At 61.4% G+C, this 44038-nt stretch carries 45 protein-coding genes and 3 tRNA genes (1 of these 48 running past the window's edge); 28 read left to right on the plus strand and 20 right to left on the minus strand.

Going from position 1 to position 44038, the window contains the following annotated elements; all coding sequences use genetic code 11:
* The 3 genes from HKD24_RS10190 to HKD24_RS10200 form a co-directional block, all read left to right on the plus strand.
* Positions 1-858, plus strand: the 3' portion of a protein-coding gene (locus tag HKD24_RS10190; protein WP_194260201.1) for a UdgX family uracil-DNA binding protein. 645 nt of this gene lie to the left of the window's left edge; 858 of the gene's 1503 nt are visible here — the last part of the coding sequence; the start codon falls outside the window, past its left edge; the stop codon is at positions 856-858.
* Between the two features lie 171 nt (positions 859-1029).
* A complete protein-coding gene (locus HKD24_RS10195) occupies positions 1030-2136 on the plus strand; it encodes an HlyD family secretion protein (protein ID WP_194260202.1) in 1107 nt (368 codons plus the stop codon).
* Positions 2133-3710 carry a DHA2 family efflux MFS transporter permease subunit gene (locus tag HKD24_RS10200; protein WP_194260203.1) on the plus strand — a complete coding sequence of 526 codons (1578 nt, stop codon included), beginning with the start codon at positions 2133-2135 and terminating at the stop codon, positions 3708-3710. The genes HKD24_RS10195 and HKD24_RS10200 overlap by 4 nt, the downstream gene beginning before the upstream one ends.
* Here HKD24_RS10200 and HKD24_RS10205 read toward each other — a convergent pair.
* Complete coding sequence (locus HKD24_RS10205; protein WP_194260204.1) at positions 3704-4372, minus strand: TetR/AcrR family transcriptional regulator; 669 nt, start codon at positions 4370-4372, stop codon at positions 3704-3706. The genes HKD24_RS10200 and HKD24_RS10205 overlap by 7 nt on opposite strands.
* Before the next feature lie 98 nt (positions 4373-4470).
* Between HKD24_RS10205 and HKD24_RS10210 the strand changes: the two genes are divergently transcribed.
* On the plus strand, positions 4471-6048 hold the full coding sequence (locus tag HKD24_RS10210; protein WP_194260205.1) for an efflux transporter outer membrane subunit: 1578 nt from the start codon (positions 4471-4473) through the stop codon (positions 6046-6048).
* A 49-nt stretch (positions 6049-6097) separates the two neighbouring features.
* Here HKD24_RS10210 and fbaA read toward each other — a convergent pair whose 3' ends face one another.
* Positions 6098-7174 carry a class II fructose-bisphosphate aldolase gene (gene fbaA, locus HKD24_RS10215; RefSeq protein ID WP_194260206.1) on the minus strand — a complete coding sequence of 359 codons (1077 nt, stop codon included), beginning with the start codon at positions 7172-7174 and terminating at the stop codon, positions 6098-6100.
* 170 nt (positions 7175-7344) lie between these two features.
* Between fbaA and HKD24_RS10220 the strand changes: the two genes are divergently transcribed.
* The 6 genes from HKD24_RS10220 to HKD24_RS10245 all read left to right on the plus strand — a co-directional run bounded on the left by HKD24_RS10220 (position 7345) and on the right by HKD24_RS10245 (position 11886).
* On the plus strand, positions 7345-8112 hold the full coding sequence (locus HKD24_RS10220; RefSeq protein WP_194260207.1) for a response regulator: 768 nt from the start codon (positions 7345-7347) through the stop codon (positions 8110-8112).
* A 71-nt stretch (positions 8113-8183) separates the two neighbouring features.
* Complete coding sequence (locus HKD24_RS10225; protein WP_322783306.1) at positions 8184-9497, plus strand: ATP-binding protein; 1314 nt, start codon at positions 8184-8186, stop codon at positions 9495-9497.
* A 117-nt stretch (positions 9498-9614) separates the two neighbouring features.
* Positions 9615-10178 carry a NifU family protein gene (locus HKD24_RS10230; RefSeq protein WP_194260239.1) on the plus strand — a complete coding sequence of 188 codons (564 nt, stop codon included), beginning with the start codon at positions 9615-9617 and terminating at the stop codon, positions 10176-10178.
* Positions 10179-10181: 3 nt separating this feature from the next.
* Entirely contained in the window at positions 10182-10814 is a 633-nt protein-coding gene (locus HKD24_RS10235; RefSeq protein WP_194260208.1) for a malonic semialdehyde reductase, read from the plus strand.
* Positions 10805-11446: a tRNA (adenosine(37)-N6)-threonylcarbamoyltransferase complex dimerization subunit type 1 TsaB gene (gene tsaB / locus HKD24_RS10240; protein ID WP_194260209.1), complete on the plus strand. Its 642-nt coding sequence runs from the start codon at positions 10805-10807 to the stop codon at positions 11444-11446. The genes HKD24_RS10235 and tsaB overlap by 10 nt, the downstream gene beginning before the upstream one ends.
* Positions 11443-11886, plus strand: coding sequence for a GNAT family N-acetyltransferase (locus tag HKD24_RS10245; protein WP_407646366.1), 444 nt, complete (start codon positions 11443-11445; stop codon positions 11884-11886). Before tsaB ends, HKD24_RS10245 begins: the two co-directional genes overlap by 4 nt.
* Here HKD24_RS10245 and HKD24_RS10250 read toward each other — a convergent pair.
* Complete coding sequence (locus tag HKD24_RS10250) at positions 11873-12121, minus strand: sulfurtransferase TusA family protein (RefSeq protein ID WP_194260210.1); 249 nt, start codon at positions 12119-12121, stop codon at positions 11873-11875. The two genes, HKD24_RS10245 and HKD24_RS10250, sit on opposite strands and share 14 nt — an antisense overlap.
* An 81-nt stretch (positions 12122-12202) precedes the next feature.
* On the opposite strand from HKD24_RS10250, the gene HKD24_RS10255 reads away from it, so the two are divergent.
* The 5 genes from HKD24_RS10255 (at position 12203) to HKD24_RS10275 (ending at position 16433) form a co-directional block, all read left to right on the plus strand.
* Positions 12203-12610, plus strand: a complete 408-nt coding sequence (locus HKD24_RS10255; RefSeq protein WP_011252343.1) for a Ros/MucR family transcriptional regulator — start codon at positions 12203-12205, stop codon at positions 12608-12610.
* A gap of 104 nt (positions 12611-12714) precedes the next feature.
* Positions 12715-13248: a Fur family transcriptional regulator gene (locus HKD24_RS10260; RefSeq protein WP_194260211.1), complete on the plus strand. Its 534-nt coding sequence runs from the start codon at positions 12715-12717 to the stop codon at positions 13246-13248.
* A gap of 110 nt (positions 13249-13358) precedes the next feature.
* Positions 13359-14189: a GNAT family N-acetyltransferase gene (locus HKD24_RS10265; protein WP_062511496.1), complete on the plus strand. Its 831-nt coding sequence runs from the start codon at positions 13359-13361 to the stop codon at positions 14187-14189.
* Between the two features lie 76 nt (positions 14190-14265).
* On the plus strand, positions 14266-15789 hold the full coding sequence (lnt, locus tag HKD24_RS10270) for an apolipoprotein N-acyltransferase (protein ID WP_194260212.1): 1524 nt from the start codon (positions 14266-14268) through the stop codon (positions 15787-15789).
* A 38-nt stretch (positions 15790-15827) separates the two neighbouring features.
* Entirely contained in the window at positions 15828-16433 is a 606-nt protein-coding gene (locus HKD24_RS10275; protein WP_407646367.1) for a helix-turn-helix domain-containing protein, read from the plus strand.
* A 3-nt stretch (positions 16434-16436) separates the two neighbouring features.
* On the opposite strand, the gene HKD24_RS10280 is transcribed toward HKD24_RS10275, so the two are convergent.
* On the minus strand, positions 16437-17099 hold the full coding sequence (locus HKD24_RS10280) for a protein-tyrosine phosphatase family protein (RefSeq protein WP_194260242.1): 663 nt from the start codon (positions 17097-17099) through the stop codon (positions 16437-16439).
* A gap of 177 nt (positions 17100-17276) precedes the next feature.
* Here HKD24_RS10280 and HKD24_RS10285 point away from each other — a divergent pair, with 177 nt between their 5' ends.
* On the plus strand, positions 17277-17582 hold the full coding sequence (locus HKD24_RS10285; RefSeq protein WP_228124317.1) for a hypothetical protein: 306 nt from the start codon (positions 17277-17279) through the stop codon (positions 17580-17582).
* Positions 17583-17682: 100 nt separating this feature from the next.
* Positions 17683-19251 carry a globin-coupled sensor protein gene (locus tag HKD24_RS10290; RefSeq protein ID WP_194260214.1) on the plus strand — a complete coding sequence of 523 codons (1569 nt, stop codon included), beginning with the start codon at positions 17683-17685 and terminating at the stop codon, positions 19249-19251.
* A gap of 13 nt (positions 19252-19264) precedes the next feature.
* Here HKD24_RS10290 and HKD24_RS10295 read toward each other — a convergent pair whose 3' ends face one another.
* From HKD24_RS10295 to HKD24_RS10305, 3 genes are read right to left on the minus strand one after another with little or no spacing between them, the layout of a single operon-like run.
* On the minus strand, positions 19265-19444 hold the full coding sequence (locus tag HKD24_RS10295; RefSeq protein WP_194260215.1) for a Trm112 family protein: 180 nt from the start codon (positions 19442-19444) through the stop codon (positions 19265-19267).
* 2 nt (positions 19445-19446) lie between these two features.
* The gene (locus HKD24_RS10300; protein ID WP_194260216.1) at positions 19447-20121 is read right to left on the minus strand and encodes an LON peptidase substrate-binding domain-containing protein; all 675 of its coding nucleotides are present in this window, start codon (positions 20119-20121) and stop codon (positions 19447-19449) included.
* Between the two features lie 4 nt (positions 20122-20125).
* Complete coding sequence (locus HKD24_RS10305; RefSeq protein ID WP_194260217.1) at positions 20126-21079, minus strand: thioredoxin family protein; 954 nt, start codon at positions 21077-21079, stop codon at positions 20126-20128.
* Between the two features lie 171 nt (positions 21080-21250).
* On the opposite strand from HKD24_RS10305, the gene HKD24_RS10310 reads away from it, so the two are divergent.
* Together HKD24_RS10310 and HKD24_RS10315 are read left to right on the plus strand one after the other, a co-directional pair.
* Positions 21251-21325: transfer RNA gene (locus HKD24_RS10310), tRNA-Gly, on the plus strand.
* A gap of 147 nt (positions 21326-21472) precedes the next feature.
* Positions 21473-21547, plus strand: a tRNA-Gly gene (locus tag HKD24_RS10315).
* A 320-nt stretch (positions 21548-21867) separates the two neighbouring features.
* On the opposite strand, the gene HKD24_RS10320 is transcribed toward HKD24_RS10315, so the two are convergent.
* The 4 genes from HKD24_RS10320 to HKD24_RS10335 all read right to left on the minus strand — a co-directional run bounded on the left by HKD24_RS10320 (position 21868) and on the right by HKD24_RS10335 (position 27054).
* Entirely contained in the window at positions 21868-23280 is a 1413-nt protein-coding gene (locus HKD24_RS10320; protein WP_407646368.1) for a carbohydrate porin, read from the minus strand.
* Positions 23281-23646: 366 nt separating this feature from the next.
* Positions 23647-24168 carry an inorganic diphosphatase gene (gene ppa / locus HKD24_RS10325; RefSeq protein WP_062511500.1) on the minus strand — a complete coding sequence of 174 codons (522 nt, stop codon included), beginning with the start codon at positions 24166-24168 and terminating at the stop codon, positions 23647-23649.
* 173 nt (positions 24169-24341) lie between these two features.
* On the minus strand, positions 24342-24743 hold the full coding sequence (adhS, locus tag HKD24_RS10330; RefSeq protein WP_062511206.1) for an alcohol dehydrogenase subunit III: 402 nt from the start codon (positions 24741-24743) through the stop codon (positions 24342-24344).
* A 142-nt stretch (positions 24744-24885) separates the two neighbouring features.
* Positions 24886-27054, minus strand: coding sequence for an FUSC family protein (locus HKD24_RS10335; protein WP_194260219.1), 2169 nt, complete (start codon positions 27052-27054; stop codon positions 24886-24888).
* Between the two features lie 218 nt (positions 27055-27272).
* On the opposite strand from HKD24_RS10335, the gene HKD24_RS10340 reads away from it, so the two are divergent.
* The 3 genes from HKD24_RS10340 to HKD24_RS10350 all read left to right on the plus strand — a co-directional run bounded on the left by HKD24_RS10340 (position 27273) and on the right by HKD24_RS10350 (position 29674).
* A tRNA-Ile gene (locus HKD24_RS10340) sits at positions 27273-27346 on the plus strand.
* Between the two features lie 76 nt (positions 27347-27422).
* Complete coding sequence (gene ettA, locus HKD24_RS10345; protein WP_194260220.1) at positions 27423-29102, plus strand: energy-dependent translational throttle protein EttA; 1680 nt, start codon at positions 27423-27425, stop codon at positions 29100-29102.
* Positions 29103-29176: 74 nt separating this feature from the next.
* Positions 29177-29674: a GNAT family N-acetyltransferase gene (locus HKD24_RS10350; RefSeq protein ID WP_194260221.1), complete on the plus strand. Its 498-nt coding sequence runs from the start codon at positions 29177-29179 to the stop codon at positions 29672-29674.
* Here HKD24_RS10350 and HKD24_RS10355 read toward each other — a convergent pair.
* The 3 genes from HKD24_RS10355 to HKD24_RS10365 are packed head-to-tail and all read right to left on the minus strand — an operon-like array spanning position 29661 to position 32709.
* Positions 29661-31265, minus strand: a complete 1605-nt coding sequence (locus HKD24_RS10355) for a hypothetical protein (protein ID WP_194260222.1) — start codon at positions 31263-31265, stop codon at positions 29661-29663. The genes HKD24_RS10350 and HKD24_RS10355 overlap by 14 nt on opposite strands.
* A 21-nt stretch (positions 31266-31286) precedes the next feature.
* Complete coding sequence (locus HKD24_RS10360) at positions 31287-31880, minus strand: MlaC/ttg2D family ABC transporter substrate-binding protein (protein WP_062511216.1); 594 nt, start codon at positions 31878-31880, stop codon at positions 31287-31289.
* 10 nt (positions 31881-31890) lie between these two features.
* The gene (locus HKD24_RS10365; RefSeq protein WP_194260223.1) at positions 31891-32709 is read right to left on the minus strand and encodes an MlaA family lipoprotein; all 819 of its coding nucleotides are present in this window, start codon (positions 32707-32709) and stop codon (positions 31891-31893) included.
* Positions 32710-33025: 316 nt separating this feature from the next.
* Here HKD24_RS10365 and HKD24_RS10370 point away from each other — a divergent pair, with 316 nt between their 5' ends.
* Positions 33026-34186, plus strand: a complete 1161-nt coding sequence (locus tag HKD24_RS10370) for an aldose epimerase family protein (RefSeq protein ID WP_194260224.1) — start codon at positions 33026-33028, stop codon at positions 34184-34186.
* 48 nt (positions 34187-34234) lie between these two features.
* Here the strand turns inward: HKD24_RS10370 and cysE are convergent, their stop codons facing one another.
* The 3 genes from cysE to HKD24_RS10385 are packed head-to-tail and all read right to left on the minus strand — an operon-like array spanning position 34235 to position 36964.
* On the minus strand, positions 34235-35017 hold the full coding sequence (gene cysE, locus HKD24_RS10375) for a serine O-acetyltransferase (RefSeq protein WP_194260225.1): 783 nt from the start codon (positions 35015-35017) through the stop codon (positions 34235-34237).
* The gene (locus HKD24_RS10380) at positions 35014-36231 is read right to left on the minus strand and encodes a UbiH/UbiF/VisC/COQ6 family ubiquinone biosynthesis hydroxylase (protein ID WP_194260226.1); all 1218 of its coding nucleotides are present in this window, start codon (positions 36229-36231) and stop codon (positions 35014-35016) included. Before HKD24_RS10380 ends, cysE begins: the two co-directional genes overlap by 4 nt.
* Before the next feature lie 55 nt (positions 36232-36286).
* Positions 36287-36964 (minus strand): hypothetical protein, encoded by a 678-nt coding sequence (locus HKD24_RS10385; protein WP_194260227.1) that lies wholly within the window; start codon positions 36962-36964, stop codon positions 36287-36289.
* 343 nt (positions 36965-37307) lie between these two features.
* On the opposite strand from HKD24_RS10385, the gene HKD24_RS10390 reads away from it, so the two are divergent.
* The 4 genes from HKD24_RS10390 to HKD24_RS10405 all read left to right on the plus strand — a co-directional run bounded on the left by HKD24_RS10390 (position 37308) and on the right by HKD24_RS10405 (position 40972).
* Positions 37308-38531 carry a mechanosensitive ion channel family protein gene (locus HKD24_RS10390; RefSeq protein ID WP_228124318.1) on the plus strand — a complete coding sequence of 408 codons (1224 nt, stop codon included), beginning with the start codon at positions 37308-37310 and terminating at the stop codon, positions 38529-38531.
* Between the two features lie 147 nt (positions 38532-38678).
* Complete coding sequence (locus HKD24_RS10395; RefSeq protein ID WP_024716650.1) at positions 38679-39017, plus strand: P-II family nitrogen regulator; 339 nt, start codon at positions 38679-38681, stop codon at positions 39015-39017.
* On the plus strand, positions 39017-40375 hold the full coding sequence (locus tag HKD24_RS10400; RefSeq protein WP_322783307.1) for an ammonium transporter: 1359 nt from the start codon (positions 39017-39019) through the stop codon (positions 40373-40375). The genes HKD24_RS10395 and HKD24_RS10400 overlap by 1 nt, the downstream gene beginning before the upstream one ends.
* Before the next feature lie 72 nt (positions 40376-40447).
* Positions 40448-40972 (plus strand): hypothetical protein, encoded by a 525-nt coding sequence (locus HKD24_RS10405; RefSeq protein ID WP_062497172.1) that lies wholly within the window; start codon positions 40448-40450, stop codon positions 40970-40972.
* Between the two features lie 177 nt (positions 40973-41149).
* On the opposite strand, the gene HKD24_RS10410 is transcribed toward HKD24_RS10405, so the two are convergent.
* The gene (locus HKD24_RS10410) at positions 41150-42082 is read right to left on the minus strand and encodes an SDR family oxidoreductase (RefSeq protein ID WP_194260228.1); all 933 of its coding nucleotides are present in this window, start codon (positions 42080-42082) and stop codon (positions 41150-41152) included.
* 151 nt (positions 42083-42233) lie between these two features.
* Here HKD24_RS10410 and HKD24_RS10415 point away from each other — a divergent pair, with 151 nt between their 5' ends.
* Entirely contained in the window at positions 42234-42926 is a 693-nt protein-coding gene (locus tag HKD24_RS10415) for a type 1 glutamine amidotransferase domain-containing protein (RefSeq protein WP_194260229.1), read from the plus strand.
* On the opposite strand, the gene HKD24_RS10420 is transcribed toward HKD24_RS10415, so the two are convergent.
* Together HKD24_RS10420 and HKD24_RS10425 are read right to left on the minus strand one after the other, a co-directional pair.
* Complete coding sequence (locus HKD24_RS10420) at positions 42923-43432, minus strand: MerR family transcriptional regulator (protein WP_194260230.1); 510 nt, start codon at positions 43430-43432, stop codon at positions 42923-42925. The two genes, HKD24_RS10415 and HKD24_RS10420, sit on opposite strands and share 4 nt — an antisense overlap.
* A 212-nt stretch (positions 43433-43644) precedes the next feature.
* A partial coding sequence (locus tag HKD24_RS10425) for an integrase core domain-containing protein (protein WP_194260231.1) occupies positions 43645-44038 on the minus strand: 394 nt, incomplete at its 5' end.

Genomic DNA, 44038 nt, shown 5'->3' on the forward strand with positions numbered 1-44038 from the left:
GGGGAGCTGTGGGACACTTATTATGCCTCGACCTTCAATCCGGCCCGTGTGCGCACGAAAGCCATGCGTCGGGAAATGCCCGGCCGTTACTGGAAGAACCTGCCGGAAACCCGCCTGATCCCGCAGCTCGTTGCTGGAGCCGAAGCACGGGTGCGGGCGATGGCGGAACAGGAACTCCAGCCCGCCCCGGCCTTTCATGAGCGCCTGCGGGCCCGTGAGCAGCTTCCGGCCGAACCGATGGCGGATGTGGCGGAAAATCTTGAGGGTCTGGCCGCTCAGATCCGGACCTGTACGGCCTGTCCGCTGCACTGCTCGGCGACGCAGGCGGTTGTGGGAGAGGGGCCGGCAGACGCGCGCATCATGGTCGTCGGAGAGCAGCCGGGCGATCAGGAGGATCTGGCAGGGCGCCCCTTCGTCGGTCCGGCAGGACAGCTTCTACACGCGACGCTTGGAGAGGCCGGGGTCGATCGTGGCGCGCTGTATCTGACGAACGCCGTCAAGCATTTCCGCTTCCGTCTCCAAGGCCGCCGCCGCATCCATCAGAGCCCGGATGCAGGGCATGTGGCGGCCTGCCGTCCCTGGCTGGAGCAGGAAATTGCACTGATCCGTCCGAAACTCATTGTCTCGCTGGGTGCCACGGCGCTCAGGGCGCTGGATGGTCCGGGCATGGCGATGTCGGATGTCCGCGGGACCTCATGGACCGTGGGAACTGGCGAAAATGCCGTCCGGCGTCTGGCACTCGCCCATCCATCCTGGCTGCTGCGGCTTGGGGAAGGGGCGCAGGGGGACAGTGAGCGACGGAACTTCGGTGAGGGTCTCTCCCGTCTGCGGGACTTTCTGGATCAGCCAGGGGCGTAAGGGACGGGGCTGGCGGGAGAATGGAAACGGGTCAGTTTTTTGCGTCTTGAAGCTTATGAGACGATATGTCATGGATGACCGAACCGATCGGTCAGTAGAGGGTTTTCCAAGGCCCGCACAGCACATCCGGTCATGATCTGACAGACCTGTTTTCAAAGCGAGACAAACATTATGGCGCAAGGCGATCAGGCCGATCACGCGCAGGATGACACGACATCCGACAAGAACGGAAAGCCGCAGAAAAAGCGTCATCCCCTTGTCCGGGTCGCGCTGATCCTGCTGGTGGTTCTGGTTCTCGTGGGTATCGGGGCCTATCTTTTCCTGACCCGCAACAATATCGAGACGGATGACGCCTACACGGCCGGTCGCAAGATCGCCATTGCGCCCCACGTCAACGGTTACGTTACGCAGCTTCTGGTGAACGACAACCAGTTCGTTCATACCGGTGACCTGCTCGTGCGGATCGACAGCCGGGACTATGTGGCCTCCCTGAACAAGGCCGAAGCCGCCGTCTCGCAGGCGAAAGCCAATATCGACGCCTATCAGCTGATGCTGGCTGTGGCGCACAAGAACTTCCCCGGACAGCTCGTCACCGCGCAGGGCAATCTTGCCGCAGCACAGGCTCAGCTCGTCAAGGCCGAGGCCGATTACCGCCGCCAGCGTTCGGTGGCCCGCGCCGCGACCTCGCAGCAGGATATCGATTATGCCCGCGCCGCGTTGGATCAGGCGAAAGCCCGCGTGCTTCAGGCCCAGGGTCAGTTGACACAGGCCGAGCCGGTCAAGGAAAACGTGGCCAATGCCGATGCCCGCGTCACGCAGGAACGGGCCGCTCTCGCTTCGGCCAATGCGGATCTGACGCAGGCCCGCCTGAACCTCGAATGGACGGAAGTGCGTGCGCCGCATGACGGCTGGATTTCCCAGCGTAACGTCGAGCGCGGCAACTTCGTGCAGACCGGTCAGCAGATGTTCTCCATCGTCGAGCCGGAAGTCTGGATCGTGGCGAACTACAAGGAAACGCAGCTCACCCATATGCGTCCGGGCCAGAAGGTGGATGTCGAGGTCGATGCCTATCCGCAGCTCGAACTGCATGGCCATGTGGATTCCATTCAGCTCGGCTCGGGTGAATCCTTCAGCGCCTTCCCTCCCGAGAACGCGACCGGCAACTTCGTGAAGACGGTGCAGCGTATTCCGGTGAAGATTGTGCTGGACAGCGGTCTTGATCCGAACATCCCGCTCGCCCTTGGTCTGTCTGTCGTGCCGACGGTTTATGTGAAATGAGCGATACTGCCGGGCATCAGGACTGGAAACCCAGTCACAATCCGTGGCTTGTGGCCGTCACGGTCACGCTGGCGGCCTTCATGGAGGTGCTGGACACCACCATCGTCAACGTGGCGCTGCCGCATATCGCGGGATCGCTCGGCAGTTCGTATGATGACGCCACCTGGGCGCTCACGTCCTATCTGGTGGCAAACGGAATCGTCCTGACGATTTCGAGCTGGCTATCGCGGCTGTTCGGCCGCAAACGCTACTTCCTGATCTGCATCACGATGTTCACCGTCTCGTCTTTCCTATGCGGACTGGCGACGTCGCTGCCCATGCTCGTGGTGTTCCGTCTCATGCAGGGCTTCTTCGGGGGCGGCCTGCAACCGAGCCAGCAGTCCATCATCCTGGACACGTTCCCGCCTGAAAAGCGTGGCGCGGCGTTTGGCCTGACCGCCATTGCCACCATTGTCGGCCCGGTTCTGGGTCCGATGCTGGGCGGGTATCTGACGGACAATTTCTCCTGGCGCTGGATTTTCTTCGTCAACGTGCCGTTCGGCATCATCACCGTCATGGCCGTGACGGCGTTCGTTGAGGATCCGCCATGGGAGCGCCAGAAGCGCGAGAAGGTGGACGTGATCGGCATCAGTCTGATCACGCTGGGTCTCGGCTGCCTTGAGGTCATGTGTGACCGTGGTGAAGATGACGACTGGTTTGGTTCGCCCTTCATCACCAGCATGGCCGTTCTCGGTGCGATTGGCGTGATCGGTGCGATCCTCTGGCTGTGCTATGCGAAGAACCCGCTGGTCCGTCTGACGGTTCTCAAGGACCGCAACTTCGCGACCGGCATGCTGCTGATCTCGATGGTCGGTGCCACGCTGTACGCGTCCGCCATTATCGTTCCGCAGTTCGCCCAGCAGGTGCTCGGCTATACCGCGACGAATTCGGGCCTGCTGCTCGCTCCTGGTGGCGTGGCGGTGATCTGCCTGATCCCGATCGTGGGGCGGCTGATGAAGTTCATCCAGATGCGCTACATCATCGCTTTCGGGTTCTTCGCGATGGGCATGGCCATGTTCCAGGCCTCGAACCTCTATTCCGGGACCGATTTCAAGCATCTGATGTTCTATCGCATCAGCCAGACGGCCTCGCTGGCGTTCCTGTTCGTGCCGATCTCGACAATCGCGTATTCGACCCTGCCGCGCGAGATGAATTCGGACGCCTCGGCCCTGTTCTCGATGGCCCGGAATTATATCGGCTCTCTGGCGATCTCGCTCGCCACGGCGGCTATCATCGAGACACGGCAGCGTCACCAGACCTATGTGACGGACCACATGACGCCGGCCAATCCGGAGTTCAACGCCTATATCGCCAATGCGCAGCAGGTCGCCCAGGCCCACGGTCTGCCAGCCGCGCAGGCGCATGATTTCGCCATCTACCGGCTGTTTGAGGAGTTCACCTCGCAGGTCGCCATGCTGGCCTATAACGAGGTGTTCGACTGGATCGGCGTTATCGCACTGTTCGTGGTGCCGCTGTGCTTCCTGCTGTCACCCAACGGCAAGAAGGAGGCCCAGGCCTCGGGCGGCGGTCACTGATGGCGCGGTTCGTAGATCTTCAGGAAGCTGTCGGCGGTAAAGGCGGCGAACTCCGCGATGGCGGCATCGCTGTCATCGACCGGCAGTCCGAAGCGGCGGCGCTGCACGATGCGGGCCTGGCACATGAGCATGAACTGCTCGGCCGACAGGCGCGGATCGGCGATGTCCAGCTCTCCGCGGGCCACGACGCGCGTCAGGTATTCCGTGAGGTTGCTGAGCTTCCGGTCGAAGCCATAGCGCCAGAACGTGTCGGCCAGATTGGGGAATTTCTCGACCTCGCCGACGATGATGCGGTACAGCCCCAGCGCCATCGGGGAAATCAGCATATGGACCGCCATTTCCGCAAACCGGATCAGGGTGAGGCGGACGGACTGTTCATCATCGCGCCACAGCGCCTCGATGGGCGCGAGGCGGCTGCGGGCCTGCTCTTCGAAGAATGCGGAAAACAGGGACGCCTTGCCGTCGAAATGGTTGTAGAGCGTTCCCTTGGAGACACCCGCCATCTGCGCGATCTGGGACATAGACGCCCCTTCATACCCGTTTGCCAGAAAGACCGTTCCGGCGCCTTTGAGGATCTGTTCGCGCTTGGTGCATCCCGCAGGATCGGCGCCGCTGGCCCCGTCGGGAGTGCCTGCGCTGCCGTCGTCCATGATGCCCGTCATGTAAGCGAGAGATCCTTCTGTCCGTCAGGTCAAGTTCCTGACATGCTGACCGAACCGGTCGGTCACCGCAAGATCATTTCCGCCTCAGGAGTTTCTTTGTGAGCGCAGCCTTCACTTCCCGCGCGCTGCTGTCCGGCTGCGCCCTGTTCACCCTGTCCGGCTGCCTCATGGTGGGGCCTGTATATCATGCGCCGAAACCCTGGTCGCCGGCACATTACACGGACCATACGGCCGGCGCGCCTGACAGCATCATCAGCGAGATGAAGGCCGACAGTCACTGGTGGCAGGTTTTCCACGATCCGGAACTGACGTCACTGGAAGACCGTCTGGTCAACCAGAACCTGTCCTTCCGCCTGGCGACGGCCAATTTGGCGCAGAGCCGCGCGCAGCTCATCATGGCGGGTGCCGAGCGTTTCCCAGCGCTGAGTGCCACGGGCTCGTACCAGCGCAGCCAGTACAGCACCAAGCAGTTGCAGGAAATCATCGGCCATGTCGCGGGCGGTATTGCCAAATCCGAAGGCGGCACGATCGGCAGCACGGTCGGCCCGCTGCTTCAGAATGCGGCTGGCGGTGCCAACATTCCGCTGCTGAACCAGTGGCGCAGCGCGATTGACGCGACTTACGAAATCGATCTGTGGGGCCGTGTGGCGCATCAGTACGATGCCGCCAAGGCCGATCTTCAGGCCTCGGATGAAGAGCGCCGCTCCGTCCTCATCGCCCAGCAGGCTGACATGGCGCATGGCTATATGAGCCTGCGTGGTGACCAGCAGCGTCTGAAAATCCTACGCGATAACATCCAGATCCTCACGCAGATCGCCAACATCGCGCAGGAACGCTATCGCGGCGGTCTGGTGACGGAGCTGGACGTGGATTCCGCCCAGGCCCGCCTGCACGACACGCAGGGTCAGGAAGCGCAGCTCGAACAGGCCGTAGCGCAGGAAGAGAACGCGCTGGCCCTGCTTCTGGGTGCGCCGCCGGAAAGCCTCAATACCGAGCTGGAGAAGAACGCCGGCGTACCGGTCGTCCCGCCGATCGTGCCTGTGGGCATTCCGTCGGAACTGGCCCATCGCCGTCCGGATATCCGCGAGGCCGAAGCCCGTCTGCGCGGTGCCGTTGCCGAAGTGGGCGAGGCCACAGCGGATTTTTATCCGAAGGTCACGATCAACGCCGATTTCGGCTTCCAGACCCTGTCCTTCCGCGATCTGGGCTTCTGGAACGCGCGTGCCTGGAACGTGGGCCCGTCCATCTCCCTGCCGATCTTCCAGGGCGGCCGTCTGTACGGGCAGCTTGAGCTGAAGAAATATGCCCAGAAGGCTGCGGCGATTTCCTATCAGCAGACGGTCATCAAGGCCTGGCATGATGTGGATAACGCGCTGATCGCCTATCGCGACGAGCAGCTTCACCGTCAGGGCCTGCAGAACGCCGTCAACGACAACAGCAAGGCGCTCATGCTGGCCCAGAGCCAGTATCGCAGCGGTCTGACGAACTACCTGAACGTCCTGAACGCACAGGCGCAGCTCCAGTCCGCCCAGCTTGACCTCGCCAACAGCGATGCCACGCTGGCGACGAACCTGACGCGGCTTTACAATGCGCTCGGCGGCGGCTGGGAAGACGCGCTTCCCGACAGCCGCGATGTGGCCAAGGCGCAGCTCGCTTCCGCCACGCCCGGCCCCTGAAATCCGGCAACCTGTTCAGGAGGCCGGAGCCTCCTGAACGCCGGTCCCGTCAGGATTTGCGGGCGACGGACCGACCCTTGGAGCCCAGGATCTCGAAGGCTTCATCCAGCCGTTCGACAATGGATTTCTCGCCCACGCGCAGCCATTTGCGCGGATCGTAAAGCGACTTCATCGGCTTGTCGGTGCCAGGCTCGATCTGGTGCTGGAAGGCCACCGGATGTTCCAGAACGTAGCTGCCCACACCTTGGGCAAAGGCGAACTGGATGTCGGTGTCGAGGTTCATCTTGAACACGCCATAGGACACAGCCGCGTCGATTTCCGCGATCGTGGACCCTGAGCCGCCATGGAAGACGAGCGGCAGCGGCTTGGGGCCGCTCTGCGTCGCCTTCTGAACGGCATCCTGCGAGTTCTTCAGGATTTCGGGGCGAAGCTGCACGTTCCCCGGCTTGTAAACGCCATGAACATTGCCGAAAGACGCAGCAATCGACACGGTTCCGATCGGGGAGAGCAGTTCCCAGGCCTTCAGCACATCCTCGGGCTGCGTGTAGAGATGCGCGTTATCCGCACCCTCTTCGAGGTCATGGCCGATGCCATCTTCCTCGCCACCCGTAACGCCCAGTTCGATTTCCAGCCCCATGCCCAGCGGTGCAAGACGCTTCAGCATGGCGGCCGAAGTCGCAAGGTTCTCTTCCAGCGGTTCCGTGGAGAGATCGAGCATGTGGGACGTGAACAGCGGTTTGCCGGTTGTTCTGAACTCATCCTCGCTCATTGTGATGAGGTCGTCGAGCCAGGGGATCAGCTTGCGATCGGCGTGATCGGTATGGAGAATGACGGCGATACCGTATTCCTTCGCCAGAAGATGGACATGACGCGCCATGGACGCCGCGCCAAGCACGCGGGCACGATGGGCATCCGGCAGGCCTTCGCCGGCATAAAAGCGCGCGCCGCCGTTGGAGACCTGGATGATAACGTCCGATCCGTTGCGGGCTGCGGCTTCCAGAACCGCATTGACGCTGTCGGTGCCAACGACATTGATGGCGGGGAGGGCATAGTCCCCCTCGTGGCAGGCCTTGATCAGGGCCGTATAACTGGCGCCACTGACGACGCCGGGGGAAACTCGTGACATGGGCGACTCCAACACAACGCATGAAACGGGCCAGCAGAACGGGCATGGCCGTGATGCGTTGTATTGTACGTTGCTAATCCGTTTTCGTCATGAGCGCTAAAGTAGCGGGAACACTTGCTGTCAGGATTTGTTGCTTGTGATGCCAACCCAGTGGAGACTATGGAAAAGACATGGTGCCAAATCTTTCTGACCCCGATCTTCCCGCCCGTATTCTCGTCGTCGAAGATGACGCGGGCATGCGGACCCTCATTCTCCGTGCCCTTCAGGGGGGCGGTTTCCGTGCCCGTGGCGTTGCCTGCGGGGACGAGATGTGGGCTGCGCTTGAAGTGGCTCCCGTCGATCTCATCATCATGGACATCATGCTGCCGGGCAAAAGCGGCATCGAACTGTGCCGTGCGCTGCGCAGCGGACAGGGTGCTACGCATGAAAACGAGACCCCGCCGGCCCAGGTGCCGATCATCATGGTCTCGGCCCGTGGCGAGGAACGCGATCGCGTGAACGGTCTCGAATCGGGCGCGGATGATTACGTTCCCAAGCCTTTCGGTCAGCGCGAACTTCTGGCGCGCGTGCGTGCGGTGCTCCGCCGTGGCATCGCCACCGGTGCTCCGCAGGAGCGCGTGCGTCGCGAGACGCTGCGTTTCGCAGGCTGGACGCTCGATCTGCGCCGCCGTGAACTGACGGACCCGTCCGGGGCCACCGTCGATATTTCCGGTGCCGAACACGATCTTTTGACGAGCTTTCTGGACAATCCGCAGCGGGTTATCGCCCGTGACCGGCTTCTGGAACTGTCGCGGACCCGTCTGGGCGATGTCTCGGACCGCAGCATCGACGTGCTCGTCAGCCGTCTGCGCCGCAAGCTGGGTTCTGATACCGATCAGCTGATCCGCACAGTCCGTGGTCTGGGCTACATCTTCGTGGCTGAGGTTGAACGCGTCTGAACATCCAGAACCGCATTCTGCTATGGCCGCTGGGGCTGGTCGGGCGCGTCTGCGTTGTCCTGACCGTCGCAGTGACACTGGTGTTCCTGACGAACGCCATTTTCTACGGTCAGGCAGAGACCTACATTGTCGATGACGTGCGCATCGCCCAGCTGGGCGAGGCGCTGAGTACGGATCTGCGCGTACTTGCCGCAGCTCCCGTCAGCCAGAGATCCTTTCTGGCCGTCATGCTCTCGGGCAGTGAACTCAGCGTGACCTGGCAGCCCGCCTCGATCACGCCTGCGCTCCCGGGACACCATCCGGTCGCACTGACACAGCTTGTCAGACGTCTGACGGCCGATGATCCCATTCTTGAACAGGCCCATCTGGACCTTTACACGCTCGGCCCGGGAAGTGCAGACGTGCTGGGCTCCCAGCGCCTGCCGGACGGAAGCTACATCCGTTTCCGCGTGCCCGGCATGCTTGGCCATCACCGCGTCACGCGCGGTCTGGCCTCGGCGGCCATTGCGGCGGGTGCTGTGGCCATTGCCGCGGCCATGCTGATCCGCGGTCTCAGCATGCCGCTCCGGGCACTGGTGTCTGTTGCGGACCGCATCGGCTCCAGCGAGAAATGGGTGCCGCTGGCCGAACGGGGACCGCCTGAAGTGCGTGGGCTGGCCCATGCCATCAACGCCATGCAGGACCGCATCCAGAGCCTCATTAATGACCGGACGCAGGCGCTGGCAGCGGTGTCGCACGATCTGCGCACACCGCTGACACGCCTGCGTCTGCGCTGCGGTTTCCTGAGTGACGGGGAGGCGCAAGCTGCCATCGAGGCCGATCTGGACGAGATGGAAGCCATGGTGAACGGCATCCTTGCCTATCTGGCGGGCGCGGATGATCCCGAAGTCCCGCGCACCATCAATATTGTCGCCACGCTCGAAACCCTTGTGGACGATCATGCCGATCACGGGCGCGATGCCCGCTATGAGGGGCCGGATCGCGCACTGGTACATGTCCGTCCGCTTGCCATGAAGCGCGTGCTGTCCAACCTGATCGAAAATGCCCTCAACTATGGCGGCAATGTCCTCGCCACTTTGCGGACGCGGGAGGATGGCGCGCTTGAAATCGCCATCAGCGACAGCGGTCCTGGCATCCCCGAAAGCGAGTACCAGCGCGTGCTGACCCCGTTCTATCGTCTGGAGGGCTCGCGCTCGCGGGCCACGGGGGGAATCGGGCTGGGGCTGGCGATCGTGCAGCGCGAAATCTCGCGGGAGGGCGGCTCGCTGGTTCTGGGGCGCGGGGATGCCTCGAAGGGCTATGGCGGGCTCTGCGCCACCATTATTCTGCCCAAGGGACTCCCGTCTCCTTCAAGGAAAACCGAGGGGCAGGGCGAGCAGGTCTGAAAAGGTATGGCCTGTCGTTAAAAACACGGGAAGTCGGACCAATGCAGTCCCAACACTTGCACCTTCGGGCGAAGTGGCACATGTCAGGGCGGACTGGAACGCAAGGACATGACCACGATGTTCATCGAGACCGAAGACACTCCCAACCCCGCCACCCTGAAATTCCTGCCTGGCCGCAGCGTGACCGGCGATGCCCGTCCTGTTGATTTCGGCGATGCCGATGTTGCCGCCGGACGCTCCGAACTGGCGAGCGCCCTGTTCGACCAGCCGAACGTGCGCCGCGTTTTCCTCGGCGGCGATTTCGTCTCTGTCACCAAGTCCGACGACATCAGCTGGGGCGACCTCAAGCCTGTCGTCCTGGGGACGATCACGACCTTCTTCGAAAGCGGCCGTCCGGTCCTGTCGGGAACGCAGTCCGCTCCGGAACATGACGTTTCTCCCGAAGACGCCGAAGTCGTCAGCCGCATCCAGGACCTGCTCGACACCCGCGTGCGTCCTGCCGTTGCCGGTGACGGCGGCGATATTGCCTTCCGTGGTTACAAGGACGGTGTGGTCTATCTGGTCATGCAGGGCGCCTGTTCCGGTTGCCCGTCCTCCCGCGCCACACTGAAGCATGGCGTCGAGAACATGCTCCGGCACTATGTTCCGGAAGTCGCCTCGGTCGAACAGGTCGAGGACTGAACCATGGACGACCAGACATCTGTGAGTGAAACACTCCCCTGCGGACCGGTTCCGGGCGCAGAAGCCCTGTTCACGCAGGCCCGGACCCCGCGCAGCTTCTCGCCGCGCCCGGTCGGGGAAGATGTCCTGCGTCGTCTGTATGATCTGGTAAAGCTGGGGCCGACTTCTGGCAACTGCTCGCCAGGTCGCTTTGTTTTTCTCATGACGCAGGATGCCCGCGAGCGCATCCGTCCCGCCCTGTCGCCGGGAAACGTGGCCCGCGCCATGGCGGCACCGGTTCTGGCTGTCGTCTGTCATGATCCGCTGTTTTTCGAGGCTCTGCCCCGCCTGAATCCGCAGGACGGCCTGCGCGACTGGTTTGCGGCCGATGTGGGCCTGTCAGACGAGACAGCGTTCCGCAACGGCACGCTGGAAGGCGCCTATCTTATCATGGCTGCCCGGATGCTTGGCCTGTCCGCCATGCCGATGTCCGGCTTTGATAACTTCATGGTCGAAGACACGCTGCTGAATGCCACTGGCTGGCGCGTGAACTTCCTTGTGGGACTTGGTTATCCGGCGGAAAACGAACCCGCTCCCGACCATGCCGAACCCCGCGCGCCCCGTCTGGACTTCGGAGAGGCCTGTCTGTGTCTGTAAAGGCGGGGTCTGTCAGGACAGTCGTTTTCAACGGGGCAGGGGCAGGCACCGGCCTGACCAGTCTGGTGGCGCTCGTCGAGGATGGGCATGTCGTCGCGGAAAAGCTTATGGCTGGTCGCGGGGCCTCCGAGCATTTCGCGCCCGTCATCCGCGAACTTCTGACGCAGAATAACTGGACTGCGGCTCCTGATCGCGTCATCGCCGTGATTGGTCCGGGTTCCTTCACGGGCCTGCGCTCGTCCCTGTCACTGGCGGCAGGGCTGGCGGCAGGCTGGAACTGCCCCACGATCGGCGTCACGCTGGGGGCGGCCATCCGCGCCACGCTCGCGCGCCCGGACGCCGTCTGTGTGAGTATTGCCCGTCGCGGCCGCGTCTTCGTGGACCAGCCGCATGGTCCCGTTACAGCCAGCCAGACCGTTGATCTCGATCCTACAGGCTGGGCCTGTGTGACAGGTGACGCCGTTTCCGAAAAGACCGACTGGCCCTGTCCGGTGCTTCCCTGCGAGGCGCCTTATGCGCTGGGTATCGTGCAGGCTGCGCAGGGCGTTGCGCCCGGTCCGCTGATGCCGCTCTATGTCGATCCCCCCGAAGCAAAACCCCCCGCTGCCGGTCTGAGGCCTGCGCCCCTGTGAGCAGTCCTGAAAAGGATTTCCAGTTAAAGACAATGGGGATCGAATGCGCGCCATTACTGGCCGCGCTTCATGAAGTCACGTTTCGCGGCGGTGAAGTCTGGGATGCAACTTCTTTTGCTGCCCTGCTTTCAGGTCAGGGCACGGAAGCCACGGTTGCCCTGATTGGTCACGACCCTGCCGGCTTCATTCTTTCGCGGACCGTTCTGGACGAAACGGAAATCCTTACTCTGGCCGTACATCCCGATTTCCGCTGCAGAGGCATTGGAAAGTCCTTGGTGCAGCATGTTCTGCAGAAGGGAAAAGTATTTCTTGAAGTAGCAGTCTGTAACAAACCGGCGGCTGTGCTGTACGAGAAATGCGGTTTTGTAAAAGCAGGGCTCCGTCGTGGTTATTACCGGGACGGGAGCGATGCCCAGGTGCTTGTTTCTAGCAACGTTTGACCGTCAAACAATAAAAATCCGGGCTCCCATTAACAGGTGAATCCGCCAGAATTATGTGCCCCAGTGCCTGCACGGATGCACGGACGTTCCTGCGTGTCTCTGTTCCGCGAAGCCGGACTTCAAGTCTCTGGCTGGAAGTCATGCCATCCAGTTTTGCCCGCACATATACTGTCGTCATCGGGCATGTTTTTTCGGTTATATCTATGAAAAATGTTTCATTTTCTGTCACGCACATGTTTCTTTCTTTTTATGCTTGAAGGAAGCAATTTATGACTGCTACATGCTCCCTCGCTCAAGGATGAAGGACTTAACTACAATGTCGCAAGAGACAAATGCTCCCGAACTGCATCAGCTGACTGCGCAGATCGTTACTGCCTACGTATCGAACAACGATATTCCGGCTGACGCTCTTCCGGCCCTGATCCGGTCCGTCCATGACTCTCTTGCAACGGTGAACGTTCCGGAAGAGGCTCCTGTTGAAAAGCCGGTGCCGGCCGTTTCGCCGCGCAAGTCGGTTTTCCCGGACTACATCATCTGCCTGGAAGACGGTAAGAAGCTGAAGCTGCTGCGCCGTCACCTCAAGACTGCCTACAACATGACGCCGCAGGAATACCGCGAGCGCTGGGGTCTGCCGCCGGAATATCCGATGGTTGCTCCCAACTATGCGAACCACCGCTCGTCGCTGGCCCGCAAGATCGGCCTCGGCCGTCGTCGCGAAGACTAAGTGCCATTTTCCCTGTCCGCGACCTCTTCATCCCCGCGGCAGGGAAAAGCCTGACAGGCTCCATAAATTGGACAAGACGCCTGTTTTTCGGCTAGGCCGCAGATATGGTCGCAGATACGAAACCCGCTGAGAGACGCGCCGGCCCAGGGAATCGGAAGGGCCCCTCTTCCCCTGTGCCGGATGATTCACACATTGCCCGCCTGTGTGTGGAAAGCGGACTGAAAATGACCGGCCAGAGACGGGTGATCGCCCATGTCCTGTCCGTTGCCGACGACCATCCGGACGTCGAGGAACTCTATCGCCGTGCTTCCGAGATCGACAGCCGCATCTCCGTTGCGACTGTCTATCGCACGGTCCGTCTGCTGGAAGAAAAAGGCATTCTCGAACGCCGTGACTTTGGTGGCGGGCGTGCGCGTTACGAGGCCAGTGACAGCGGCAACCACTATCATCTGATTGATGTGGACAGCGGCCGTGTCATCGAGTTTGAAGATGAAGAGCCGGTGCGTCTTCTGGCCCAGCTTGCCCAGCGTCTGGGATTTGATCTTGTCTCGCATCGTATCGAGCTGTTCGGCCGTCGCGCCGAACCCGATGACAGGAAAAAGTCCCTCCCAGAAAACAGGAACAAGAGCGGATCATGACCACCAAACCGGCTGGCGCACCTATTTCCGCTCCGGATAACGATACCGTCGCCCCAGTATCGGCTCCGGCCCCGCATTCGCTGACCAGCAGCGAGGAAACCCTGCGACAGATGGAGACGCTCTCCACCCTGTCCCTGAACCGCGAAGGCGGCTTTCAGGAACTGCGTGGTGGAACGCTGGGCGTACGGATTGCCGAAACGGCCGAAGAGCGCGACGCCGCACAGGCGCTGCGTTACCGCGTTTTCTTTGAAGAGCTCGGTGCCCACCCTGACGAACGCGCCTTCCGCACCAAGCGGGATGTGGACGAATTCGACGAGGCCGCCGATCACCTTCTGGTCATCGACCATGCCAAGGGCCCCGGCGCTGCCGGTGTCGTCGGCACCTACCGTCTGCTGCGCTCCGACGCCGCCGAGAAGGTTGGGCGTTTCTACACGTCCTCCGAATACGACATCTCGACTCTGACAGAGTTTCCGGGTCGGCTGCTTGAAGTCGGGCGTTCCTGCGTGGCGAAGGAATATCGTGGCCGCTCCGCGATGCAGCTCCTGTGGCGCGGTATTGCGTCCTACATCTTCCTGCACCGGATCGACGTGCTGTTCGGCTGTGGCAGCCTTCCGGGCACGGATCCGGACGCTCTGGCCGATCAGCTCACCTATATGCACCACAACCATCTGGCGCCTCCGGCCCTGCGCATCCGCGCGCTTCCGGACCGCTATGTGGAAATGCAGCGGACTGACCCGCATGTGCTGGACTATCGTGCCTGCCTCAACAAACTGCCTCCGCTGATCAAGGGCTATCTGCGTCTGGGTGGCTATGTCGGTGACGGTGCAGTTGTGGATGAGCAGTTCAACACCACGGATGTCGCCGTTCTGGTGAAGAGCGAACTTCTGGCGGACAAGTATTACCGCCATTACGAACGTCGCCTGCGCGACGCCCTCGACTGACAGTTTTTTCGCAGCCGGATCTTCAGAGTCCGGCTGTTTCCTGTTTCAGCCACTTCGTCAGCCGGACGGTTCCTTCATGATTTCGACGCTCCCTGTCCGCGGCTGGCGGCTTGCCGGACTGATGCTGCTCGCCGGTGGGCTGGCAGCCCTGTCTCTGCCTCCGGTGCATGCCCTGTTCCTGCTGCCCGTGGGACTGATGATCCTGTACCGCGTGTCCGAAGACGCGCGGTCTTGGAAACAGGCGGCCTGGTGCGGCTTCCTGTTCGGCATGGGATTCCACACGGTCGGGCTTTACTGGCTGACGAATGCCATCCTTACCCGTGTCCATGAATTCTGGTGGGTCGTCCCCTTCGCGTCCCCCGGCGTGGCGTTGCTGATCGCACCCTTCATCTGCGTCCCGGCAATGCTGTGCCGCGTGGTGCGTCCCGGCTGGCGGCGTGTGCTGATGTTCGCGGGAAGCTGGACCGTCATGGACATGGGCCGCGTCTTCATGTTCTCGGGATTTCCGTGGAACCCACTGGGAAGCGATCTGGAACTTCCGGGGTTTGCCGGAGACGTCATGATCCAGCCCGCAGCCATTCTGGGTGTGGACGGCCTGTCACTTGCTCTGGTGCTCGGCTCTCTCGCCCTGTTCCGTGGCAGACGCGCGGCTGTGACCGTGCTGGTTGTGTCCGTGCTCTGGATCGGTGTCGGGACATGGCGCCTGTCGTCCGCCACGCCCCTGAACATCACCAATCCCCGCGCCGTTCTGGTGCAGGGCAACGTGCCTGAAGCCGAAGTCATCAGCCATGCGGACGCGGTCAGCAATTTTCGCCGCTATCTGAGCCTGACGGCTCAAGGCGCGCAGAAAGCCTTCGCGGAGGGTGGTCGTCCGCCCGTGGTGATATGGCCGGAATCCGGCTTCCCCGGCCTGCTGGACGAGGACGAGCTTGCCCGGCAGATGATTGCCCGAGCCGCCGATGGCGCTCCGGCGCTGGTGGGTTCGGACCGGCAATCCGGCAAGGACTGGTTCAACAGCCTGATCGCCGTCGCCCCTGATGGCAGCATCGCGGCGATCTATGACAAGAGCCGTCTGGTCCCATTCGGCGAATACCAGCCCTGGATCCTGCCCTTTAACGTCCTGCCGGGCGTGCTGACTCCGGGGCCGGGCCTGAAGACATGGGACCTGCCGGGCATGGGGCGCGTGGGGCCGATGGTGTGCTACGAGATCATTTTCTCCGGTTCCGTCACGGCCCGCAATGACCGCCCGGACTGGCTCGTCACGATCTCGAATGACGCCTGGTACGGCAACAGCGCCGGTCCCCGCCAGCATCTCGCGACCGGACGGATGCGGGCCGTGGAAGAGGGGCTTCCGGTTGTTTTCGCCAACAATACCGGCATTTCCGCCATCTATGACGCGACCGGACATGAAACCGCCCGTCTGGGCTGGGGCCGGGCCGATGTGCTGGTCAGTGACATCCCGTCACCGCTCCCCCCGACCTTCTTTTCCCGCTTCGGCCGTGCCACGCCGCTTGCGCTTTCGTTCCTCTGCATGGTTCTGGCGCTCGTCCCCACGCAGCGGAAGAAGCGCGACTGGGACCTGGGGGTGTATAAAGGTTAACATTGACAATCCAGGGTTGTCTTATTAACCATTTACAGGTGTCAGAAAAAGAATCCTCCCCGGATCGCGCCCGCCCTGAATCCCGCAGTTCCGCTGCGGCCGGACCGGTGGATGTGCATGTCGGCAACCGCATCCGGCTGCGTCGCACGCTTATGGGGCTGTCGCAGGAAAAACTGGGCGAGGCTCTGGGACTGACCTTCCAGCAGATCCAGAAATACGAGCGCGGCGCCAATCGCGTGGGCGCCAGCCGTCTGTACGATCTGGCTCAGGTTCTGGACGTGCCGATCGGTTTCTTCTTCGATGATATGCAGGAGGCGCGCCCGTCCGCGCCGTCCAGCGCACCCCAGCCATTTTCCGGTTCTGCTCCGACGTTCAACCCGGCTTTTGGACAGACGCCCGCCGCACAGGCCCCTGTCACAGGGTTTGCCGAAACGCAGTCGGCATTCGGAGCCCCACTGCCACGTGCCCCGGCGGCACCGTCGCCGCGTTTGTTCGATCTTCCGGTGGATGAAGCCGCCCTGTTCAGCCGCCGCGAGACGGTCGATCTGGTGCGCTCCTATTACCGGATCCCGGACCCTGCGGTCCGCAAGCGGATGCTGGACCTCATCCGCTCCCTTGGCCCGGCGGACACCAAAACAGACTGAGCCTTATTCCCGGCGCAGGATGCTGTCGTTTACGAAGGATGCTAGCTTCCCGGCCTTGAAATCGGCCCGCAGACGGTCCTCATCATACTCGTCCCGGACCCAGTCCAGAAACGGCAGACGCCCTTCGGCTTCCTTCTGATAGCGCAGGAAAAATGCGTCCAGAATGCCCGTGCGCGAGCGGTTGAAATGCCCGAAGCGCCAGTGCAGCTGCCTCAGCGCATCCTGCGCCGTGCCGCCTTCAAACATCAGCACCAGCCCCGACGCCAGCCCGGCCCGGTCCGCGCCGGACTTGCAGTGCATGAGCATGGGGAAGGCGAGTGTCTGGTACATGTCGTAAAAGCGCAGGATGCGGTCCCGGTGCGGCGCCCCCCGGCTCTCGAAAGCCATGTCCAGATGCGTCAGGCCCAGCTTGGCGCTGGCACCCCGCGACAGCGCATCTGAGCCGCATTTACGATGCCCGCGCAGGTTCACGAGCGTCTTCAGATGCAGGCGTCGTGTCAGGCTGCGCAGACGTGCAGGCGTGGGATGGTTGCAGCGCCAGACCTTGCCCGGCACGACGGGGGCGAGATTGGTCCAGCCCACCCGGAAGATGGAGTGGTCCACGAAGAGACTGTCCCACCAGGCGCGGCGCCGCGCGGCGGGAGACGTGATCCGGCCTTCGAACATGGTGAATGCATCCTTGCTGGACATGCCGCTCGGGAGGGGCGGGCGACGGGAAGAACGCGCTGTGTCCCATCCCGCAAAGGGATGCGTCAACCGCCGAAAAGTGCTATATTGCGTCTCATGCGCTTCGTTTCCCCTTTCCTCATGCTCTCGTTTCTCGCCACGGCGGGATGCGGGTCCATGTTCAGCGGGCCTGCGCCAGACATGGTCGCCCTCCCGCCACCAGGTGCTGCGCCCGGTCACCATTCTCACAGCAGCAGCAGTCACCACCATCAGGGCAGTGGCGTATCCTATGCCGATGATGCGCCTGTGATGGCCATGCCCCCCGGCGCGGAAAGCCCCACATCGCCTTCGCATGATACGGCCAGCGGCCCGTCCATGGGTGGCATGTCCTTCGGTGGCCAGGGTGGTTCTGCGGACATTACACCGCACCCGGCAACGCCCGATACGGAAGTGTCTTACGGGAAAAACAACACGCCTGACTGACCGGCAGTCCATCAGCGTCTCTTCATGATTGCGTAACTATTGGCGTGGTAGGGAATCTGTCCTGAACACGCGCCAAATCCACGCTCTGGAGACCCTGACTATGACTGAGCAGGTCAAGGCAGATATTGCCGAACGACTGCTTTTTCTTGGCATCGGCGCCGCTGAGAAAGCCCATCTGGCCAGAATCCGTCCGCAGGCGCTGCGGGTTCTGGGTTCTGCACTCGACCGCTTTTATGGCCGCATTCTCCAGACGCCGGCCCTGAACAGGTTCTTTGCCAACGAGCAGCATCGCAGCGGTGCCCGGAGCCAGCAGGAAAAGCACTGGCGCCGCATTCTTGATGGCGATTTTGGTGCCGATTATGTCGAGAGCACTCGCGCCATCGGCAATACCCATGCCCGCATCGGTCTCAAGCCGCAGTGGTATGTCGGCGGCTATGCGCTCCTGATCGAGGGCATGGTAACGGATCTGCTCCGTCAGTACTGGCCGGAACCGCGTCGCAGTTTTATGGACCGCCTTCTGCGACGCCCGGCTCAGGGAACCTCTGCCGAGGAGGCTGCCTCGCAGATCGGCCTGCTCATCCGCTGTGGCCTTCTGGACATGGAGCTGGGTCTTGAGACCTATACCCAGAACCTGGACGTGCGCGAGCGGTCACGGGCGGAGGGTGAGCGGATCCAGAGTCTCGCTGCGCTTTCGGATGCACTGGCCGAGGCACTGGATCGCATGGCGGGCGGCGACCTGGTTCAACAGATTGATCCAGCGCTGGAAAATGGCTCAACCCGCATGAGCGCCGCCTTCCACCGTGCCTGTGAAGGGCTTGGCCAGATTGTCCATGCCGTGCGGGAAACGTCAGGGGTTGTGGAACAACGCGCGCGCGAAATCAGCGGCTCGACAGAGGATATCACCTGCCGTATCGCCGAACAGGTCGATGCGCTGGCAGCCGTGGCGCGCAACATCACGGAGTTGACGTCCTCGGTCAAGGAAGTCGCTGACGAGGCCCGTCAGGCCGATACAACGGTGGCCGACTGCTGTCAGGAGACCGAGCAGGGCCGTGATATTGTCGGCAAGACGGTTGAGGCCATGGCCAAGATCTCGTCGTCGTCCAACCGGATCGTCCAGATCATCGGCGTGATCGACGAGATCGCGTTCCAGACCAATCTTCTGGCGCTCAATGCCGGTGTTGAAGCAGCCCATGCCGGCGATGCGGGACGTGGATTTGCGGTTGTCGCTCAGGAAATCCGGGCTCTGGCCCAGCGGTCTGCCACGGCCGCCAAGGAAATCAAGTCGCTGATCGCCAGCAGCATGGAAGACGTGCAGCGCGGCGTGCAGATGGTCGACGAAACCGGAACGGCACTGGGGAATATCAGCACTTCTGTGGAGCGTCTTGGAACGGCCGTGGGGCAGATTGCTTCGGGAGCCGAGGCGCAGGCGAAACGCATCATGGACATCAATGCCAGCACAACGCAGCTTGAGTGCGTGACCAAGAGCAATGCATCGATCGTTCATCAGACCAGCAGCGCAAGCCAAAAACTGGTCGGAGATGCCGGCGAACTGACCCGGGTCGTGCGGAACTTCAAGGTCCGTAAAAGACCGTCACGGTCGTCGCAGCGGATTGCGCCGCTACCCGCTCAGAGAACGCCTTCTCCGACCGGGGCCGCGGAAACGGTCTGATTTCTTCGAAAGATCAGCCTTCGATCTGACGGGCTTCCTCGGGCAGCATGATCGGAATACCGTCCCGGATCGGGAAGGCGAGCTTCGCCCGGGGGCTGATAAGCTCCTGGGTGTCGCGGTCATAGGTCAGCGGGCCTTTGGTGACCGGACAGACCAGAAGAGACAGGAGGCGGGGGTCGAGTTCTGTGTTCATGACTAATCCATGCCTCTCTCAAGCAGATCCAGCAAGAGCCCGGCACGCTCATCGAGCGTCATGGCTTCCAGAAGAGACTGTTTTTCCACCGGCGTGAACGGGACAAGCATTGGCAGGACGACCAGCAGCGTCTCATCATCCATATCCTCGATCAGCGGCCAGCTTGCCTGAAGGTCGCGTGAGTCGAGATAGGTTTTCAGACCTTCCAGCAGCAGGTCACGGTTGATCGGCAGCGGATCTTCTTCAACGAGATCGGCGGCAAATGGTGTCGCGTCGATGACGCCCTCCCGCCAGCCGCGATCCGTCTGGCTCTCGCGGATCAGGCGGAAGCGGGAAATGCCGAGGAGGGTGACAGTAAACGTCCCATCCACATTTTCAGCGAATTCCGTAATGCGGCCCAGCGTTCCGGTCCGGTAGAGCAGGGAATGCTCGTCCGTGTCCGGGTCCATGAGGGGCTGGATTACGCCGATCATCCTGCGTCCTGCCAGTACGTCCTCAAGGAGCGCCACATAAGGCGCCTCAAAGACCATCAGGGGCAGATGCCCGCCTGGCAGAAGCAGTGCCCCTGATAGCGGAAACAGACCAACGCGTGGCGGAATATCCGCAAGCGTGAGTTCCGTCAGCGGTGGAGCGCGGCGAGGCAACTCGTTGGACAGAAAGTCGGGCGATTCAGTCATCGGCTCACGAAAACAGAAGGGAGGAGAGTTTGCGTCGTGCGGTCAGCGTATCAGGATCCGTATGTCCCCATGCTTCGAAAAAGCGCAGAAGCTCCGTTTTGGCCGCACCATCATTCCAGTTGCGGTCCCTGCGGAGGATGTCCAGCAGGGTGTCGGCCGCTTCCGCCCGCTGGCCTGCGCCATTGAGCGCGGCCGCCAGTTTGAGGCGCAGATCGAAATCGTCGGGTGCAGCCGCGCTCTGCTGACGCAGCGTGTCGAGTTCGGACGCGGCTTTTTCGCCCTCGGTATAGAGTGCCAGCGCAGCACGGGCCCCGGTGATCTCGGGATGGGCGTCCAGTTTCGTCGGGACCTGGGCAGAGGCATCCGCAGCCGCTTCCGGCTCCTTCAGGGCTATGAGCGCGCGGATCATGCCGCCCCAGGCTTCCGGACTTTCAGGCTCGGCTTCCAGAAGCTGCGAGAAGAGGCCAGCCGCCTGATCCGCGTGTCCGTCGGATAGCGCCTGACGGGCAGCCGACAGGATTTCGGTGGCAGGCATGACGTCACCGGCGAGCTTGAGAAGCGACTCCACAAACCGGCGGATTTCGCTTTCCGGCTGGGCACCCTGGAAAAGATCGAGCACCTGACCTTTCCAGAAGGCCACCACGACGGGAATGGACTGAAGCGGCAGACCCAGCTGTCCAAGCTGTGCGGCGAGGGCCTTGTTGGCCTCCACGTCCACCTTGACGAGCCGGACGCGGCCCCCGGCGGCACGAACGACCTTTTCAAGAACGGGGGTGAGCTGCTTGCACGGGCCGCACCACGGCGCCCAGAAATCGACCAGAACCGGGATTGTCCGGCTGGCTTCCACGACGTCTGCCATGAAGCTGGACTGATCGGCGTCAATGATCGTGGCGGTTCCATTGGCAGGCGCGCCTGCGGGGGATTGGCCAATCAGGTGTTCGTCGAATGTGCTGCTCATGGGGTCAGAACCGTTCGCTGGGAAGAAAAGTTACCTGAAAGATCGGGTGCACAGGAGCCGTGTGCAAGTCCGTAAGCTGTCACCATGGTTATGGAACAGGATATTGCGCTGGAAATGAAAAATCCCTCTTGCGCGATGGCTCTGATTCGGTCATAAGCCCCTCCACGGAGTGCGGGCGTAGCTCAGGGGTAGAGCACAACCTTGCCAAGGTTGGGGTCGTGGGTTCGAATCCCATCGCCCGCTCCATCGAAAAAGGCACCTTCGGGTGCCTTTTTTCGTTTCCGGTATTTTTTCGAACAGGTCTTGGACGTCCCGTCTGAACTGTGACGCCGCTACGGCATTTTCCCCTCTTGCACGCCGCTCAGGATTCGGTCATAAGCCGTCCCACGGAGTGCGGGCGTAGCTCAGGGGTAGAGCACAACCTTGCCAAGGTTGGGGTCGTGGGTTCGAATCCCATCGCCCGCTCCAGTGACATTTCCAGAATACTGAAAATCATGGGTCAGCCTTTTTAGGAAGGCTTTCTGCTGCCCGGGAATCTGCGCCGGCTGCATGTCCAGGCACGGATCGTCATATGGATTGTGTTGAATGCCCCGCTATCGGGCGGCCATCTTGTCCGTGCAATTTCCTGCAGTGACTTCAGACACATCATGATCCGGTGACGGCGCTCAGCCTGTTTGTGCCGCGCGTTGTAGTCCGGGACTCCGTCAGCAAACGGCGGGTTGGACCGCTGCACTGGGAATGTCCGGGAAGCTGCGTGTGAGGCAGTGCTTCCCGGATAACGTTGTAACTCAGAAGAACTGGATGTGGCTCTTGAAGCCGAGCATCGCAGCGTCCTTGAGGGATTTCTGCGCGCCGGGGCGGAAGAAGTACTGGAAGTCCGGTGCGAAGGTAATGCCGCGAAGCACATGGATGCGGTAGGTCGCTTCAAGCACTTCGCCAAATGTCTGCGGCGTCAGGGACCCGGCCATGAGGGGCAGTCCGTACATGGCCTGCAGACGTTCCGTGGCCGTGGCATTCTTGGAAACGCGCACATAGGTGAAGTTGATACCGATCGTATCCAGCGGGCGGGATGCCCAGAATCCGCTGTCGATCAGACCTGCGGAATACTGCTGTGCCCTGAGCTGGGTGCGGGGGCTGTTGGCATACATGCCGCCCAGCAGGATCAGGCCTGCATCAGCATTGCCCTTGACGCGATGGCGCCAGACCATCTGGTCCGCCAGGGCCCAGGCCGACCATGAATAGTTCAGGGTGCGGGCGGGGTTTCCGGTCAGAACATAGGGCTGTCCGTTTGCGTCGTAATAGTTGTCCTTGTGGGGCGCGTTGTCGATCGCATAGCCGACCTTGTAATGGCCGGGCAGCTTGTCTTTGCCGAACAGCGGCTCCCAGCCGGCTTCCATCGGGATGGCTTCGCCGTGGATGTCCGCGCCGTTGAACTTGAAGCCCGTACGGTACTGCACGTTGTTGTAAATACCCGCCTGCGAGAAATAGACGCCGGTCTGGATATAGGTGCTGGTGGTCGGACGTGTCCGCACGCGGAAGGCCCAGCTGGCATCCGGATAGGACGAATGGGTGATGTTGTCGGAAGACGCTTTGGGGTTTCCGCAGAACGCGTTGTTCTGGAAGGTGCAGTAGAGCGGGCTGGCCGAGAAATCGTTCAGCAGCGGAATACGGCCGCCCGCCAGGTCCACACGGCCCTTGGCAATGGTCTCTTCCGCATAGGCGTAAACGAGATGGACGACCACATTGCCGCCGGCACCGTAGATTTCGGAGCTCGGGTTGAGGTTGTCACCAAACATGCGGCTGGCGGGGATGCCGTACCGGCCGACGACAAGCGCATGGGTCGAGAAGCCGCGCACATTGGCGAGCTTTTCCCAGTCGATGTCGTTCTCAAGGCTGTACTGGCCGGCATTGCTGCTGCCCTGACGCAGGCCATAGCCCGGGGTCGGGCTGGTGATGGCGCCCGAAAATTCGTTGGTCGTATCCATCATGATGGCCACGCCACGATCCCGCAGCCAGGTGTTCCAGCCGAACGGATCGGTCAGGATGGCTTCCGGATGCGGTAGGGGCGGGACCCATTCATTGCCGAAATAGATCTGGTTCAGCGGCGTGTTGACGCGCTCGCTGGGGAGTTCGGAGTTTTCGGAAGGCCAGACAACCGACGTGCTGGCCTGCTGCGGGGCCGTGACCTGGATCTGGGTGATCTTCTTGTCAGGGCTGTAGCTCTGGGCTGTTGAGGGCGCCAGGCTCACACTGGAGCCCGTGCCGGAGGTCGAGGAGGACTGTGCGGTGCCGTTCTGGGCCGTGGTGCTTGTGGCTCCAAGGCTCTGGGCAATTGCGCAGGACGGAAGAAACGTGACCAGGCAGAGAGCTGCGTGGATATGGACTCGAGACAAGCCGCTGATTCCTTGGAAAGCAGGTTAGCATCGCCGCGATAACACACATTTACCGGTAAAGATCATAAAATAATGTTACTTGTATCATTATAGATCACAAATAGATGTGATAATGAACAAAAAAGCCCCTGTCTTCCGAAGGAGACAGGGGCTTTAGACGGAAAAAACCGTCGATTACTTGGCGGCGTCGCGCGCTGCCATGATGACTTCGCCTGCTGCGGCCTTGTCGGCCCAGCCCGTCACCTTGACCCACTTGTTGGGCTCGAGATCCTTGTAACGCTCGAAGAAATGCGTGATCGCCTTCTTCGTGATCTCCGGCAGGTCGTCCACGGAATGCACGTTGGTGAACTGCGGATGCACCTTGTCGTGCGGGACGCAGATGATCTTCTCGTCCTGTCCGCTCTCGTCTTCCATCTTCAGCATGCCGATCGGACGGGCACGGATCACGGAGCCCGGCACAACGGCGGCAGGCGTCAGGACAAGGGCGTCGGCCGGATCGCCATCGGCGGCCAGCGTGCCCGGAATGAAGCCGTAAGCGGCCGGATAGGCCATCGGCGTGAAGAGGAAACGGTCAACGATGAGCGCACCGCTGTCCTTGTCCACTTCGTACTTCACCTGCGAACCCTGCGGGATTTCGATGACGACATTGATGTCGTTGGGCAGGTCCTTGCCGGGCGAGATCTTGGAAACGTCCATGATGTTCATGTCCTGAACTGTTTGGAGAGGCGGGGATATTACCGGCGCCCGTGGCCTCTGCCCAGAGTGGAAAGGGGAGAAGTCCGGCCCGGTCGTATGAAGTGGGCATAAAAAAACTCCCCATACCGTCCGGCATGGGGAGCTTTCGAAGATCCGGTCCCTGCGAAAGGGGTTCAGAGCATCGGCTGTGCGGCCTTGACGGCGGCATGACAGGCGGCGCGGCGGTCGTCTTCGTTCGTGTAGGCCACGAGGTAGTAGCGCTTGCCGTTGCTGTCGAAATAACCGGCGGAACCAAGGGCGTAGTCGAAGTTGCCGACTGTCTGCTCGGTTGCCTTGTACTTCTCGCTCAGTCCGTAAAGGACGGGATTGCCCTCGTCATAGGACACGTACTGCTGCTCGACGCAGTAGTTCATGATGCCGGCAAGGTTGGTGGGCGACACGCCCGTGAAGTCCTTGCCGGGCGTACCCTGGACGGCCGGCGGAGGCGGGGGGGACTGTTCCTGTGCCATGGCAGCCTGGGAAGCCAGACCCAGCCCGAGGGCGAGGCCGAGGACGGGCACGATACGACGAAACATCACGGTATCCTTAGTTCTGAAACCCTGTCGTCCGCGGTCACCCGCGGCTGAAACCGAAACATTCCCCCGTTTTCCGCAAAAGGGAAGTGTGTTTCAGAACATTTCTTCGTGATCAGTTCGTGAGAATTGTGTCAGGCCGGACTCAGCCTGTGGATTCCAGTTCGGCCGGGCTGACCGAAGGATCGAAATACGGGCTGCTGGCATCAAAGAAAACGCGGTTTGTGTCCAGTTCGGTGGCGATGACGTCCAGACTGGTCAGCGCTGCGATCAGGACGAAACGCTCGCGGGGGCGGGATTCGGCACGCTCGCAGGTCCGCAGGCGGAGAATCGCGAGTTTCGTGGCCCGGAGTGTCCGGCCGTAATGCCCGTGATAGCGCCCGCTGAAATGGCTCATTCGCCCCATGACAAGCGCGAGCGCCTGCCGTGCATCGGCGCTCAGACGGGTGTCACGCTGGATAGCCTGAAGGCGCAGGAGGTTGAGCATGACACGCATCCCCGACAGGATGCCGGTGAGATAGGCCTGGATGACAGGTGAGGGTGTCGAACCGGAATTGGTCATGAGGCGGACGAAGCGGTCCACGTTGCGCGAAACCACGCTGTCCACCGTTTCCTGCGCGTGGCCATCGGCAATGCGGTGCAGATCCCGCAGGATATGTTCGCGCATGGTCCAGCGCTGATGGGCGGGATCATAAGGCAGGAAAACGCGGTACATCCATGAGGCGTAGAGCAGGCCCAGCACCAGCGGCAGGGCGGTATTGAAATAGACGATTTCGTCTGTCTTTGCCTGATTGGATGGGCCGACGAGGATGGGCAGGAACAGGTTGTAGGAGACGGCCGGAAGGGTCAGCGGCGGATAGGCAAAGGCCAGACCACCGAGCATCATCGCCAGTCCGGACCACATGCCGAGCATCTCGAATGTCGTGGATTTGCCCATCAGGGCCAGGTTGAGCACGCCAGCTGCGATAACCGCACAGCAGGCGCCGCGCAGGAAGGCCTGTGTGGCGAGTGCCGGGCGCTCCAGCGTGGAGAACAGGCTGCACACGATGCAGACGAACATGATGAAGGTCAGTCCGCTGGGCCAGGCGGTGCAGATCCAGATCAGGCCCGCGCCAAAGACCGTAACGGAGGAGCGCAGGCTGTTGGTGATGGCCTGCTGCCAGTCGCGATAGGAGCGGATTGGCGAATGGAAATGGTCATGGGGCTGCGGATGGCGGCTGGCCTCGAACTGGGTCAGGGCCATGCGGAGTGCATCAATCAGTTCGACGAGAGCCTGCTGAAGCATGCCGTGGCGCAGAACGGCCGCGCGCGCCGTATCGTCCGGCTGGGCGGTGCTGAAATCCGAGACGACCTTCTGGCGGCACTGACGGCGCAGGGCCAGCAGATCCGACAGGATATTGTCCATGGGTTCCGTCCCCTCCAGCCGGGCCGGGAGTTTCAGGAAAATATCGCGGATGGCATCGGCTTCCTGTCGGAACATGTCGTCCTGACTGAGGGGTAGGCGCATGAGCGTGGCGAGATCGAGCGCGCGGGCAAGAAGCACCGCGATGTCCGCCAGCGCCGCGCGGGCGTGGTCACCGGCATGGTCGCGGCGGCCGAGTTCGACTTCCGCGAATTCCACCTGATCGCCGAGCGTCGTGATCTGGGTGAAGATGGCCTGCACGTTCTGCATCGCCCCTTCCTTGCCGATGAGGATGCCGGCAATAGCGGTCAGGGCGGGCTTGAGCGTATCCTCGAACGTGCTGGCGAGCTGGTGGCGCGTACGTTTGGTCAGGCCAAGCTGGAACAGGCCGGAAATCGACGCTTCCAGCACGATGCCAAGAAGGATGTAGGTGGCGCGTGACATCGCGATGGCGAAGATGTGGTGCGGGTCCGCAATGCCGTCGAGCGAGACGATGGCGTAGGTAAAGCCCGAGGCGCGCATGCCATGGATGCGGTAATTTGTCATCGACGCCGGACCGGGCATGAACGTGCCGATCATGCAGAACGTGCCAATCCCGACCGCCAGCAGGAGGATGAACATCAGCGGCGCCTGCGGGAAGGCCGCGACCAGCGCAATGCCGCTGATGACGCCGACGATCATGCCGAACAGGTGCCATTTGGCCTTCGCAAGGCTGCGTCCGCGCGTGCCCTGCGCCACCATCCAGACGGTTAGCGCGGCCCATTGCGGGCTGCCGAGTTCCATCCACAGCGCGATGCCAAGGGCCAGGAGGGACGTGCAGGTGGTGCGGAGCGCATATCCGGCCATGACCGGATCGGGGGCATAGAGCCATCGCAGTTTGCGAATGAGTGCGACCGGCCCGGTCTGTATCATGCCAGATGACAACCGCTTGGTCTCTGTGCGGTATTTGCAGGCATCGGACATCCCTTCGGGCAATACAGACCAGTGAGGCCATCTCGCAACGGCAGCAAAGGTCGCCTGAACGGCCTTTCGGGAACGGGAAGGCGTGACACACTAACTTAAAAAGACACATTCCACCATGTCGGCCCTTGCAAAAAGACCCGAGTTGGGCGATTTCGGACTGCACCCGCGCGCCTGTAGCTCAATTGGTTAGAGCCGGCCGCTCATAACGGCTTGGTTGGGGGTTCGAGTCCCTCCGGGCGCACGGTGTGCCGACCTGATTCATGCGGAATTCCTGTTCCGCTTCTTCCCCGCCCATCCACCGATCGAGGAGACCTCCCATGGCCGCCTACCAGTACGTCTATGTCATGAAGGACCTTACCAAGGCCTATCCGGGTGGGCGTGAAGTCTTCAAGGGCATCACCCTGTCCTTCCTGCCGGGTGTGAAGATCGGTGTCCTTGGTGTGAACGGCGCGGGTAAGTCCACGCTGCTCAAGATCATGGCCGGCATCGAGAAGGAATATGGCGGTGAAGCCTGGGCTGCCGAAGGTGCGCGCATCGGCTATCTGGAGCAGGAGCCGAAGCTCGACGAGAGCCTGACAGTCGGCGAGAACGTCGCCCAAGGCTTCGGTGAGCTGAAGAAGGCCGTGGACCGCTTCAACGAGATCTCGATGAAGTTCGCCGAGCCGATGTCCGATGACGAGATGACGGCGCTTCTGGCCGAGCAGGCTGATCTTCAGGAGAAGATCGATGCAGGCGACGGCTGGGAGCTGGACCGCAAGCTCGAAATCGCGCTCGACGCCCTGCGCTGCCCGTCCGCCGACAGCCCGGTGACGAATCTTTCGGGTGGTGAGAAGCGCCGCGTGGCCCTGTGCCGCCTGCTGCTCGAAAAGCCCGACATCCTGCTGCTCGATGAGCCGACCAACCATCTCGACGCCGAGAGCGTGAGCTGGCTCGAAAAGACGCTGCGTGACTATGCAGGCACCGTCATGGTCATCACCCATGACCGTTACTTCCTCGACAACGTCACCAACTGGATCCTCGAAATCGAGCGTGGCCGCGGCTATCCGTTCGAAGGCAACTACTCGTCCTGGCTGACCCAGAAGCGCAAGCGCCTGGCCCAGGAAGAGAAGGAAGAAAGCTCCCGCCAGCGTGCCCTGGCCGCCGAGCAGGAGTGGATTTCCAGCTCGCCCAAGGCCCGTCAGGCCAAGAGCAAGGCCCGTATCACGAAGTATGAGGAAATGCTGGCCGCCAATGCCGAGAAGGCTGGCGGCACGGCAGACATCGTCATCACGCCGGGCCCGCGTCTGGGTGGTACGGTCATCGAGGCCGAGAACCTCACGAAGGGCTTCGGCGATCGTCTGCTGATCGACAATCTCAGCTTCAAGCTGCCGCCGGGCGGCATCGTGGGTGTGATCGGGCCGAACGGTGCGGGCAAGTCCACGCTGTTCAAAATGATTACCGGCGACGACAAGCCCGACAGCGGATCGCTCAAGATCGGCGAGACGGTGAAGCTGGGTTACGTGGACCAGTCCCGCAATACGCTCGATGACAACAAGACGGTCTGGGAAGAAATTTCCGGCGGTACGGACGTCATCCAGCTTGGCAAGCGCACGGTTCCGTCGCGGGCCTATGTGGGCGCGTTCAACTTCAAGGGCTCCGACCAGCAGAAGCGCGTGGGCGTCCTGTCCGGTGGTGAGCGTAACCGCGTCCATCTGGCCAAGATGCTCAAGCAGGACAGCAATGTCATCCTGCTTGACGAACCGACCAACGATCTTGACGTCGATACGCTGCGTGCCCTCGAAGACGCTCTGGCGGAATTCGCAGGCTGCGCCGTGATCATCACCCATGACCGCTGGTTCCTCGACCGTCTGGCCACGCATATCCTCGCTTTCGAGGGCGACAGCCATGTCGAGTGGTTCGAAGGCAACTTCCAGGACTACGAAGCGGACAAGCGTCGCCGTCTGGGCCCGGATGCGACCGAGCCCGGCCGTATCAAGTATCGCCCGCTGGCCCGCTGATCCGGCGTTTTACCCTCGGTGGGCGGGATATCCCGTTCGCTGGGGGTCTATGCTGAAGGCCCGGGGAGAGCTGCGTGCTGGGGCGTGAAATCCGTACCGCCCGGCTTGTTCTGACTCCGGTCAACTGGCCGGACCTCGAAGACATGGTGGCGCTCAAGGGCAATGCCGGAGCGTTCGCGCGGATGCTGGGCGGTGTCCGTAACCGCACCACGACCGAACAGGAAATGGCGGAGGACGTCAGTTTCTGGGCCAGACGTGGTGTCGGGATTTTTGCCATCCGCGAAAACGGCCGCTTCGTCGGCATTACGGGCGTGCATGAACGCCCCGATGGACGCGGTCTCGGACTGCGCTTTTCCATTTTCCCGTGGGCCGCCGGTCGAGGTATTGCCCGCGAAGCCGCCGCAGCCGCTTTGCGCTATGTGCTCGATAGTGGCGAGAAGCGGATTGTTGCCGTCACACGGGAAGACAATCTGGCCTCCCGCACGGTTCTGGGCAGTCTGGGACTGCGCCACACCACCACCTTCGATCGCGATGGTGACACGATGTTCCTCTACGAAATCACGGCGGACTGACGCGACTCTGGTTCTTGCGGGGCCGCAGGACATGCAGGGACGGGAAGCCTTCGACCGGCATGTACATGGTCGCCAGCCTCTCCTTGATACAGGCGAAGAACGGCCGGACGGTGAGGGACGTGGGATCAGTCTCCGGCGTGTAGACGATCAGCGGCGGAGGGTCTGTCAGCAGCTTCTGGCACAGATCATGAGGATAGCCCGGGACCGGATGCCGGGCATAAACCGCATCCCAGGGCAGATACTCGTAATAGCCGTATGGGGGACGCCGGTCCGCCATCCAGTAGAACTCCGGCATGTATGGCAGCATCAGGATGGGTTGTCCGGGTGGGACAAGGGATCGGACCTTGAGGCTGATGGCATCGTCAATCGGCTGATAGATCGTGTAGGGCGGTTTGTGCGTGCTTTCGTGATAGGTCCAGTTGAAAGGGGTATTGGTCGCAAGATGGCTGCTGCCCCAGAACACCAGAACCATCCCGATAGCGCCAGCCAGAGCGCTGCGTGACAGCATCCGGCTGCTGTCTGCCTGTCGTTCAGGACATCCCCCGAGAGCCAATCCTGCAAGCGCGAAGGCCATAATGAGGGTCTGGCCATCCTTGAAACCGGCCGCAGCCCGGGCATTGAGGAGGAGGATGCCCGCAAATCCGATCAGGATGGCCATCCGGTTTCGGTTAGGGCGCCTGTACAGCAGCATCGGGAGCGATGCGGCGAGGATGAGATGGGCGAGGGTGGGATAGAACTCTTCCCCCCGAAATGAGGGCACGAGAGACACCAGAAAAGTTTTGGGTCCGAAGTGGATGAACGGAGCGTAGGCGATCTGGTTGAAGAGGATATGGAAGACCACGAAGCTTCCGAAATCCGAATAGCGCCAGAACCAGAGGCCAAGCAGCAGAACGGTGAGGACGGCGCCTCCCGCAAACGCCTTGATAGCCCTGCCTCCCTGCTCCCGTGCGAGAAGCCAGAGAGCCGGTATCACGATCAGAAACATGCCCGGACCATAGGCATAGGCGCAGCCCAGGATCAGGATCAGGCACATGCCTGCAAGTGCCGAGGAAAGAACTGAGGGCGTTTTTCCAAACCATACAGGCACCACGAACAGCGCCAGCAGGCAGACCGCCAGAAACCCGGCCACCGGGTAAAAACTGATCATGTAAAAGGCGTCCATCAGCCAGTAGGACGCGACCCCTCCGATGAAAACCGTGCTGGCGAGAACACGGTGACGGACGTCGGACAGGGCGGATGTTACGCTGAGGCAGGTTGCTGCCATGAGGGCCAGTGCAGGCAGGAACAGCCTTGCGCCCTGCGGAAAATGCCAGCCGAACAGGGCACCATAGAGTTGGGACAGCATGAAGATGACCGGCCCGTGCGAGTCCACATACGAGACGTAGAGCCGGCCCCCCTCATTCAGCATCCGCCCGCCCAGCAGATGCTCGCCCTCATCGCAGAATGACAGAAACCACAGGCCTTTCCGGCAGGCCCATCCGAAGAACGTCAGACAGGACAGAACGAAGGCCAACAGGATAACGACCTGAAAACCGAAACCGGATACAAAAACGGACGGCTTCCGCAGGGAAAGCCGTCCGTTTCGGGACATCACGGTTTCAGAAACCGTGTCTTACTGGTGGTGGGTCAGCTGACGCTCGAGGGCGGCGTTCAGCGCATCGACGTCGCCGTTATGGCGGGCCAGATAGGAGCTGTAATCGCCACGCTGGTTCATGCGCAGGCTGGCCCCTTCGCCATACATGTCCACGACCTTGGGCGGGTTGCCCCCGATGATCAACTGCATGTTGACTTCCGGCTGGCCCGGACGGTCGATCAGCGCGTTGACGCGCTCGCCTTCCGGCGTCGAGGTCGTCGTCGTGACGCGGAAGCTCACGCCCTGATAGTTGCCGATCTGGTCCGTGATGGTGTTGACCAGCACCTGATCGAACAGGGAAATGTACTTGTCACGCTGGGCCGGGGTGGCGGTGCGCCAGTACTTGCCGAGGCAGTAGCGGCCGATCCCGGTGATATCGACGTTCTCCTTGAGCAGGGGGAGAACCTCTTTCTTCTTTTCGTCCAGCGATTTGCCCGAATTGACAACGGTCGCCAGACGGCCGCCGAAGGAGTTCACGAAATCCGTCGCCGTGCTGGCGTGAGCGGCCCCCGTTGCGACGGCGAGGGAGACGACGGCACCAAGAACAGTGCGGCGCGAAAATACGTTGAACATGTCGTTGTCCTCAGTTGTACCAGTCAGGGGTGGTTGCGCGATCATCGCCCTTGATGGTGTCGATCTGGCTCTGACGGTTCTGCTGCCATGCACTCCGGATATAGGAGTACGGGTCCAGACTGTCCTGTTCAAGATGGTCAATCTGGTCGATGGAGCTGGCATAGCCTTCCATGGTCCCGGCCACGTTGTAAGCCCAGTTGAAGGTTAGCAGATCATAGCCGCGGGGCACATAGTTGATCGGCGTCAGGCCCTGGCTGATGCCATAGCCAATGCCGTCGCGGATGTTGGTCGGACCAACGAACGGGACGAACAGGTAAGGGCCGCTCTTCACGCCCCAGGTGCCCAGCGTCAGGCCCGGATCGGTTTCATGCTGCTTGTAGCCGACAAGGCTTGCCACATCGAAGAAACCGGCCACGCCCGCACTCATGTTGATCGCAAAGCGCATGAAGGCGTCTCCGGCGCGACGCGGCTTGCCCGCGCCGACATCAGAGAAGAACACTGAAGGCTCGCGCCAGGTTTCATTCACATTTGCAATGGAATGACGGACAGGCTTGGGAATGGCCCAGATCCAGGCCTTTCCGACCGGACGCAGGACCTTGTGATAGGCCCACATCTGGACGTTGTACATCTTGCGGTTGGCGGGTTCGTAAGGATCATTCGCGGCCTTGTAATCCGCAAGGTCGTCCGGATCTTTCGGAGGCGGATTCCGCAGCGAGCCACAGGCGCCGAGCGTCAGCAGGGCGAGCGCACCCGCAAGAGCCCTGCTGCGCCGCGACATACGACGCGAGCGCGTCCCCCGGATACTGTTTTCGTCCTGCCGAAAGTCCATAACCATCCTCAAAATGCCCTTCCCGGCCCTGCGCTCACGAAGAAGTCACAGGAAAACGGAAATTTTCATAATCCGTTCCCTGCAGGACTCCATGAAACCCGATCGGCCACGCGCCATCCGTCGCGGAAAACTGCGGAGGGACGTAGTCATAACGTATCCTCCGTTAGCCTGCATCCCTGTATGTCTGCAAATGCTGGCGGTTTGAAGAGGAGAACTGCTTTAGCGATCCAGATGCGTTCCGGTCGCTTTCTGCGCTTTGACCCCTGCGGTTTCTTGGGAGCACTGTGGCTTCAACTCAACACCCGGGAGTTTTTCAATGTCCAGATTCTTTGGCCCCAAGACCGCACTTCTCGTAACGGTTGCTGCGCTCTCCGTCAGCACAGGAGTGGCACAGGCCCGTCCCACTGTTGCAAGCCAGCCCTGGGGGAGCACGCCCGATGGCAAACCCGTCCGGATCGTGACGCTCAAAAACGGTCTCGGCACGACCGCCCGTGTCATCACCTATGGCGGCATCATTCAGTCGGTTGAGACCCCGGATCGTGCGGGCCATCCGCAGGACATCGTGCTCGGTTTTGATAACCTGAAGGGCTACACGGTCGATAGCGCGAAGGGCGGCCTGTTCTTCGGTGCCATCATCGGCCGCTATGCCAACCGTCTCGCCGGCGGCAACTTCCCCGTCGAAGGCAAGACCTACCATACGGATGTGACGGCTCCGCCGAATGCGCTGCATGGCGGCAGGAAGGGCTTCGACAAGAACGTCTGGACGATCGAAAAGACCGGCACCAACGCCAAGGGGGCGTATTTGACGCTTAAACTGGTTAGCCCGGACGGCGATCAGGGCTTCCCCGGCAAGCTGACGACCCATGTGACCTACACGCTTGGCACGGACAACGCCCTGTCGCTGCATTATGTCGCTACGACCGATGCGCCGACGGTTCTGAACCTGACGAATCACAGCTACTGGAACCTGAACGGCGAAGGCTCGGGCTCCATCGAGCCGGAAGTGCTTCAGATCAATGCGGATGGCTTCACGCCAACCGACGCCACGTCCATCCCGACCGGCCAGATCGCGCCTGTTGCCGGCACGCCGCTCGACTTCAGCAAGCCGACCGTCATCGGGGACCGTCTGCGCAGCAATGATCCGCAGATGATGTATGCCCGCGGCTATGACATGAACTGGGTCGTCAACGGGCCTTATGGTCAGGCACCGCGTCTGGCCGGCAAGATCTATGATCCGCGTTCGGGCCGGACCATGGAGATCCTGACGAACCAGCCGGGGCTTCAGGTCTATACGTCCAACTCGCTGGATGGCGGTTATGCCGGTGTGTCCGGTCATGCCTATCGTCAGGGCGATGCGATCGCCTTCGAGGCCGAGCACTATCCCGACAGCCCGAACCACCCGTCTTTCCCGACGACCGAGCTGAAGCCGGGCCAGACCTTCGATTACACGACGACGTTCAAATTCTCGAACCAGTAAAAAGCGGTTGGGTCCGGGGTGAAAGCTCCGGACCGGCTTTAAGTCGCTTCAGGCCGGCCGGGGCGTGGTACCCACGATCCTGGCCGGGTTGCCGACGGCGGTGGAATAGGCGGGCACATCTTCCAGCACCACCGAGGCGGCCCCGATCCGGGCATATTCACCGATAATGAGGCGGCCGAGGATCTTGGCGCCTGATCCGATCATGGCACCCCGGCGCACGATGGGATGACGGTTGCCGGTCAGTTTGCCCGTGCCTCCGAGCGTGACATCCTGAAACAGCGCAACGTCATCTTCGACGATGCTGGTCTCACCAATCACGATTCCGGTTCCATGATCGATGCTCAGTCGGCGACCGAGCCGGGCTGCGGGGTGGATGTCGATGGCGAAGAGTTCGTTGATCCGGCTCTGGAAATGATGGGCCAGATGCTGACGGCCCTTTGTCCAGAGGTGATGCGAAATCCGGTAGGCCTGAAGCGCCTGCCATCCCTTGAAGAACAGGAAGGGCGTGACAAGGTCCGGGCAGGCCGGGTCGCGGTCATAGGTCGCCAGAATGTCGGAGGCCGCCGTTTCCGCAATTTCGGGCTCCGCACTCAGGACCGAGGCGACGAGACGGGTGATCGTCGTCGCCGGGATGGAGCGGTCCGCCAGTTTCGTGCCCAGCAGGGAGGCCAGTGCGGACGGAAAGTCCGGATGATCGCCGATATTTGTGGAAAAGACATCCTGGATCAGCGGGTCATGGCAACTGCACGCCTGGGACTGCATGTCCTTCCAGAAGGCAGTAAGATCCGACGTTCTGTCCGGAACAGGGGCCTGTTCGGGCGCTCCCGTCATACGCCCATGGCCTTTCGCACAAAGGCCCGGCGCAGGGCAGGGAAGCGCTGGACGCCCGCGATGCCGATATCGCGCAGGCGGCGCAGAACGGGATTGTCATTGCCGAACAGGCGCTCGAGCGCATCCGTTGCGGCGAGCATGGCCATGTTGCCGGGGCGGGTGTTGCGCTGATAGCGGACCAGAAGCTCGCGGCTGCCCATATCCCTGCGGTTCCGGTGGGCCTCGATCAGCAGGTCTGCAAGAGAAATCACGTCCCGGAAACCGATATTCAGGCCTTGCCCTGCGATCGGATGGATGCCGTGTGCGGCGTCACCGGCGAGTGCCAGACGCGGGCCGATATAGCTTTGGGCGTACTGCGCCGAGAGCGGATAAATCCAGCGACGGCCGACGGGCGTGATTTCGCCCAGATCCTCGTTCGCCATACGGGCCTTGATCTCGCGCCCGAAGATTTCGTCCGGCAGGTCATGGAAACGCTGGGCGCGGCCTTCACCTTCGGTCCAGACAATGGCGGAGCGATGCGGGTGCTCGGCCGTGCCGGGCATGGGCAGGCGGGCGAACGGACCTTCCGGCAGGAAATATTCGAGCGCCACGCCATGATGCGGCTTTTCATGCGCGATGGTCGCGACGATGCCGTACTCGTTATAGGGAATCTTGGTCAGCCCGATCCGTGCCTGACGACGCAGCGGGGAGCGGCGTCCTTCCGCCGCCACGGCCAGCTTGGCTGTCACGGTCTTTCCGGAGGCCAGACGGATGGAGACATGATCCGGATGGAACGTGAAGCTCCCCAGATCCGGGGCATGGACATCGAGGCTGTCATACTGCGTCAGCGTCCGGTTGATTGCCAGACGCAGGTCCCGCGCCTCGACCATCCAGCCGAAGCTCTGGCCTTCGGGGGCGTCTTCCGGGCCGAAATGCAGCGTCAGCGGGGAGGGGGCCTCATGCGGGCGTCCGTCCGCCACGAGGATCTCATGGATCGGCTGGGCAACGCTGGTCAGATTGTCCCAGATTCCGGCATCCGCCAGCATCCGGCGGGAGCCTTCCGCGATGGCATAGGCCCGGCCATCCAGTGCGGGGTCTTCCATGCCTGGCAGGGCATTGCGGTCGATGAGCAGGACGCGCACGCCCTCTGCCGCCAGACGACACGCCAGCGTAGCGCCCACCGGGCCGGCACCGTTGATGCAGAGGTCGTAATGGGTTTTTTTCATCGTACTCATCTCCCTGCCCCTGTCCTACTCCTGCGGCGGTTTGAGCGGAAGGGGGCGGCGCGCGTTACCCCCCGGAGCGTGCCAGCCGCATCTGCATCAGCAGCAGGGCGGCCTGCTGGAATGACCGGTTCGGGTGGTCCTGGCAGTATTGACGGAAAAAATTCTGATCTTCCCTGATGCGTTCCGGTGTCAGGGAAAACGTCATGACCGATTTGCCGTCCTCGTACCGGGCGGCATTCACGGCTGTGACCAGACCAAGATACCACTGGTAGAACAGGACACTCTCCGATGTTTCGGAAGCCGCCATGGCCTTTGTGAATTTTTCACAGGGATTGCAGCCAATGCCGTAAGCCATCGGTTTCGGAAGCGCAGGAGGGCCGTTTTCGTCTACGACCAGCTTCCCGTTTTCATCCAGATCATAGCGTTCGCCGTTATCGCCTATGACGATCGCGTTCAGCCTGTGGCTGATCTGAACCATTTTGAGCATCTGGTACTCGTCTGGATATTTGTAGGTGATGTTGCCACCGCACCAGAAGAACCGCGTCCCCTGCGGTGTCTCTTCAGGTTTGGGATGGGCCAGCCACTCGGCATCACAGGTCGGGTACTTCCGTGGATCTCCCGAGGGGGCGAAGCAGAGTTCGTCATCACGCTGGATGACGTCAAACCATTCTTCCAGCGTCAGGCTGCGGCCCGGACGTCCTGTCCAGATGGGGTCCCGGGTAATACTGAGATCATAACCCATGAATGCTCCTGAAATCCGCAAACTATAGCGCTAAAGAAAGGCGGCGGGATGCACGGTTTTCAAAGTCAATCGTGATGCCGAAAGCGCCTGCGCCGGGAAAATTTCACCCAGGCTGCCATTGCTGTGCTTCACTGTCATCCTGCGGGAGAGACTTTTCTTCCGGTAATTTCGCATGACGGACGGATGGCAGGGAACAATTCATTCCCCCTGATGTTCTGTCCTGCGTCATCATGACCGTTCGCGGAAGAAAGGCCTGAGCCTCTGCCGCACATCTCCCTTTCCTGACAGCGTGCCGGGAAGGGGCAGATTTTGAATATGCAGGGGAAAGGGAACCGCACAGCGCATGATCGAACATTCCTACGTCAATTCCATGAGCCGGGTCGGGCATCTCCTGAGCTGGCTTCCCGCTCCGCTTGGTTCGATCCTTCTGCTGCTTCTGGCGGCGGGAATTGCGCTGCTGTTCAGCCGCGTCATCACGGAGGCCCTGCCACGGCTGCCGGGCCTGCGTCGCATCCAGTTCATTCATGCGATCATCGCGCGCCTGCGGACGACCATCCGCAACTTCCTGATGATCATCGCCGCCAGTGCCGCCCTTCAGGCCACGACCGGTTTTACGCCCGCGACGATGACCTTTCTGGAACAGGCGTTCCTGTGCCTGTTCATTCTCAATCTCGGCTTCGGCATCATCAAGACGTTTCGCCTGCTGACGGACCAGTATCTTAACCGCATCACGGCCAAGGAGCACACGGACGACATCACTGCGCGCTCGCACCAGACACAGATCCGTGTCCTGCGCCGGCTGATCGAGATCTCGTTCGGCGTGCTGACGGTCGCGTCCTCGCTGATGGTGTTCCACTCGGTGCAGAAATTCGGTGTGTCGCTGTTTGCGTCCGCCGGGGCCGCCTCCCTGATCGTTGGTTTGTCCGCCCGTCCGGCCCTGTCGAACCTGATTGCCGGTATCCAGATCGCCGTCACCCAGCCGATCCGCATGGAGGATATGCTGATCCTGAACGGGGACTGGGCCTGGGTTGAGGAAATCAACGCGACCTATGTCGTCCTGCGCACCTGGGACCGCCGCCGCTACATCGTGCCGATTTCGTACTTCCTTGAAAATCCGTTCCAGAACTGGACGCACAGTTCGCCGTCTCTGATCTGCTCGCTGTTCCTGTGGCTGGACTATCAGACCCCGGTCGAGCGCCTGCGGGAAATCTACTTCGAGGAACTCGCCAAGTGCCCGGACTGGGATCAGGACAAGACCTCCATCGGCTGCCAGATCGCGGATACCAACGCACAGGTCATTTCCATCCGTCTGATCGCGGGTGCGGCCGATGCGAACGGGATGTGGAATCTGGGCTGCGACATCCGCGAGCGCATGCTGCGCCGTCTGCGCACGGAAATGCCAGAATGCCTGCCGCGCGGACGGACCGCCATTGTCTCCGGGACGCCGGACCAGAGCCCCTGGCCGGACAATCTGGTCGCCCCGCCGGTCAACCGCCCGCAGGATGGCCCCTATCGCGGCCCGGACATGCCGGCTTCTCCGCCCGCAGCGATGCCCGGACGCTCCTGAGGAGAAGCGTTTGGGCAACAGGCTCATTCGTTCAGGGAAAATTCACTGAAAACGGCACGGCCGGACTGCCAATATCATTATGAGACTGGCATGATCTGGGGCATACTCTGATACAGATTGCCAGACCGCAACGAGGATATGCCGTTCGTGAAGCTCGTTACTGCCATCATCAAACCGTTCAAGCTTGATGACGTCCGCGAAGCCCTGACCCCGCTTGGGGTGCAGGGTCTCACTGTTACCGAGGTCAAGGGTTTTGGCCGCCAGAAAGGCCAGACGGAGATCTATCGCGGCGCCGAGTATCACGTCAGCTTCCTGCCCAAGCTCAAGATCGAGGTCGCCGTTTCCGACACGATCGCCGAGGACGTGATCGAGGCCATCATGACCGCAGCCCGCACCGGCAAGATTGGTGACGGCAAGATCATGGTCTCCAGCCTCGACCAGCTCATCCGCATCCGTACGGGAGAAACCGGCGAGGGCGCTCTCTGATGGCCGCCCCTGCGCTGAGGCGCTCCGTACTTTCCCTTGCAGCCGGTGTTGTTGCGCTGCCCGCCATCGCCCATGCCGCTCCGGCCGCTGCCCCCATTGATACGGGTGACACGGCCTGGATGCTCGTCAGCACGGCCTTTGTCCTGATGATGACTATCCCCGGCCTGGCGCTGTTCTATGGCGGCATGGTCCGCAAGAAGAACGTGCTGGCGACGCTGATCCAGTCCTTCATGATCTGCTGCATCGGCAGTCTGGTCTGGATGGTCGCCGGGTACAGTCTGGCGTTCTCAACCGGTTCGCCCTGGATCGGGGATCTGTCGCGCGTCCTGCTGCGGGGTGTTGCGGACAACTTCCATGAGGGCGTTGATTCCGCTTTCACGCTTGGCGCCGGAACCCCTGCCGCCGTCACGATGACGATCCCCGAGAGCGTCTTCATGATGTTCCAGATGACGTTTGCCGTCATCACCCCCGCCCTCATTACGGGCGCCTATGCCGAGCGCATGAAGTTCTCTTCCATGTGCCTCTTTACGGTGGCCTGGCTGCTGCTGGTTTACGCGCCGGTTGCGCACTGGGTCTGGAGCCCGACCGGCTGGGTCGCGGGGCTTGGTGCGGTGGACTTCGCTGGCGGTACGGTCGTGCACATCAATTCCGGTGTGGCCGGTCTGGTCTGTGCGATCATTCTGGGACGCCGCAAGGGGTTCGGCACGGAAGATCTCTCTCCGTTCAACCTGACCTACGCCATTATCGGCGCATCTCTGCTCTGGGTCGGCTGGTTCGGCTTCAATGCGGGTTCCGCGCTGGGTGCCAATGGCCGCGCGGGCATGGCCATGCTGACGACGCAGGTCGCTGCCGCTGCGGGCGGTGTGGCCTGGATGGTCGTCGAATGGGCGCGCACGGGCAAGCCAACGGCGCTGGGGATCATCTCGGGTGCGGTGGCCGGTCTGGTCGCCATCACGCCAGCCGCAGGGTTCGTCCTGCCGGGCAGCGCGGTCCTCATTGGTCTGATCGCTGGTGCTGGATGCTTCTGGAGCGCCACCTGGCTCAAGCACCGCTTCAATTATGATGACAGCCTCGATGCGTTCGGCGTCCACGGTACGGGCGGCATCATCGGCGCCATCCTCACCGGCGCGTTCGCCTATGGTCCGCTTTCGGCCACGGCGTCCAACCCGGAAGGGACGGTCGCCAGTGTCCATCAGGTCGTGGCACAGGCCGAGGCCGTGGGTGTGACGGTGGTGTGGTGTGTTATCATGACGACGCTGATCCTGAAGGTTCTGGATCTGGTGATGGGCCTGCGGGTCTCGCCGGAAGAGGAGCTTGAAGGTCTCGACATGGTTCTGCATGGTGAGCGCATCAACTGACTGCGCCCATCCGGCGGTTATGCTGCGGGGGCTGTTTTCTCCCGCCGATTTCAGAATGAAGGTTCTTTCTGCATGACGTTTACAAAAGCCTTTTCCGGCCTTTCCCTCGCGGCGCTTCTGGCCGCCGGGCTAAGCGCTGCCCCCGCGCATGCCATGACGGCCAAGGAATGCCATGCCGCATTCAAGACGGCCAAGCAGAACGGTTCCCTGAACGGCCAGTCCTACAAGGCCTTCAAGGCCGCCAGCTGTGGTGAAACGACCAAGGCTGCCGCTGCTCCGGCCGCCGCGGCTGAAACGGCCCCGACCGCTGCTGCAACCCCCGCTGCTTCCACCAGCGCCGCAGCGTCGGATTCTTCTCCGGCTGCGACAAAGGCCCCGATCGCGCCCAAGGCGGCGGTTGCTTCGTCGGGCAATGTCGTGTTCCCGACGGCCATCTCTCCGGAATTCAGCAAGCTCTCCGCCGGCAAGGCCCGTCAGAAGACCTGCGTGGCCCAGTACAACGCCAACAAGGCGAACGGCGGCAACGGTTCGCTGAAATGGATCCAGAAGGGCGGCGGCTACTGGTCGGAGTGCAACTCCCGCCTCAAGGGTGAATAAGCACTGCTTTGCAAAAAAGGCTCCTTCCTTCGGGAAGGGGCCTTTTTTATTTGATCATACGTCTCATAAGCACAGCTGTTTGGGGGGCGGAAAGCCCGCTATCGGCATTGGGCGATCAGAAGCAGACACCGACACATCATTGAGACCCTCCTGACCATAAAGGGCTAAAGAAAGGCTTCATCTACCTTTCTGCTCCCTCCCGATCAGTTCCAGACCCTCTTCATAGGTCGTGACAGAAAACTCCGGAAAATGATGCTTGAATTTCGCTGAATCAAAAAGATTGTCCTGTTCATAACGCGGGAGCAGTTCCCTGATCTCCCGGACCTGCTTTGAAAAAATGCCTGCGAGGATCAGCGGCCATTTTCCGATGACGGAATAAGCAGGCGTTCGTCCGAAAACCCTGCTCGCCATGGTGACAAATGTCTTATAGGTCGGCCGCTCATCACAGCATGGGAGATGCCAGGTCTGCCCGAAAGCAGCCGGTGTATTGCCCAGGGTTGCCAGTGCACGGCTCGCATCCGGCGTCCAGATGAGGGTGCGGCGCGTATCGTCACGGACAGGAACCAGAGGCCTTTTGCCGGTTTTCAGCCTGTCGATAATCAGGGTATTAGTGAAGCTCTGTGTTTTTTCGGGGCCATAGAATTCCGGGGCACGGGCGATGAGCACGGGAATGTCTCCCCGCGCCATTTCTTCCAGGACCATGGACGCCATTGCGGCGCGCACCCGCCCTTTCCGGCCAACGGGAGCGAAGCGGGTTTCCTCTGTCTGAAGCTGGCTGTCCTGCGGATACATGTAGGTATTGTCGAAATATGCAAAGCTGGCCCCAGCAGTCCGGCAGGCTTGCAAAGCATTCTTCAGCAGGACGGGAAACCGGTCTTCCCAGAGTTTGCTGTCCGGAGGCAGACCAGCTGTGAAATAGACGATGTCGCTGCCTTTCACCGCTTCGGTTGTCTGTCGGACGTCCATCAGGTCCGCAGCCATAACAGCGTCGTCTTCATTGACCTTGCGGGGATTGCGGCTCACCAGGCGCAAGTCACGCGTATGATAATGATGCAGGCTCCGCGCCAGTTCGGTGGCGATCTGACCGTTTGCGCCAAGAATTGTCTGCATATGTCTTAGCCTCTGCGTTGTCTGACTGATGAGGGACATGCAGCTTAACGTTCGAGTCAGATTTAAGGTCAAACAGGAGATTGACCTTCAGCCAGGCTCGAACGTTACAGGATGGGTGTCTGAGTACCCTGCCACATGAAAGGGGCCCGTCATGAACCGCCGTATCCTTCACGTTGCCACCAACGTCGCCCATTTTGACAATCCTGCTCATCCTACCGGATTGTGGCTGTCAGAACTGACACATGCCTGGGATGTGTTTGCCGCCAGGGGTTTTGAACAGCACATTGTCAGCCCTCGGGGCGGGAAGGTTCCGCTTGAGCCCAAGGCTTTGAAGTGGCCCCTGTGCGATCAGTCGGCCAGGGCCTGGCTGAACGATCCAGTAAAAATGGCTTTACTGGACGCTACACTGAGCCCCGATGACGTTCGGCCCGAAAATTATGATGCGATCTACTTCACCGGTGGTCACGGCGTGATGTGGGATTTTCCGGACAGTGACAGTCTTCAGGCCATCACCGGCGCGATCTGGGAAAAGGGTGGCGTCGTATCCGCTGTCTGTCATGGATATTGTGGGCTTCTGAACATCCGGCGTGCGGATGGTTCTTTTCTGGTGGCCGGCCGAAAGATCACCGGTTTTTCATGGACCGAGGAGAAACTGGCAGGTGTTGCGCGCGAAGTCCCTTATAATGCGGAAGCACAGGTGAAGGCACGGGGGGCGATTTACGAAAAGGCACTCCTGCCATTCATGTCCCATGTCGTGAGCGATGGTCGACTGGTAACAGGGCAGAACCCCTTTTCCGCCAGGGGGACGGCAAGAAAAGTCGTGGCGCTTCTGGATGGGGCTTAACGGGATGCCGTCTTTTTACGACGGTCAGGGCTGACCGACTGACGGCGGTCCTTCGTATCCAGAAGGCGGATATCGCCCGATGTGACGTCGAGGGCTTCGGGGTGGTCCGAAAGCATATTCGTCAGGACACGATGCGCATTGGCTGCACAGTCCATGTCGTCGGGGCGCTCCTGAATATCCTCAATAAGACGAAGCAGATGCGCTCTGCTCTGGGTCAGGCGCACCTGCAGCGCTTCGATATCCGCAATCTTGCGGGTCAGGGCATCCATCAGCGCCGCATGATCCCAGTGTGTCAGATCAGAGGGCAGCAGGGTGCGGATTTCGTCCAGCGTAAACCCGGCCCGCTGCGCTGTGGTGATAAGACCCAGGATCATCACGGCCTGCTGCGGGTAGGTCCGGTATCCGTTGGGACGGCGCTCGACCGTCTTCAGGAGGCCAATCCGCTCATAGAAGCGGATGCGCGAGGGTGTCAGTCCGCTTTGCTGTGCCAGTTCTCCAATCTTCATGATTTACCCCCGGTCATGAACGCAGCTTGACCTTGAAGTTAGCTTCAAGGTTAGGCTCTGACCAGTATCCCGTTATTGATCAGCCAGGAGGCGTATCATGTCCTTTGTCACCACATCTGACGGTGTAGAGATTTTCTATAAGGACTGGGGATAGAGGTGGTCCCGTCTGTTCGGACAGTTTTTGGATTTGAATAAGCTATACCCGGTTATTGTTATGCCGCCATTCTGACGGCGTTGCTGTTGGCCCTCTGGTCCGGGGTTAACCCCGGGCCAGATGGCGTCGGCGCGCCATGATACGCCTCATCAGGCGTTCGTCCAGCCAGAGCCGTATGGGGACGTTGCCCGTTATAATGGGTGATCCATTTCGTGAGCCCCACTCGAAGTTCTGATCCGGTCTCAAATGCGTGCAGGTAGACACATTCGTATTTCAGCGACCGCCACAGACGCTCGATGAACACGTTGTCCAGCCAGCGCCCACGTCCATCCATGCTGATACGGATCTGACGCTCTTCCAGGAGCCCGGTAAAACGGGGCGTCGTGAATTGTGAGCCCTGATCCGTATTGAAAATTTCCGGGGCGCCATAGCGCGTAAAGGCATCCTGTAGC

The sequence above is a fragment of the Gluconobacter vitians genome (genome assembly GCF_015244565.1).
In the GTDB taxonomy this organism is placed as follows: Bacteria; Pseudomonadota; Alphaproteobacteria; order Acetobacterales; family Acetobacteraceae; genus Gluconobacter; species Gluconobacter vitians.

Coding starts and splice junctions, on each gene's coding strand:
- HKD24_RS10195 (WP_194260202.1), top strand. CDS start 1,030: ATGGCGCAAGGCGATCAGGCCGATCACGCGCAGGATGACACGACATCC.
- HKD24_RS10200 (WP_194260203.1), top strand. CDS start 2,133: ATGAGCGATACTGCCGGGCATCAGGACTGGAAACCCAGTCACAATCCG.
- HKD24_RS10205 (WP_194260204.1), bottom strand. CDS start 4,372: ATGACGGGCATCATGGACGACGGCAGCGCAGGCACTCCCGACGGGGCC.
- fbaA (WP_194260206.1), bottom strand. CDS start 7,174: ATGTCACGAGTTTCCCCCGGCGTCGTCAGTGGCGCCAGTTATACGGCC.
- HKD24_RS10220 (WP_194260207.1), top strand. CDS start 7,345: ATGGTGCCAAATCTTTCTGACCCCGATCTTCCCGCCCGTATTCTCGTC.
- HKD24_RS10230 (WP_194260239.1), top strand. CDS start 9,615: ATGTTCATCGAGACCGAAGACACTCCCAACCCCGCCACCCTGAAATTC.
- HKD24_RS10235 (WP_194260208.1), top strand. CDS start 10,182: ATGGACGACCAGACATCTGTGAGTGAAACACTCCCCTGCGGACCGGTT.
- HKD24_RS10250 (WP_194260210.1), bottom strand. CDS start 12,121: ATGTGCGTGACAGAAAATGAAACATTTTTCATAGATATAACCGAAAAA.
- HKD24_RS10255 (WP_011252343.1), top strand. CDS start 12,203: ATGTCGCAAGAGACAAATGCTCCCGAACTGCATCAGCTGACTGCGCAG.
- HKD24_RS10260 (WP_194260211.1), top strand. CDS start 12,715: ATGGTCGCAGATACGAAACCCGCTGAGAGACGCGCCGGCCCAGGGAAT.
- HKD24_RS10265 (WP_062511496.1), top strand. CDS start 13,359: ATGGAGACGCTCTCCACCCTGTCCCTGAACCGCGAAGGCGGCTTTCAG.
- lnt (WP_194260212.1), top strand. CDS start 14,266: ATGATTTCGACGCTCCCTGTCCGCGGCTGGCGGCTTGCCGGACTGATG.
- HKD24_RS10280 (WP_194260242.1), bottom strand. CDS start 17,099: ATGTTCGAAGGCCGGATCACGTCTCCCGCCGCGCGGCGCCGCGCCTGG.
- HKD24_RS10285 (WP_228124317.1), top strand. CDS start 17,277: ATGTTCAGCGGGCCTGCGCCAGACATGGTCGCCCTCCCGCCACCAGGT.
- HKD24_RS10290 (WP_194260214.1), top strand. CDS start 17,683: ATGACTGAGCAGGTCAAGGCAGATATTGCCGAACGACTGCTTTTTCTT.
- HKD24_RS10295 (WP_194260215.1), bottom strand. CDS start 19,444: ATGAACACAGAACTCGACCCCCGCCTCCTGTCTCTTCTGGTCTGTCCG.
- HKD24_RS10300 (WP_194260216.1), bottom strand. CDS start 20,121: ATGACTGAATCGCCCGACTTTCTGTCCAACGAGTTGCCTCGCCGCGCT.
- HKD24_RS10305 (WP_194260217.1), bottom strand. CDS start 21,079: ATGAGCAGCACATTCGACGAACACCTGATTGGCCAATCCCCCGCAGGC.
- ppa (WP_062511500.1), bottom strand. CDS start 24,168: ATGGACGTTTCCAAGATCTCGCCCGGCAAGGACCTGCCCAACGACATC.
- adhS (WP_062511206.1), bottom strand. CDS start 24,743: ATGTTTCGTCGTATCGTGCCCGTCCTCGGCCTCGCCCTCGGGCTGGGT.
- HKD24_RS10335 (WP_194260219.1), bottom strand. CDS start 27,054: ATGATACAGACCGGGCCGGTCGCACTCATTCGCAAACTGCGATGGCTC.
- ettA (WP_194260220.1), top strand. CDS start 27,423: ATGGCCGCCTACCAGTACGTCTATGTCATGAAGGACCTTACCAAGGCC.
- HKD24_RS10355 (WP_194260222.1), bottom strand. CDS start 31,265: ATGTCCCGAAACGGACGGCTTTCCCTGCGGAAGCCGTCCGTTTTTGTA.
- HKD24_RS10360 (WP_062511216.1), bottom strand. CDS start 31,880: ATGTTCAACGTATTTTCGCGCCGCACTGTTCTTGGTGCCGTCGTCTCC.
- HKD24_RS10365 (WP_194260223.1), bottom strand. CDS start 32,709: ATGGACTTTCGGCAGGACGAAAACAGTATCCGGGGGACGCGCTCGCGT.
- HKD24_RS10370 (WP_194260224.1), top strand. CDS start 33,026: ATGTCCAGATTCTTTGGCCCCAAGACCGCACTTCTCGTAACGGTTGCT.
- cysE (WP_194260225.1), bottom strand. CDS start 35,017: ATGACGGGAGCGCCCGAACAGGCCCCTGTTCCGGACAGAACGTCGGAT.
- HKD24_RS10380 (WP_194260226.1), bottom strand. CDS start 36,231: ATGAGTACGATGAAAAAAACCCATTACGACCTCTGCATCAACGGTGCC.
- HKD24_RS10385 (WP_194260227.1), bottom strand. CDS start 36,964: ATGGGTTATGATCTCAGTATTACCCGGGACCCCATCTGGACAGGACGT.
- HKD24_RS10390 (WP_228124318.1), top strand. CDS start 37,308: ATGATCGAACATTCCTACGTCAATTCCATGAGCCGGGTCGGGCATCTC.
- HKD24_RS10400 (WP_322783307.1), top strand. CDS start 39,017: ATGGCCGCCCCTGCGCTGAGGCGCTCCGTACTTTCCCTTGCAGCCGGT.
- HKD24_RS10405 (WP_062497172.1), top strand. CDS start 40,448: ATGACGTTTACAAAAGCCTTTTCCGGCCTTTCCCTCGCGGCGCTTCTG.
- HKD24_RS10410 (WP_194260228.1), bottom strand. CDS start 42,082: ATGCAGACAATTCTTGGCGCAAACGGTCAGATCGCCACCGAACTGGCG.
- HKD24_RS10415 (WP_194260229.1), top strand. CDS start 42,234: ATGAACCGCCGTATCCTTCACGTTGCCACCAACGTCGCCCATTTTGAC.
- HKD24_RS10420 (WP_194260230.1), bottom strand. CDS start 43,432: ATGAAGATTGGAGAACTGGCACAGCAAAGCGGACTGACACCCTCGCGC.